Below are 56,513 nucleotides of genomic sequence, written 5' to 3'. Positions count from 1 at the left end.
GTGCGCCGGACGCGCTTCGGTCTGCGCCTGGGGCTGCGGGTCACTGACGCGCTTCGCCTCGATCTCCGCGGGCTTCTGTGCGGCCTCGTCATCCTCGGCCATGCCCTTCTTGAACTGCTTGATACCCTTGGCGACGTCACCCATCATGTTGGAGAACCGCCCGCCACCGAGCAGCAGGATCGCGATCACACCCAAGACCAGCCAGTGCATCAGGCTGAAACTACCCATCGAACGTCTCCTTGATTCCGGTCTTATCTAGTCGTCTTCGTCGGCGGTTTCCACCGCCTCGGCATCGGATTGCGCCGCATCGAAGGCGAGATCGACCGGATCGAGCAGCCCGGCCGCGCGCAGATCGTCGATTCCGGGGAGATCGCGACGGCTCGACAGGCCGAAATGGGTGAGGAATTCGGGCGTCGTGGCGAACAGCAGCGGACGCCCCGGCACCTCCCGCCGGCCCGCCGGGCGGATCCACCCCGCCTCCATCAGCACGTCGAGCGTCCCCTTGCTGATCTGGACGCCGCGGATCGATTCGATTTCCGCGCGCGTGACCGGTTCATGATAGGCGATGATCGCCAGCGTCTCGATCCCCGCGCGGGAAAGCTTGCGACTGTCCTCCCGGTCGCGCCGCAGGAAATTGGCCAGATCGGACGCCGTCTGGAAATGCCAGCGACCGCCTCGCTCGACCAGCTCGATGCCCCGTCCGGCATAGTCCGTCGCCAGCGCCGCCAGCGCGGCGGGCAAATCGGCCTCTTCGCCCACATAGGCGCGCAGATCCGCGACCGTCATCGGCGCGTCGGCGGCGAACAACACCGCTTCCACCGCGCGCATCGTCTCGTCGGGCGCGGTCATGCCTGCGCACCCTTGAGATAGAGTGGCGCGAAGGGGGATTTCTGCCGCAACTCCACCCGGCCCTGCCGCGCCAGTTCCAGCGCGGCGACGAAGGATGAGGCAAGCGCGGACTTGCGGTACAGGCCGTGTGCGTCGGCGGGCAGGAAAGACTCGATCGTCGACCAGTCGACCCGCTCGCCCACCAGTTCGGAAACCCGCGCGATCGCGTCGTCGAGCGTCATCACCGGCCGCACCGCGACGACGTGCATCACCGGTCGGGTGCGCGCGCTGATCTGGCCATAGGCGGCGATCAGGTCGTAGATTTCGGCCTGCCAGCGCGATTTGCGGACCGTCTTCAGCCCCTCGGGCGCGCCACGGGGGAAGACGTCCCGCCCCATCCGGTCCCGCGCGATCAGCCGTGCGCCGGCCTCCCGCATCGCGTTCAGCCGTTCGAGCCGCAATTGCAGGCGCAGCGCCAGCTCCTCGGGACTCGGCTCGACCTCCGGATCGCGCGGCAGCAACAGCGCCGATTTGAGATAGGCGAGCCAGGCGGCCATCACCAGATAGTCGGCCGCGACCTCCAGCTTCAGCTCGCGCGCCTGGTTCACATAGGCGAGATACTGATCGACCAGTTGCAGGATCGACAGCGCGCGCAGATCAACCTTTTGCGTCCGCGCCAGCGCGAGCAACAGGTCGAGTGGCCCTTCCCAGCCATCGATGTCGATCGTCAGGGTCGCAGCCGCGTCGCTCATGCCAGTGCCAGCAGCGCATCGCGTTTGGCGGCCAGTTCGTCCATCGCCCCCGGTTCGGGCCGGGCAAAACCCATCGCCCGATCGAGCCGGGTCAGCGTCGCGGCGCCGGCATCGTCCAGCTTGGCGACGATCTCCGTCATCTCGTCCATCCGCGCCCAGCAATCGAGCACGACATCGCATCCCGCCGCGATCGCCGCCGCCGCCTTGTCCCCGGCACTGCCCGACAGTGCCTTCATGTCGATGTCGTCGGTCATCAACAGCCCGTCAAAGCCGATCCGTCCCCGGATCACCTCGGCGATCACCGTCGGCGAAAGCGTGGCCGGATTGTCGGCATCCCATGCCTTGAACACGACGTGGCAGGTCATGCCCATCGGCGCGTTGCGCAGCGTGTGGAACGGCCGGATATCGCGTTCCAGAGCGGCATCGTCAGCCTCGACCACGGGCAGTTCATAATGGCTGTCCACCACCCCGCGGCCATGGCCCGGCATGTGCTTGACCACGCCGACGACGCCGCCGCTCGCCATCCCGTCGAGCATCGCCCGGCCCAGCGCGGCGACCCGCATCGGATCGCTGCCAAAGGTGCGCTCGCCCACCGCCGGCGTCGTTTCCGGCTGCCGCACGTCGAGCAGCGGCGCACAGTTCACGTTGACGCCGACATCGGCGAGCATCAGCGCCAGCGCCTGGCCGTTGGCGCGTGCCGCCTCGATCGCCGAAGCGGGCGCGATATCGTAAAGCCGGTCGAACGCGGGTCCGGCCGGAAAGGCGGGCCATTCGGGCGGCTGCATGCGGGCGACGCGCCCCCCTTCCTGATCGATCAGGATCGGCACATCGGCACGGCGGGACAGGTCGCGCAAGCTGTCGGTCAGCGCGCGCATCTGATCGCGGGTGCCGCAGTTGCGCTTGAACAGAATATAGCCGAGCGGATCGGCGTCGCGGAAAAACGCCCGTTCGTCATCGGTGAGTTCAAGGCCGGAGATGCCGAAAATAACCGGCTTCATGCCGGTGCTCCGGGCGTCAAACGGGTCGCGCACGTCGCACGGGGCGGGGTTGGCCGGATCTGCGCGCTCAGGGTGCGCGCGACAGCGATCGGGCGCGGCGGTTCGTGGGTCTTCATCCGCCGGTTAGATCAGGCGAAAACCAACTTTTCCAGCGGAAATGTCCGGCGCGGGCGATCAGTTCGCCGCGAGGAAGCAGCCCTCGCCCGCCGCCTTGAGCCGACCGCACAGGTCGCGCGCCTGCCCGTTGCTGCCGGCATTGACGCGCAGCCGGTAAAAGGTCTTGCCGTTCACCTCGGCCTTTTCCACGGACTTGCCGAGCGGAGCGAGATAGTCGAACCGCTTCGCCAGCCGCGCCCACGCGCCGTTCGCCTCCGCCTCGCCGGGAAAGGACCCGAGCTGGATCGTCGCGCTGCCCGCCGATGCTCCGGGCGATCTCTGAACCGGCGCGGCGGCCCGGGACGCGGACCCGGCGGTGGGGATCGTCGCGACGACGCGGCTGGCGCCCTTTACCGGCGCGGCGCTGGGCCGTGGCGCCGCCTTGCCGGTGACCGGCGCTTCGGGGACCGCCGAAACATCGACCGACCCGTTCGTGGTCGCCCCCTCGCTCGCGGCGAAGACGGTATCGCCCTCACCCTCCACCTTCATCCCGCCGGGTTCGTCGGGCTTGACCTTGTAGGCGCCCTCCGGCGCGTTGATGAGCGCGCCGGTTCCCTCGCCGCCGCCGCTGCGCTGATACCACCACCAGCCAAAGATCGCCGCCGCGATCAGCGCGAGGCCGAGCAGGACCAGCAGGATGATCCGCAGCGCCGACGGCCCGCCATCATAATCGTCCTCGACCGTTTCCAGCCAGGGCAGCCGATCCTCGCCATAGCCTTCGCCCGCGTTCATCAGTTCAGCTCCTGAACCGCCTCCACACCCATGATGCGGAGGCCATTGCGGATAACCTGCCCGATCGCATCGGCCAGGGAAAGCCGCGCGCAGGTCATGGGGACATTGTCGGTCAGCAGGAAGCGGCGCGCGGGATCGTCATTGCCCATATTCCACAGGGCGTGAAATTCCGCCGCCAAGTCATAGAGATAAAAGGCGATTCGATGCGGTTCCCGCGCCGCGGCGGCGCCCTCGACCACGCGCGGGAACTGCGCGGCCAGCTTCACCAGCGCCAGTTCGCGTGTATCAAGCAGGGACAGGTCGTGCGCCGCACAGACGATCCCGGCCTCCGCCGCCTTGCGGTGGAGCGACGCGATTCGCGCGTGGGCATACTGGACGTAGAAGACCGGATTGTCCTTCGACGCCTCCACCACCTTGGCGAAATCGAAATCCATCTGCGCGTCCGCCTTGCGCGTCAGCATGGTGAAGCGGACCACGTCCTTGCCGACCTCGTTCACGACATCGGCAAGGGTGACGAAATTGCCCGACCGCTTCGACATCTTCACCGGCTCGCCCGCGCGCAACAGGCGGACCATCTGGACCAGCTTGACGTCGAACCGCGTCCTGCCCTCGGTCAGCGCCTGCACCGCCGCGACGATCCGCTTGACGGTGCCGGCATGATCCGCGCCCCAGATGTCGATCAGCTGGTCGGCGGACTGCGCCTTCTGGAAATGATAGGCCAGGTCGGCGCCGAAATAGGTCCAGGCGCCGTTCGACTTGCGGATCGGGCGATCCTGGTCGTCGCCGAACCTGGTCGAGCGGAACAGCGGCAGCTCCACCGGCTCCCAATCCTCCGGCGTCTCGCCCTTCGGCGCTTCGAGGACGCCGTCATAGACCAGGTCGTGCGCGCGCAGCCACGCCTCCGCCTCTTCGGGCTTGCCCGCCGCCTGTAGCTGGGCCTCGGACGAAAACAGGTCGTGATGGATGCCGAGCAGCGCGAGGTCGTGCCGGATCATCTCAAGCATCGCGGCGACGGCGGTGGTGCGGAACAGCGGCAGCCACTCGGCCTCCGGCGCGGCGACGAAACGGTCGCCAACCTCTCGCGCCAGTGCCTCGCCGACCGGAATCAGATAGTCGCCGGGGTACAGCCCCTCGGGGATCTCGCCGACATCCTCGCCCAGCGCCTCGCGATAGCGGACATGAGCAGACCGGGCGAGGACATCGACCTGCCCGCCCGCATCGTTGACATAATATTCGCGGATCACCCGATGCCCGACCGCCTCGAGCAGGCTGGCGAGCGCGTCGCCGACCACCGCGCCCCGGCAATGGCCCATATGCATGGGTCCGGTCGGGTTGGCGGAGACATATTCGACGTTCACGGTGACGCCCGCTCCGCTGTCCGAGCGGCCATAACGATCGCCGGCGACGGCGATCGCGCCGAGTTCGTCGCGCCAGGTGGCGTCGGTGAGCGTCAGGTTGATAAAGCCGGGTCCGGCGACCGAAACCGACTCCACCTCGTCCAGCCGCTCCAGTTCGGCGGCGATCCGTTCCGCCAGCGCGCGCGGATTGGTGCCGGCGGGCTTGGCCAGCACCATCGCGGCGTTGGTGGCGAGATCGCCATGGCTGGCGTCGCGCGGCGGCTCCACCGTGACCGCGCGTCGCTCCAGACCCGCCGGCAGATCGCCCGACCCGACCAGCGCGTCGAGGGCGGCATCCAGGTGGGCGGCGAAACGGGTATATAGCGTCATTTGCGGGTCCGATGATTGCAGAAGCGCGGCGCTCTAGCGCACCTGCGCGCGTTCGTCACCTGATCGACGGCGCGGAATGGGGTCAGGCAGGGCGTCGGCGGCGTACCACCATCCCGCCATCGACCGCGAAGATGCCAAGGCCCGTCCAGATCAGCGCGAAACAGATCAGGTGGGACGGCGTCACCCGCTCCCCGAAAAAGGTCACCGCCAGGATGAACTGGAGGGTGGGCGCCAGATATTGAAGCAGGCCCAGCGTCGAATAGGGAAGCCGCCGTGCCGCCGCCGCGAACAGCAGCAGCGGCACCGCCGTCACCACGCCCGACAGGATGAGCGCGACGGTGGGCAGCGCCCCCTGTCCGAACGCCACGCCGTCATGCGCGGACAGCCACAGCAGATAGGCGATGGCGAAGGGAGCAAGCAGCACGGTTTCAAGCGTCAGCCCCTCCAGCGCTGCGACCGGCGCAACCTTTCGTACCAGCCCGTAGAGCGCGAAGGTGGAGGCAAGCGCCAGGCTGATCCAGATTCCCTGCCCGGCGGACACCGCAAGCAACGCCACGCCGAGCGCGGCCAGCGCAACCGCGACGACCTGCGCCCCACGGAGCCGTTCGCGCAACAGCACGACGCCGAGCAGAACGTTGAGCAGCGGATTGAGGAAATAGCCAAGGCTGCCGGCCAGGACATGGCCGTTCTGGACCGCCCAGATGTAGATCAGCCAGTTGACGGAAATCAGCGCCGCGCTGACCGAGAGCAGCAGCATCGCGCGCGGATCGCGCAGCGCATCACGCACCCGCGCGCGCCGCCCGGCCAGCAGCACGACCGGTGCGAGCAGCCCCAGCGACCAGAGAATGCGATCGGCCACCACCTCCCCCGCAGCCACGTCGCGCAGCAGCCAGAAGAACAGCGGCAGCACGCCCCAGATGCCATAGGCCCCCAGCCCCTGGAACAGGCCCGCGCGATCGACGCGGGTTTCGGGCGAGGACGGATCGGCGCGTGCCATGCGCGGCAGATAGACGCGTCGCCGCATCGCCGAAAGCGGCAGCGCGGATAGATTTGGTTTCAGTCGCGACGATCGACGTTCAGGGGGGCGGCGGGTCGCCCTCATCCGCCCCGGGCTTGAGGTGGCGCCCCCAGTCGATATTGACCAGCGCGACGAGAAGCGCGAGCATCGCCAGCTGGAGCGCGATGCCCCAGGGGCTGGACAGGCCGGCAAAGAGCGTTTCGCCCAGATCGGTGTCCCGCACCCGGCGCGCGGTCCAGCCGTAAAAGCCATAGGTGAACAGCCGCCCGGCGAAGAAGGCGGCGGTGAAGCCGAGCAGCGGCACCCGCGCAAGGCCGACCGCCATGAACAGCTGCGCCGATGGCAGGGGCGAGACGACGAACAGCGCCAGCGCCAGCATCGCGCTGTGCCGACGGCGCATCACCGCCTCCTTCGCCGCATCCAGATTGTCCTGCATCCGCCGCGGCAACCATCGCGCGAAACGCCGGCATCCATACGCCAGCACGAGCCGCCCTGAAGCCGCCGCAAGCGCGCCAATCACCACCAGCGCCCACAGCGGCCGATCGGCATTCACTCCATAGAGGACGATGATCGACCAGGTCGGCGGACCGAAAGCCGGGAGCAGATTGACCGCGAACGCCAGCAGAAACAGCGAGAGATAGACCACCGCGACGGCGTGCGGCGAAATCGCCCCGCGCGCAAGCCCCGGGCGATCGGGCGCGGATTAGGCGCGGACCAGGCCGTCGATCGGCCCCGCGCGCTTCTGTCCCGGAAACATCGCCTGCGCCGCCTGTTGCGGATCGATCTCGAAATGCGCCGCCGCCGAACTGGCGATCAGCGTGTCGAGCGCGGTGGTCGGCTTGAGATCGCGATCCTCGTAAAGCGATCCGTCGGCAAGTCCCGGCCAGTCGGCGAGCACCCGCCCACCCCGCACCGCGCCGCCGATCAGCCACGCGACCGATCCCGTGCCGTGATCGGTCCCCTGCGTCCCGTTGATCCTGACGGTGCGGCCGAATTCGGTGGCGACCAGGACCATCGTCTTGCTCCACAGCGGGCCAAGCCCCGTCTTGAGCGCACCGATCATCTGGTCCAGCCCGTTCAGCTGTCCGCCCAGCCGCCCGCGCTGGCCGGCATGGGTGTCCCACCCGCCGGTTTCGATCATCGCGATCCGCGCACCATTGGCCGGCGCGAGCAGGCGCGCGGCCAGTTCGCCGGTGGCGGCGGCGTTGCGGCCATTGTCGGCGGCAAGGTCGCTGGTCAGCATCCGCGTCGATGTCGCCTGTTGCCAGATCGCATGCAGCTGCGGGTCGTCGGCATAGAGGGTCGATACGCGTGAGATCAGATCGTCCGACGCGTCGGGCAGCGCGGACGGCGCATAGGACGCCACCTCGATCCGCCCGCGCATCGCCATCGGGATCGTCGCCGCCACGGCGATCCCCTTGCGCTCATCGGCCGGAAGCACGCCGAGCAGGCGGTTCATCCAGCCATCCTTGAGCTGATAGGCCGAGGTGCCACCACTCTCGAGAACGTTCTGGGCATCGAAATGCGAGCGGTCGCGATAGGGGGAGGCGACCGCATGAACGAACATCGCCTCCTTGGCCGCATAAAGCTGTGCGACATGTTTGAGGTTCGGGTGCAGCGCGAACATCGCGTCGAGCTTCGGCGCGTCGGCGAAATCCTGTGCGAGCACGCCGCGCTGCGCCGCGAAGGCGGGATCGCCGACCGGCGCGACCGTACCCAGGCCATCGGCGGCGCCGCGCTGAATGATGAAGACGAAGCGGCGATCGGTCGCCGCCTGGGCAAAGGCGAGGCGCGGCGCGAATCCCATTGAGAGCGCGCCGGCGGCACCGGTCAGGACGAAATGACGGCGGGAAACCATGGCATTACCTCCGCAGGAATTCGGGGCAGACGAGCATCAGCGCGACGCCCTGGGCGGGGCTTTCGGCGCGGGCGATCGCCTGCGCCGTGGGTGCGCCCAGAGCATCGGGAAAGAGCTGGGCGGCCCGCACGCGCGCGTCGATCGTCTCCCGCGTGCGCGCGGCGAGCCGTTCGGCCGCCTCCACCCGGCGCATCACCGCGTCCGGCCCCGCCCAGCTGGCGGCGATGTCGTCATAGCCAGCCGGCGATCCGGGGCGCCACACCGGCTGGCCCAGCTGATCCATCAAGCCAACCACGGCGGCGGACGGAATCTCCTGCGTGCCGAGCGCGCGCATCGCCGAAACCGACCATTCCCATGGCGTCTTGAACTTGACCGGTTGCGTCGCCCACGTTTCGGGCGCGTCGATCAGGGCGCGATAGACGGTCGGCAGATCGCCCCCCGATGCCAGGAACGCGGTTTCGAGACGGGAGACCAGGGCGGGCGGCGGATCATCGCCCGCGAAATGCCGCGCCAGCTTCGTCGCGATGTGGCGGGCGGTCGCCGGATGCACCGACAGGTCGTCGAGCACGGCCGCCGCCTGCGCCTCGCCCGCCTGATCGTATTTCTTGCCCAGGATCGTGCGGACGCCCGGTTGATGAATGCGGGGGGCGAAGATGAAGCTGCCCGGTTCGCCGTTCAGCCCGGCGACGCGGGCCGCCGGACCACGGCCCAGCCCCGCGACGCTCCACCCGGTCATCGCCCGCGCAAATTCGGTCACGTCCGCCTGGGTATAGCCGGTGCGCACGCCCAGCGTGTGCAGTTCGAGGATTTCGCGCGCGAGATTTTCGTTGAGGCCGACGCGCTGGCGCTGCTGTCGCTGTGCGGCGGCCTGGCCGACCATGCTGTCCGGACCCACCGACTGCGCCTGATCGAGATAGAGCAGCATCGCCGGATGCCGCTCCACCGCGAACAGCATGTCGCGGAACCGCCCCAGTACATGCGGCCGGATCGCGTCGAATTCGAACGCGCCGGTAAGGCCGATCATCGTGATCTTGTCAGCCGACACCGCGAAATGATTGGACCAGAAATGGACCAGCCGTTCCACGAACGGCGTTTCGGTCGCGACCGCCGCCTGCGCCCGCGCGCCGATCGCGTTCACATAATGATCGCGCCCCTGTTGCCGGGCGAACTGGCGCGCGCGCATCGCCGGATCACGCGCTGCTCCGTTGCCGCGACCGGCTGCGGCGCCGGCGGGCTGATCCTTCATCGCGCCGCCGTCGACCGCGCGTTCGCGGCGCGCATCCTGGGCAAGCTGCCGCACTTCGGCGAGATAGTCGGCAAGTTGCGCGGCGATCGCCTGTGTCCGGGGCAAGGCGGCGATCGGCGCCGGGCGCGGATCGAACGCGCCGAACTGGTCGATCAGGGCGCGGCGCGGGTCGGCGGGCGGCCGCGCCCCGGCCTTTGCCCCCAGACCGAACCGGTTCAACGCAATGCTTGCATCCGACATCGCGACTCACTCCTGCGATTGCGACTGCCAGCGCTACGCCCGATTTGTCGCAAATCTGTGCCGGTGGCCCGGACCGGCGACAGATTCGCCCGGCCCGCCGCAATCCGACGCCTGCCACTCAGAAATTGTCGGGAAGGTCGATGTCTCCCACCGCCTCGCGATAGCGGGCGATCGCATACCGATCGGTCATGCCGGCGATGAAATCGGCGATATGGCGGCTTCTCCATGGCGCGTCCGGGGGAAGCCCCGCCGCCCATTCGGCAGGCATCAGTGCGGGATCGGCGCAATAGGCCGCGAACAGGCCGGCGATCACGCCATGCGCGGTTTCCGCCGCCGCAAGCTGGTGCGGGTGATGATAGAGATTGGCGTACATGAAGCGCTTGAGCGCCCGCTCCTCGTCGCGCATCGCGTCGGAGAAACAGGCAAGCGCCCGACCCGCGGCGCGCACATCCTCGACCCGATCGATACCCGAAACGGCAAGGTTGCGCCGCGTTTCGGCGATCAGATCGTTGACCATCACGCCGATCTGGGCGCGGACCAGTTCCCGCATCGCCCGCTTCGGCTCCGCGTCGGGAAAGCGCGCCCGCACCGCATCCCATCCGCGCGCGACCAGCGGCACGGCGAGCAGCTGATCGAGCGTCAGCAGTCCGGCGCGGAGTCCATCGTCGATATCGTGATTGTCATAGGCGATGTCGTCGGCGATCGCCGCCACCTGCGCTTCGAGCGACGCGTGCGTTTCCAGCTCGAGCGGGAATGCGGCGTCCGCAGCGGCGAGCGCCCAGCCGGGCCGCGCGACCGGACCGTTATGCTTTGCCAGCCCCTCCAGCGTCTCCCAGCTGAGGTTCAGCCCGTCCCAGCCGGGATAGGGGCAATCGATCGTCATCAGCGCGCGCAGCGTATTGCCATTATGGTCGAACCCGCCCTGCCCCGCCAGCGCCTCCTCCAACGCGCGTTCGCCGGCATGGCCGAACGGGGGGTGGCCGATATCGTGCGCCAGGCACAACGCCTCGGTCAGATCCTCGTTCAGGCCCAGCGCGCGAGCGATGGTGCGACCGATCTGCGCGACCTCCAGGCTGTGGGTCAGGCGGACCCGGAAATGGTCGCCATCGGGTGCCATGAACACCTGCGTCTTGTGGCGCAGCCGGCGAAAGCTGATCGAATGGACGATGCGATCGCGATCGCGCTGAAACGCGTCGCGCGGGCCACGTGCCGTCCCCTTTTGCTCTTCATGAAGGCGACCGCGACTGCGGGCGGGATCGCTGGCGAACGGGGCCAGCACCGTCATGCGGGGATCGCGCGAATCGGCATCGCGGCGCGATAGCTCATTTGATCGTCAATTTCTCGATCTTCTGCCCCGGATCGCTGGTCCAGACGAACCCGGACAGGCCCTTTTTCGCGATCTGGTTGACGAATTCCTGGGCCTCGTCCTCATTTTTGAATGGACCGGTCAACAAGCGGTTGGTGAAGCGCAGCGGCGTGGTCCACGCCTGTTTCCCCCGGAATTCGGCGGCGGCCTTCCCGGTCAGCTGTTTCCACTCGCGCGGCAGCGCCGCGACATTCGCACCGCCGGCGACCTGCACCCACACCCGCGCGGGATCGGTCTTTGCCGGATCGGGTTTCGGCTTCGCCCTGGCCGGGGCCGGCTTGGGCTCAGGCCGCGCGACGGCCTTCGGCTCGGCCTTGGGCCTGGGCGCGGCGGGTTCGGCGCGCGCGGGTTCGGGCTTCGCGACATCCGCGGGAGCGGTTGTGGCGGGTTGCGGTGCCGGTTCGGAGGCCTGTGCGTCCGGCTCACGCCCCGGCATCGGCTCCACCCCCAGTTCCGACGCGGGAATCGTGATTCCCGCGACGATCCGCGCGATCACATTATCCTCGCCCCCGACGCGGCGTACCGGCTGCGCCGGCGCCGGCGCGGACGGTGTGGTCATCTGGACGGGGCGCTCGCCCGCCGCCGGTGGCGTCGATGCGGGCGTGGTGGATGCGGGTAGCGATGGCGATGGCGATGGCGATGGAGGTGCAGCTGCCGGTTGCGGTGGAGGAGGCGGAGGCGGAGGCGGTGGGGCCTGGGCGACCGACTGCGCGGCTGCCCGTTCCCGCGCCTGTGCTTCGGCGATCCGTCGCGCCTCCGCTTCGCGCGCCGCCTGCTGTTCGGCGGCGATGCGCGCGGCTTCGCGGTCGCGGGTGAGCTGCGCCACGCGCGCCTGTTCGGCGGCGAGCGCGGCCTGACGCTGCTGCTCGGCGACGCGTGCCGCCTGACGATCCTGTTCCGCCTTCAGCGCGGCGGCGCGTTCCTGTTCCGCCTTCAGCGCGACCTGGCGATCCTGCTCGGCCTTTGCGGCCGCCTCGCGTTCCGCCACCTCGTCGCGACGCTGGCGCGGGGCGCCCTGGCGACGTTCCGCGCCGGACAACCGGCGTGCGTCGCGGGCCGGCGCCGGTGGCACCTGCGCGGCGGCGACCGCGACGCCACGCTCTGGCGGCAGCGTCGGCAGGGGCGGAGCGGCCTGGGCGTCGGCGATTCGCGCCGGCGTGTGCCGCAGCTCGCCAAAGGTCACCGCGAACGCCTTGTCGGACGGCGACAGCGACGGCAGGCGACGAAAAAAGGGCGACAGCGCGGTGCCGAACCCGCCCATCATGCTCGCCGCGATCTTGTCGGCGCCCACCGCGTCGCCATTCATCGCCATGATGAACGCCCGCGCACGCCAGGCGGCACGGTCGCTCCGCCGCAGCAGCGGGTCGAGCACCTGCATCGCCTCCGCTTCCTGCCCGCTGATCCCCAGCGACAGGGCAAAGCGACGGATCGTCTCGTCATCCGGGTTGAGCCGCATGGCGATGCGGTGGTCGCGCTGGGCATGCGCCTGTGCGCCCAGCAGGTCATAGGCAAGGCCGCGGTCAGAGGCATATCCCTCCATCGACAGGCCCCGGCGCGCGGCATCGCTGAACAGGCGCAGCGCCTCGCCGGGCCGCTCCATCCGCAGCATGACCATCGCCTGCCCCGCCTGGAGCCGGGGATTGGCGGGGTCGAGCGCCTGGGCGCGGGCAAAGAAGCCGGCGGCGGCGGCGGGATCGTTGAGCCGCGCGCTCAGTTCCCCGGCCGACAACAGCGCATCGACGTTGCGCGGGTCCTTTGCCAGCACGCGCATCTGCTCGGCCAGCCGGTCGGCATTGGGCGAGGGCGGCGGCGCGACCTCCTGCGCGGCGGCGGGCGCGGCAAGCACCAGCCCCAGCGCGATCCATGCGGCGCGGTGCGTGCGGATATGAGTTCGTTTCATGCGTGCAAGCGCCTACACCAGCGCGGGCCTGAACGCCGACTGTCCGATCCGGTCACCTTCGATGAAGCGAGCCAGAGGGGCGACAGGGCGATCGGCCCGCACGCCTCCCCGCATGCAAGGATGCGGGGGGTAGCGATTACTGATTGTTCTGACGGTTAAGGAAGCGCGGGATATCCGGCGACTCCTTGTCGTCATCATCCTTCGACGCGTTGCGCGCGGCCGCCATCCGTTCGAACAGCGTGCCGCCCGAACGCGGCTTGGGCGCTTCGGCGGCCGGCGCCGCCGGTTCGTCGTCACCGCCGGTCAGCCAGCGGCGGCGGATCGAGGGTTCGGCGGCCGGCGCCTCTTCCGCGGGCGCTTCGTCGCCCGGCATCATCGCGTCGGAGCCGAGCACCAGTTCGTCGTCGCTCGCGGCGGCCGGCGTCTCCACCGGGGTCGGTGCCTCGAGCGTCAGCTCGTCATCGTCGCTCGCGGCGGCCGGCGGCGTGTATTCGGACGGCATCGCCGGTGCGGCGGACTCCGCCTCCGCAGCCTGTTCCACAGGCGCCGCGGCAGGCGTTTCGACCGGTGCCGGCGCTTCGGCGGCGGGCGCCGACGGGCGGCGGACCGTACCGAAGGTGAAGCTGCGGGTGGCTTCCGGCGCGGCCGGCGCGGCGGGCTTCGCCTCCGCATCCGCCTCGATCCCGGTCGCGACGACGGACACCCGGATCTTGCCCTCCAGCTCCGGATTGAACGCCGAACCCCAGATGATGTTCGCATTGTCATCGACCAGTTCGCGAATATGGTTCGCGGCCTCGTCCACTTCGAGCAGGCGCATGTCCTCGCCGCCGGTGATTGAGACGATGACGCCCTTCGCACCGTCGAGCGAGACGCCGTCGAGCAGCGGGTTGGCGATCGCCTGCTGCGCCGCGTCGATCGCGCGGCTGTCGCCCGACGCTTCGCCGGTACCCATCATCGCCTTGCCCATCTCGCTCATCACCGAACGGACGTCGGCGAAATCGAGGTTGATGAGGCCGGGCATGACCATCAGGTCGGTGATGCCGCGCACGCCCTGTTGCAGCACCTCGTCCGCCATCTGGAACGCTTCCTTGAAGGTCGTGTTGGCGTTGGCGACCAGGAAGAGGTTCTGGTTGGGGATGACGATCAGCGTATCGACGAATTTCTGAAGCTCGTCGATGCCGGCCTCGGCCGACTGGGCGCGCTTCTTGCCCTCGAACGCGAACGGCTTGGTGACCACGCCGACGGTCAGGATACCCATGTCGCGCGCGACCTTCGCGATCACCGGCGCGGCGCCGGTGCCGGTGCCGCCGCCCATGCCGGCGGCGATGAAGCACATGTGCGACCCCTGGAGCGCTTCCTGCACCATCTCGATCGTCTCTTCCGCGGCGGCGCGGCCGATTTCCGGCCGGCTGCCCGCGCCCAGGCCCTGGGTGATCTTCGCGCCCAGCTGGATCCGGTGGCCCGCGGTCGACTGTTTCAGCGCCTGCGCATCGGTGTTCGCGACGAGGAATTCGACGCCCTGCACCTCGGCGGCGATCATGTTGGCGATCGCGTTGCCGCCCGCGCCGCCGACGCCGATGACGGTGATGCGCGGCGTCAGCTCGTCCAGGTCGGGCGGAAGAAAGTCGATGCTCATGTCAGTCAAATCTCCTCAGGCGCCGGGTCCCCACGACCGATGCCTGTATACGTTGCGTTTCTGCACCATGCGCCGGGACTGTTCCAGCGCAATCCGCCCGGTCCGGTCATATTTCTTCAATAATTCGCGCGAAAGGCCGCCATCATCCGCTGGATCATCGCCTTTGGATTGGCACGTGTGACCAGTTGATGCGGGGTTTCGAGCGCGCGCAGGTCCACCGGATCGGCCGCCGCGAAGGTGGCAAGGCCGGCCAGCGTCGCGAAGGCCGGCCCGGCATGCGCCTCCGGCAGCGCGGAAAGCCCGCGCGGACGCCCCACCCGAACCGGGCGCCCCAGCGCCTGCTGCGCATAATCGGCGATTCCCTTCAATTCGGCACCGCCGCCGGTCAGCACGATCTGTCGCCCGACCGGATCGCCGAAATTCAGCTTTTCCAGCTCGCGCCCGATTTCGACCATCAGCCGGTCGAGCCGCTGGCGGATTACCGCGATCAGCTGCGCGCGGGTGATGCGCCCGCCCTCCGCACCCTCGTCGCTGGCGACCGGGGCGACATCGATCATGTCGTGATTGTCGCGCGGCGTCATGTTGGCCGAGCCATAGAAGCACTTCATCCGCTCCGCCTGGTTGCGGCGGGTGCCGAAGGCGCTGGCGATATCGTCGGTAATGTCCGCCGATCCGCTGGGGATCGAGGCGAGGCCGGTCAGGACGCCGTCCTTGAACACCGAGACATTGGTCACGCCAGCGCCGATCTCGACCAGCGCGACGCCCAGTTCGCGCTCCTCCTCGCTCAGACAGGCAAGGCCGGTGGCGACCGGCGCGGCGATGATCGACTTCACCTCCAGATGCGCGGAGCGGACGCACAGATCGAGATTGCGCACCGGCGCCCCTTCGGTCGAGACGACGTGGATATCGACGCCCAGCCGCTCGGCATGCAGACCACGCGGCTGCTTCACCCCGGCCAGGCCGTCCAGCGTATATCGGGTCGGCTGGGCATGCAGCACCATCCGCCCGCCCGGATTGAGCGAATCCCGCCCGGCACGGAGCAGATCGTCGATATCGGCCTGTTCGACGCGGTGGCCGCCCAGATCGACCTCGAGCCGGACGATATCGGACACCAGCCCACCGGCAGAAAAGCTGACCCACACATTCTCGATATTGGTGCCGGCGATGCGCTCCGCCTGCTCCACCGCCTCGCGCACCGCCACCTCGGTCGCGGCCATGTCGGCGATATAGCCGCGCTGAACGCCCCGGCTCTCGCGCTGGCCGGTGCCGAGCACCACCAGTTCGCCGCCATCGCCCTTTTGCGCGATCAGCGCCGACACCTTTGACGACCCGATATCGAGCGCGGTGATCAACCCTTCCGGTGCGGTCTTGGCCATAACGTCCCCCTAATCCTCGACACTCGCCGTTTTCGTCGTAATTTCAATCGGTTTCTGCACGACCTGGCCCGGCATCCGCACGACCAGCCGCGCCGGATCGCGCATGTCGAAGCGGATATAGCCGCGCCCCAGCAGGCGGTCGGCGCCGTCCATCTCCGCGAATTTCGTCAGCGCCTTTGCCGCCGCCGTCTCGCCCTCGGGCAGCGCCAGCCGCTCGCCGGTGTTGAACGAGAGGTCCCAGCGGCGATTGCCGATCCACGTCGCCGCCTTGACCAGCGGCCGGAGCGCGGGTGCAGCGTCGAGCAGGCGCTGATAGGCGGGCTGCTGCGCATAGGCACCGTCGCCGATCACCAGCGGCAGATCGGGCATCGCATCGGCCGACACCGGCTCAAGCAGCACGCCCTCGCCATCGATCAGCATCAGCTGTCCCTGATGCTGCCACACCGCCGCCGCCTTCCGCTCGACGATATGCACGACCAGCGTGTCGGGCAGGCGGCGCGAAACGCGCGCATCGGCGACCCAGCCGATCGTCATCAGCTTCGCCCGGACATCCTCCAGATCGACCAGCGGCATCGCCCGCGACTGTTGATCGAGCGTGTAGTTGTACACGGTCATCTTGTCGGCGCGCTTGATCCCCGTCACCTCGACCTGTTCGACGCGAAAGCCCGCGCGGCCGATCCCCTCCGCCACCGCGCTGCCGATCACGCCCGGCACGCCGAAAATCGTCGCGACGGTGAGCGCAGAGGCGATCGCGATGCCGGTGATCGACCATACGGTCAGCCGGTGGAGCGCCGCCTGGCTGATCGGCAATGCCGCGATCGTGCGGTCGAGAAAGCCGGGTTGCTTCTTCTTGCGCGTCTGGGCGCGGCGACGGGGCTTGACGGTCGGGCGGCGGGCGGGCTTGCGGCTCATGCGGGGGCGCCCTTCATCGCCTCATCGACGATCGCCTGGACCAGTTGCGCATAGCTCATTCCCATCGCCCGGGCCTGTTCAGGGACGAGGCTGAGCGGGGTCATGCCCGGCTGGGTGTTCACCTCGAGCAGGAACAGCCCGTCAAGGCCACGCTCATCGTCCCAGCGGAAATCGGAGCGCGACGCGCCCCGGCAGCCGAGCAGGCGGTGGGCGTCGAGCGCAATCCGCTTGCACGCCTGCGCGATCTCCTCGGGGATTTCCGCCGGGCAGATATGGTCGGTCATGCCGTCGGTATATTTGGCGTCGAAATCGTAGAAGCCGCTCTTGGGCCGCAATTCGGTCACCAGCAGCGCCTGGTCGCCCAGCACCGCCGTCGTCAGCTCGCGTCCGCGAATGAACGGTTCGGCCAGCAACGCGTCGAACTTCTGCCACGGCCCGGCGGCCTGCGGGCTGATCGGATTGCCATAATTTCCCTCGGCCGTGACGATCGCGACGCCGACCGACGAGCCCTCATTGACCGGCTTGAGCACATAGGGGCGCGGCATCGGATCGGCCTGATAGAGCGCGGCGGTCGATACGATCTCCCCGCCCGGCATCGGAATGCCGTGCGGCACCAGCGCCTGCTTGGTCAGCTGCTTGTCGATCGCGATGACCGATGTGACCATGCCCGAATGGGTGTAGGTGAGGCCCATCAGGTCGAGCATCCCCTGCACCGTCCCGTCCTCCCCCGGCGTGCCGTGCAGCGCGTTGAACACGACATCGGGCTTCGCCGCCGCGAGCTTCGCCGCAACATCGCGATCCATATCGATCCGCGTCACGCGATGGCCCAGCGACTCCAGCGCATCGGCAATCCCCTCGCCCGACATCAGCGAGACGGGGCGTTCGGCGGACCAGCCGCCCATCAGGACCACGATGTGGAGAGGCTTTACATTGTCACTCACTTGGCCAACCCCACATGTCCTTCGTTGGCGCCGTCGGCGAATATGCCGACACGCTGAATTTCCCACTCCAGATCGATGCCGCTGGCCGCCTTGACCCGCGCGCGCACCTCATCGCCCAGCCCCTCGATATCCGCGCTGGTCGCATCGCCGGTGTTGATGAGGAAGTTGGTGTGCTTCTCGCTCACCTGCGCGCCGCCCCGTTTCAACCCGCGACAGCCCGCCGCATCGACCAGCCGCCAGGCCTTGTCGCCTTCCGGGTTCTTGAAGGTCGAGCCGCCGGTCTTGCTGCGCAGCGGCTGCGATGCCTCGCGCGCAGTGGCGATGCGGTCCATTTCGGCCTGGATCGCCGCCGGATCGCCGGGTTCGCCGTGAAAGGTCGCGCTGACGACGACCGCACCTTCGGGCAGGTCGGAGTGGCGATAGCGATAGCCAAGCTCGCCCACCGGCAGCGTCGCCCGCTTGCCCGAGCGCAGGACCACGTCGCATTCGACCAGCACGTCGCGGGTCTCACGCCCATAGGCGCCGCCGTTCATCCGCACGAACCCGCCGACCGTGCCGGGGATCGATCGCAGAAACTCGACGCCGCCGATGCCCGCATCGCGCGCGGTCGAGGAAACCAGGATGCCGCTCGCGCCGCCGCCGCATTTCAGCGTCGTCGCATCGATCCGCTCGACCGTCGCGAACGGCTTGCCGAGCCGCACCACCACGCCGGCCACACCCCCATCGCGGACAATGAGATTGGAGCCGAGGCCCAGCGCCATCACCGGAACCTCCGGATCGAGATCGTTCAGGAAATCGCTCAGGTCATCTGCGTCCGCCGGCTCGAACAGCCATTGCGCGGCCCCGCCGCTCTTGAACCAGACAAGCGGCGCGAGCGGCGCGTGCGGGGTCAGGCGACCACGCACCCGGGGGAGCGTTGTCGCGCTCACCTCATCCCCCATAATTTCGCCCATTGCTTCCAATAGGACAGGTTCGCCTCCGCCGCCTTCTGCCCCGCCTCCTGCACGGCGGCGACCTGCTTGCCGGCGTCGAGCAGCGTCTGCGCCGCATCCATCTGCGCCTTTTGTGCGCGGATGATCTCGCGCTGCATGTCGGTGGCGAGGGTGAACCAGTCGCTCATGCCGCGGCCCGTGCGCGATCGACGGCATCGGCAAGGCCGGCGGCCCATTTGGTGATGTCGCCCGCGCCCAGACACACGACCAGATCGCCGGGCTGGACGACCTGCGCGATCCGCGTCGCCAGTTCGCCCGCGTCGGCGACCGTCGCGGCGGAGCGATGCCCGCGTTCGTTGATCCGCTCGACCAGCGCCGCGCCGCTCACGCCCTCGACCGGAGCCTCGCCGGCCGCATAGACCGGGGTCACCAGCACCATGTCGGCATCGTTGAACGCCTGGGCGAAATCGTCCATCAGATTGCCGAGCCGCGAATAGCGGTGCGGCTGGACGACCGCGATCACCCTGCCCTGCGCGCTTTCGCGGGCGGCGGCGAGCACGGCGCGGATCTCCACCGGATGGTGGCCGTAATCGTCGATCACGATCGCCGGCGGCGCGTCGGCGAACGCGATCTCCCCCACCTTGGTGAAGCGGCGCTTGACCCCGCCGAACTTGGCAAAGCCGTTCGCGATCGTCGCGTCCTCGATCCCCATTTCCAGCGCCACGCCGATCGCCGCGAGCGCGTTCTGGACATTGTGCCGGCCGGGCATGGGCAGCTCGATATTCTCGATCGATCGGGTCGCACCGTCGCGGCTGCGAATGATCGCCTCGAACCGGTTGCCGCCCGGATAGGGCTGGACGTTCACGCCGCGCACATCGGCCGAAGCGGCGAAGCCATAGGTGACGATGCGGCGATCGCGCACGCGCGGGATGATCGCCTGAACCTCCGGATGGTCGAGGCAGAGGAGCGCCGCGCCGTAAAAGGGGACATTCTCGACGAATTCGACATAGGCGTCCTTCGCCCGGTCGAACGAGCCATAATGGTCGAGATGTTCGGGATCGATGTTGGTCACCACCGCGATCGTGCCGTCGAGCCGCAGGAAGCTGCCGTCGCTCTCGTCCGCCTCGACCACCATCCACTCGCTGTCGCCCAGCCGCGCGTTCGAGCCATATTGGTTGATGATGCCGCCGTTGATGACCGTCGGATCGACACCGCCGGCATCAAGCAGCGCGGCGATCATGCTGGTCGTCGTCGTCTTGCCATGCGTGCCGGCGACCGCGACGGTGGATTTGAGGCGCATCAGTTCGGCCAGCATCTCCGCGCGGCGCACCACCGGGATGCGGCGGGCATAGGCGCCCTGCACTTCGGGATTGTCACGCCGAATCGCGGTCGACGTGACGACCACCGCCGCATCGCCCAGATTGTCGGCCGACTGGCCGATCGCGATTCGGATGCCGCGCCGCCGCAGCCCCTCGACCACATAGCCCTCGGCGCTGTCGCTGCCCTGCACCTTGTAGCCAAGATTGTGCATCACTTCGGCAATGCCCGACATGCCGATGCCGCCGATGCCGACGAAATGGATCGTGCCGATATCCTTGCCGACGCCCCTCACGCCTGCGACCTCGCAAATGCCGCGCCCTGTGGCGCGCTCTGGACCGGTTCCGCCACGCCCAGTCCTGCCGACGCCCAGTCGGCGTCGATCGATTCGACCAGATCGGCCAGGTCGCGCACGGCATCCGGGCGGCCGACGCTGCGCGCGCACGCGGCGGCGTTGGCCAGCGCCTGCGGCTCCAGGCCCAGTTTCTGGATCTGCTTCGCCAGTTCCTGCGCGGTAAAGGCGCGCTGGGCGATGGTGCGCCCGCCGCCCGCCTCGCTGATTTCGCGGGCATTGGCGGTCTGGTGATCGTCGGTCGCGCCGGGCAGCGGGACCAGGATCGCGGGGCGGCCCGCCGCGGTCAGTTCAGCGATGGTGGACGCGCCGGCGCGGGCGATCACGATATGCGCCCAGGCCAGGCGCTCGGGCAGGTCGGGCAGATAGGTCGCGATTTCCGCCGGAATGCCGTGATCGGCATATTTGCGGCGCACCTCATCGATATCCTCGACGCGTGCCTGATGGGTCACCTGAAGCCGGCGGCGGAAATGCACGGGCAGCAGCGCAAGGCCGTCGGGAACCACCTGGCTAAGGATCGACGCGCCCTGGCTGCCGCCGGTGACGAGCACGCGGAAAATCCCGTCCTCGTCCAGCGGCGGATAGGGTTTGAGGCGCAGGTCGAGCACCGCCTCGCGCACCGGATTGCCGACCAGATAGGTCTTGGCGGCGTATTTTTCCTTGAGCCGCTCGACATGCGCATAGCTTGTCGCGATGCCATCGACGCGCGCGGCGACCAGCCGGTTGACGCGGCCAAGCACGGCATTCTGTTCATGCACGATCGTCGGAACCTTTGCCGCGAACGCCGCCATCAGCGCGGGAAGCGACGCGTAGCCGCCAAAGGCGATCACCGCGCTCGGCCGGAACTGACGATACAGGCGGAGCGCCTGACGCCGGCCCTTCATCATCGTCATCGCCGCCTTCGCCCAGCCGATCGGACCGCCCGACAGGCGCGAGGCGGGGACGACGCGCGTTTCCACCCCGTCGAACAGGTCGGGAAAGCGCACCCCGCGCTCATCCGACAGCAACGCGACCTGATGCCCGCGCCGCATCAGCTCCGCCGCGAGCGCCGCGGCCGGCACCATATGCCCGCCGGTTCCCCCCGCCGCCAATACGTAACGCCGCGCACTCGTCATCAACTGCTCCCTCGAACCGTGTAAGGCGAGCGCTTGAGATACGGGTTCCGGCGCGTGAATGCGAGCAGAAGCCCCATGCCGATCGACAGCGCGATCATCGAGCTGCCGCCATAGGAAATGAACGGCAAGGTCATGCCCTTGGAGGGAGCAAGGCCGGTATTGACCGCCATGTTGATCAGCGCCTGAATCCCGAATTGGGCCGCAAGCCCCGCCGCCGCCAGCAGGCGGAAACTGTCCTCCTCGTCCAGCAGCTTGATGAGCACGCGCACCACGATCGCCAGATAGAGCAAGGCGATGCCCATGCAGGCGATCAGCCCGAACTCCTCACCCACCACCGAAAAGATATAGTCGGTATGCGCCTCGGGCAGCTTGAACTTCACCGTGCCGCCGCCCGGGCCGGTGCCGGTCGCGCCGCCCGCAGTGATGACCGCATGCGCCATGTCGGTCTGATAATGCTCCGCCGCCGCCTTGTCGGGATCGGGAAACAGGAAGCTGTCGATGCGGATCCGCGCCGTATCGTAGAACAGATAGGCCGCGACCACCCCGCCCAGCGTCGCGCCGCCGAGCAGCCCCATGGTGCGCGTCGAGATGCCGGCCAGGGTCAGCAGCACGATCCACACCAGGCCGAACACCATGGTCTGCCCGAAATCGGGCTGTTTCATCAGCAGCGCGGCGACAATCGCGGTGAGCACGCCGGTCAGCGGCATGACCGGCAGGTCCGGCTCCTTCGACTTGATCGACAACAGCCAGGCGATGGTGACGATGAAAAAGGGCTTCAGGAACTCCGAAGGCTGGAACGAGGCGACACCGACGCCGATCCAGCGGCGCGCGCCGTTGATCTCTGCCCCGAACATTCCCGCCACCGCCACCAGGACGATGCAGATCGCCGTGCCGAGGATCGCCATCCGCCGCGCGAAATTGATCGGCAGCATCGACACCACCAGCAGCACCGGGATCGACAGGCCGATCCACAGCGCCTGTCGCCAGAAATAATGCATCGCCGCGAACTGCTTGGTCGTGTCCGAATAGCGTTCCGCCGATGCCGGCGATGCCGCCGCGACGGCGACCAGCCCGATCCCGATCAGCAGGAATGCGAGCAGCAGCAGCACCCGGTCGATTTCCCAGAACCACAGGCCAAAGCTGGACTTGCTGCCCCGGCTCAGCTTGTCCTCCACCCGGCCGCGCCATCCGCGCTTCGCGATCGCCCGGCTTCGCAAGATATCGGTCATTGGAGTGCTCCCACCGCCGCGCGAAACTGCGCGCCGCGATCCTCATAATCCCGGAACTGGTCGAACGAGGCACAGGCCGGCGACAGCAGCACCGTCTCTCCCGGCAGCGCCTGCGCCGCCGCCGATCGCACCGCGGCGTCGAGCGTGCCGCTCGTTTCGACCGGAAATTCACCCTTCAGCAACTCGGCAAAACGCCGCGCCGCATCGCCGATCACATAGGCGCGCACGACATGGCCAAAGCCCGGTCGGCACGCCTCCAGATCGTCGGTCTTGGCCTGTCCGCCGACAATCCAGTGGACGCGGTCGAATGCGGCCAGCGCGGGCGCGGCGCTGTCGGGGTTGGTCGCCTTGCTGTCGTTGACGAACAGCACGCCGCCGCGCGTCGCGACCCGCTCCATCCGGTGCGGCAGGCCGGGAAAGCTCTCCAGCGCCCGGTCGATCGCCGCCTGCGCGACGCCCAGCGCCTGACAGGCGGCGATGGCGGCGAGCGCGTTCTGCGCATTGTGCGGCCCCTGAAGCGCGGGCCAGCGCGACTGGTCCATGCATGCGCCCGGCGCGATCCGGACCAGATCGGTTGCGCGACCGGCACGCGACACCTGTTTCGCAACGCCCTGCGCGGCCGCGTCGCCGATGCCGATGATCGCCGCATGGCCCGCCGACTGCATCGCGAACAGCCGCGCCTTTGACCCGGCATAGCCTTCGAACCCGTCATAACGGTCGAGATGGTCCGGCGTGATGTTGAGCAGCACCGCGACGTCGCAATCGAGGCTGTGGGTCAGGTCGATCTGATAGCTCGACAGTTCGAGCACATAGACGCCGCCCGCGGGCAACGGCTCCTGCCCCAGGATCGGCAGGCCGATATTGCCGCCCAGCCGCGCCGGGATACCCGCCGTTTCGAGGATATGGTGGATCAGCGCGGTGGTGGTCGACTTGCCGTTGGTGCCGGTGATCCCGACCACCTTGTGCGGAGGCAGTTCGCCCCGCGCCTGCGCGAACAGCTCGATATCGCCGATGACCGGCACGCCCGCCTCGCGCGCCCTTGCCGCGACCGGATGCCGATTGAGCGGGACGCCGGGCGACACCACGACGCCCGCAACCCCGGTGAGACTGGTCTCGACCGGATCCGCAACGATCAGCGTTGTCGCGTCGAGTGGGCTCGACAGTTCCTGAATGTCACCGGCAATGCTCTCGCGCCGCTCAGCATCGCTGTCCCAGGCGACAACCTCCGCCCCGCCGGCCAGCAGCGCGCGCACGCTCGCCGCCCCAGACCGCGCCAGCCCGAGTACCGCAAAGCGTTTCCCGCGCCAGGCGCGCGACACGATCACCGCAGCTTCAGCGTCGCGAGGCCGGCAAGCGCGAGGACGAAGGCGATGATCCAGAAGCGGATCACGACGGTCGGCTCGCTCCACCCCATCTGTTCGAAATGATGGTGGATCGGCGCCATCTTGAACACGCGCTTTCCGGTGCGCTTATAGACGAAGACCTGGATGATGACGCTCATCGCCTCGACCACGAACAGCCCGCCAATGATGCCCAGCACCAGTTCGTGATGCGCGGTCACCGCGATCGCGCCCAGCGCGCCGCCCAGCGCCAGGCTGCCGGTATCGCCCATGAACACCGCCGCCGGCGGCGCGTTGAACCACAGAAAGGCAAGGCCGGCGCCGATGATCGCGCCGCAGAAAATGGCGAGGTCGCCCGCCCCCGGCACATGCGGAATGCCAAGATAGGTCGCGTAGATCTTGTTCCCGACGATATAGACGATCAGCATGAACGCCATGCTGGCGATGATGACCGGCATCGTCGCCAGCCCGTCCAGCCCGTCGGTCAGGTTCACCGCATTGCCGAATGCGACGATCGTGAACGCCGCGAAGACGATATAGAAGGGGCCAAGGTCGAAACTCAGCTGGCTGAAGAACGGGACGTAGAGCACGGTGCCGTTCTGAAGCGTGATGATCCACGCCGCGATCCCCGCGATCGCGAATTCGCCAAGCAGCCGCACGCGCCCGGAGACGCCGGCCGTGCTCGCCTTGCGGACCTTGTCGTAATCGTCGAGGAACCCGATCATGCCAAAACCGAGCGTGACGAAGGTGCAGGCCCAGACATAGGGATTGGCAAGGTCCATCCAGATCAGGATCGACAGCGACAGGCTAGTGAGGATCATCAGCCCGCCCATGGTCGGCGTGCCGCGTTTGGCGAGGTGGCTCTGCGGCCCGTCGGCGCGGATCGGCTGACCCTTGCCCTGCCGCACCCGCAGCCAGCCAATGAAACGCGGACCGATGATGAGGCCGATCAGCAGCGCGGTGGCGACCGCCGCCCCGGTGCGGAACGACAGATAGCGCACCAGGTTGAGCAGCCCCGGAAAGCCCAGCCATTCGGCCAATTCGTAAAGCATCAGCCCCTTCCCTGTAGCGCCGCGACGACGCGCGACAACCCGACCCCGTTCGACCCCTTGATGAGCAGCGCGTCACCCGCCCGAAGCATCGTTTCGACGCGATCGCGTGCGGCGGCGGCATCGGCCACATGGACCAATTCGATCCGCCCCTCAAGCGCATGCGCCAGCGGCGCCATCCCTTCGCCGACAAGAAGCAACGCCTCGACGCCTGCGGTCGCGACCGGATCGGCAAGCGCGGCGTGATAGGCGGCGGACTCCTCGCCAAGTTCGCGCATCTCGCCCAGCACCGCGATGCGCCGCTGCGCCGGCGTCGCCGCCAGCACCGCCAGCGTTGCGCGCATCGACGCGGGATTCGCATTGTAGCTTTCGTCGATCACCAGCGCCTGCCCGTCCGCGACCGGCACCGCGAACCGCGCGCCGCGTCCGGCAAGACCGCCCATCTCTGCCAGCGCCAGGCCCGCCTGTTCCAGATCGCCGCCCGCCGCATCGACCGCCGCCAGCACCGCCATCGCGTTGGCGACCCAGTGATCACCCGGTTGCGACAGGGTGAAGCTGAGCGTGCGGTCCGCGCCGATCCGCGCGGTGACGAAGGTGCCACCCGGCTGGTTCGGCAGGATTTCGATCGCGCGCACATCGGCGCCCTCGCCCAGACCAAAGGTCACGATGCGCCCCGCATGCGGCGTCGCCGCCGCGATCAGCCGGTCGCGGTGGAGGCTGTCGAACGGCACGATCGCCGTGCCACCCGGCTCCAGTCCCTGAAAAATCTCGCCCTTGGCGTCGGCGATCGCCTCGACGCTGGCAAAGAACTCGGTATGCGCCGGGGCGATCGTCGTGACGATGGCGATATGGGGGCGCACCATATGGGTCAGCGCCAGCAGTTCGCCGGCATGGTTCATCCCCATCTCGAAAACGCCGAAACGCGTTTCGCGCGGCATCCGCGACAGGCTCAGCGGAACGCCGGTATGGTTGTTGTAGCTCTTGACCGATCGATGCGCCGCGCCGGGATCGATCCGGTCGAGGCATTCGAACAGCGCCTCCTTCGTCCCGGTCTTGCCCGCCGATCCGGTGACGCCGATCACGACGCCCTCCATCCGCTTGCGGCTCGCCCGGGCCAGGTTTTCGAGCGCGACCATCGTGTCGCCGACCAGGATGTGGGGATGGCCGGTTTCCCGCGACACGATCGCGCCGCTCGCACCGCTCGCAAATGCCTGGTCGAGGAATTTGTGGCCGTCGGTCGTCTCACCGGTCAGCGCGAGGAAAAGCGCACCCGGCCCGACCTCGCGGCTGTCGAACGCGACCCCCTCGACCTCGAACCTGGCCGAGGCGGTGCCGCCGGTGGCGGCGGCGATCTCGGCGGATGTCCATAGCGGCGCGGTCATGCCGCCGCCTCCCGCGCGACGCTTACATCGTCAAAGGGCAGGATCATGTCGTTGACGATCTGGCCCTGTTCATGCCCCTTGCCCGCGATCAGGACGATGTCCTCCGGTCCCGCGGCGGCGATGGCGGCGGCGATCGCCTGTCCCCGGTCGCCGATCTCCGTCGCGGCCGGACACCCCTTCATCACCGCGGCGCGGATCGATGCCGCATCCTCCCCCCGCGGATTGTCGTCGGTCACGATCACCAGATCGGCGCCGGCACAGGCGGCCTGTCCCATCGGCTCGCGCTTCCCCGCGTCGCGATCGCCGCCGGCGCCGAACACCAGGATCAGCCGCCCCGCGGCGTGCGGCTTGAGCGCGGCGATCGCCGCCTCGATCGCATCGGGCGTGTGCGCATAATCGACATAGACCGGCGCACCGCTCCTGGCGATCACCGCCCGTTCCAGCCGCCCGCGTACCGGCTGAAGACGGGCGAGGTTGGCGAGCGTTTCGGCGACATCGCCACCGGTCGCGATCACCAGACCCGCCGCGACCAGCGCATTCGCCGCCTGATAGCCGCCGATCAGGGGCAGGCCGACGCGATGTTCGCGGCCATCGGCCTCGATCACCAGCTTCTGGTCGAGCAGGGTCGGCGCCCGCGAAACCAGCCGCAGCGACTGGCCATGGGTGCCGACGGTCAGGATCCGGTTGCCACGCGTGCGCGCGATATCGATCACGCGTTCGGAATGCGGATCGTCGGCCCACACCACCGCCGTTCCGTCGGGATCGAGCACATCGGCGAACAGCCGCTGCTTGGCGGCGAAATATTCGGCCATGTCGCTGTGATAGTCGAGATGGTCGCGTGAGAGATTGGTGAACGCCGCCGCCGCCACCGGCAGCCCCTCGGTCCGATATTGCGACAGGCCATGGCTCGACGCTTCGAAGGCGAGGTGGGTGACGCCTTCACGGGCAAGACCCGCGACATTGGACAGGAAGGTGACGACATCGGGCGTGGTCAGGCCGGTCGATACCATCTCACCCGCCGTGGTGACGCCCAGCGTCCCGATCGATGCGGCGTTATGGCCGGCCATCCGCCACAGCTGACGCACCATCTCCACGGTCGATGTCTTGCCGTTGGTGCCGGTGACCGCGACCGAAATGTCGGGAAAGGGTGCGAAGAACCGCGCGGCGATCCGGGCGAACTGGGTGCGCGGATGATCGGTCGCGATATGCGCCGCGCCCTCGACCTGCACCTCGGGCCGCGCGACCACCGCGATCGCGCCGCGCGCCACCGCCTCCGCAATGAAATCCTCGCCGTTGAAGCGGGCGCCGCGAAACGCGCCGAACACGGTGCCGGGCGCGACCTTGCGGTGGTCGATCGCGAAGCCGGTGACGATGCTGTCCTCTGCCCCGCCGGTCAGCTCGGCCAGCCTCACTCGCCGGCTCCCGGCGCGACCACGGGGGTGTTGGTGGTTGCGGCGGCCTTCTTGTCGGGGTCCCACAGCAGCGGGATCAGGTCGGACACATCGACGTCGCGGGTTTCGTCCGGCATCACGCCCAGCATCGCGCCGGTGCGCATGATGACGCGGTTGACCACGGGGGCGGCGGTCCAGCCGGCGGTCGTGAGACCGAAGGTCTGGGCATTTCCGATCGGGGAATCGAGCATGACCAGCACCACATAGCGCGGTGCGTCCATCGGGAAAGCCGCTGCGAAGGTCGATACGTTCTTATTGCGTTGATAACCGCCCCGCCCCGGCACCTCGGCGGTGCCGGTCTTGCCACCCACGCGATAGCCCGGCGCGTTCGCCTTCGTCCCCGTGCCATGCGTCACGATCAGTCGCAGCAGCTGGCGCATCCGCGCGCTGGTCGGCTCTGAAATCACGCGATGCCCCTCAGGCACCTGGCCGGGCGCGAGCTTGCGCAGCGTCGCCGGATGCCAGATTCCGCCATTGACCAGCGCGGCATAGGCGGTGGCGAGATGCAGCGGCGTGACCGCGATCCCATGACCATAGCCGGTGGTCATCACCGTCGTGCGCGCCCAGTATTTCGGCCAGAGCGGCCCCGCGGTCCCGCCCAGTTCGATCCGCGGCTTGGCATCGAACCCCATCCGGCGGAACATGCCCTGCATCCGGTCCTTGCCCAGTTCGTCGGCGATGCGCGCCGTCGCGATGTTCGAGGAATGGATCAGTGTTTCCGGCACGTTGAGCCAGCGCCGCTGGGCGTGATCGTCGCGAATCTTGAACCCGCCGACCTGTAGCGGCTCGGTCGCGTCATAGCGTTTCGCCATCGACGGGACGACGCCGCTTTCGATCGCCAGCGCCATGGTGATCGGCTTGAACGTCGAACCCAGTTCATAGACGCTCTGGGTCACGTTGTTGCGGAAATGCTCGGGATTGGCGCCCTTCACATTGTTGGGGTTGAACGTCGGGAGCGAGGCCATGGCGATCACCTCACCCGTCGCGACGTCCATGATGATGCCGGCGGCCCCGCGCGCCTGAAGCGAGGTCATCGCCGCGCCCAGCTCGCTCTCCATCGCCGCCTGCGCACGCAGATCGATCGACAGCGCCACCGGCTTGCCGCGCCGCGTGGGATCGCTCAGCGCGGGATCCAGCGCACGCTCCATGCCGCTCACGCCGTGACCGTCGAAATCGACGAAGCCCAGCGCATGCGCGGCCAGCGTGGCCTGGGGATACAGGCGCTGCGGCTCGCGCGCGAATTCTATGCCCGGCTCACCCAGTTCGTGGACCGCCGCCACCAGTTCGGGGACCGCGCGGCGCTTTAGGTAGGTGAAGCGCGCATCGCTCGACAGGATGCGGGCATAATCGGACGCACTCTTGCCGGGCAGGGTCGCCGCCAGCATCCGCGCCAGCTCATCCTTGTTGCCGATCACCTTGCCCGGCCGCACGCCGATCGACCACGCATCGATCGTGCGCGCCAGCGGGGCGCCGTTGCGATCGACCAGATCGCCGCGCATCGGCACCAGCATCGCATTGACACTGGCCGCCCCCGCCGGCTCGGCGATCAGTGCGAGCAGCGCCAGACGCCCGATGATGACGCAGATCGCCGCCGCGAACAGCAGCGTGAGCACCATCAGCCGCAGATGCGTGACCGCGATCCCGCCCTGGCGGGGACCGTGGCCACTGCGGTGCCGCAGCGCGGGGGCGAGCAGCACCGTCACCGCAGCCGCGACGCCTCCGCCTTCACGCCCTTCATCAGATCGCCGAAGCTCGAATCGTCGAGCAGCTTGCGGTCGAGCATCGCCACACGCTCGCTCTTCGCCGCCTCCGCGACCGGTTTGGCCTGGGCCACCGCCGTCGCGGCGGAGCGGGTGGCAGCGGCGGGATCCGGCTTTGGCGCCGGCGCGGCCTTCGCCACCGCCTCGGCCGCACTACCGGCCGCCGCATCGACCGCTTTCGCCGCACTCCCGGCGACGCCCGCCACACCCTGCGGGACCACCATCGCGGCATAGCGTTGCGCCAGCCCGTCACCTTCCAGTGGGCGCAGCGAGGCGAGCTGCGTATCGCTCGCCAGGAATTGCTGCGGCGTCGGCGCGGCGAACCGCATCACCTCCCCATTCCAGCGTTCGAGCTGGGCGAGATTGGCGCGCGTATCGAATTCGGTTTCCAGGTCGCGAATGTCCTTGTGCGCCTTGGCGATCGCGCGCTCGACGCCTTCCACCCGCGTCCGCTCGGACGCGACCTGAGACGACACCATGTAGCAGCCCGGAGCCACCACCACCCCGGTCAGGAACCACCCGAACCCGCTGAGCGCCTTTACCACTGCCTTCCCCTCCTCAATTCCATGCCGGCGCGGCGGTGCGCCGGGCCACGCGCAGCGTCGCGGAGCGCGCGCGCGGGTTGACCGAAAGTTCGCGCTCGCCCGGGCGCACCGGCTTGGCCGGCGCCTCGAAACTGGGCGCGCGCGCGGCGGCGACCGCCGGACGGTGGCGCGATCCGGCGGGTTCGCTCCCGCTGCGCTCGCGCATGAATTTCTTGACCATCCGGTCCTCAAGGCTGTGAAAGGTGACGACCGCCAGCCGCCCGCCGGGCTTCAGCACCCGCTCCGCAGCCGCCAGCCCCTCGGCCAGTTCGTCCAGTTCGCGGTTCACATGGATGCGGATCGCCTGAAAGGTGCGGGTCGCCGGGTCCTTCTTGTCGTGCGGCTTGTACCCCAGCGCCCGACGCACCACCGCCGCCAGTTCCGCGGTGCGGGTCAGCGGCCGTGCGGCGACGATCGCCCGCGCCACCCGTCGTGCGCGCGGTTCCTCGCCATAGTGAAAGAGGATATCGGCGATCTCGGCCTCGTCCGCGTCGTTGACGAAATCGGCCGCGCTCACCCCCTCGCCCGCCATCCGCATGTCGAGCGGCCCGTCGGCCTGAAAGCTGAACCCGCGCTCCGCCTGGTCGAGCTGCATCGAAGAGACACCGATATCCAGCGTCACGCCATCGACCGGGGCAAGGTCGCGCGCGTCGAGTTCGCGATCCAGGGTCGAAAACGGCGCCTCGATCAGGATCAACCGCCCGCCATGCGCGGCGACGCGCGGCTGCCCATCGGCGATCGCGCGCGGGTCCCGGTCGAACGCGACCACCTGCGCCCCCCGGTCGAGGATCGCGTCGGTATAGCCGCCCGCGCCGAACGTCGCATCGACATGGCGCTCGCCGGGCGCGATCGACAGGGCATCGATCACCTCGTCCAGCAAGACCGGGACATGGGGGCGCAGGGCCGGGGCGGCGGTCACAGCGTCACCTTCTTGTCGGCAAGGTGATAACGACAGGCGGTCTTCATGCTTTCCGGGGCGGTCGGATGCGCGAGCAGGGTGCGCGGATCCCAGATTTCGATCACCTTGCCGACGCCGTAGAAAAAGGCGTAGCCCGGCTTGCCGATGTTGGCGTGATCCGCATGCATGCCGGGAACGACGAAGCGGCCGGACGGATCAAAGGCGATGTTCTCGCTCGATCCGACACCTTCGCGCCAGATGTTGGAGTCGCTACGGCCCCGCTCACCGGCAAATTCCAGCTCGCGGGCATCGAGCCGGTCCATCAGCAGGTCGAAATAGGGTTCGTCATAGGCGATCAGGCAGGGATCGCTCTCATGCGTCGTCAGGATCGCGACGCGCGCGTCCTTCGAACCTTCGGCTTGTCCGCTGTTCTTTTCGAGCGTCGCGCGCAGGCCGGCGGGGATGGCGACACGACCCTTGTCGTCCACCAACTGCAGCCCCACGCCTCGATACCCGCTTCGACCCACGCCCGCCCTCATTTGCGGCGGACAAACCTCCTCCGTCTCCGGAAGCGTGCTTGCCCCACGCGCGCCGGATCCCCTTCGGATGACGATAAGGTTGCCCTGTTAACCAAGGGCGTAACTTAAGCGCCCCCGGTTTTCAATGCCTCAACTCGGGATTTTACGGGAATTTGCCCCAAAAATTGCCTTAGCCGGGTGACGTATTAACTACGATCTTGAGATGTTCTCGTATTGTTTTCGGCGCGGGGGACGGGATGGCGCGACCTCGCACGCGCACTGTGGGCGGCGACGGGCAAAGTGGGGCCGATTCCCGCGCGCGCCCGGTTTCAGGAGCGAAGCGCACGCGACGTGCCGCCGGAGCGGTCCCGAAGTCCGGGCTGGCGCCGCTGGCGCTCATTGGGTGGGGGGTGAAGCGGGGGTCGCGACTGCGGCGGGGGTTTCGGCGGTGCGCGGCGCGATGCCCAGTTCGGCGATCGGCTCGTCCTTTTCCACCACGGCGCTGTTGGTCACCGCGCCATCGGTCATGTTCGCGACCACATCGGGCTTTGGCGCCCCTTCCGCCACCACCGGAGCCTCCTTGTCGGCGGAGGTGAAAATCGCGCTGGCCAGCCCGATCAGCAGCAGGACGCTGGCCAGTCCGGTCAGGCCGACCCGGACGCGCTGCATGCTCTGCTGAGGATCCGTTGGAAGCGATTTCATGGCTGTGGCATAAATGTAACGCCTTAACAGCCGATTGTCACCCTGTGACGCGCCTCAGTCGTGATCGAGCCAGGCGGGGACCGGCAACCCCTTCGCGCGCAGCCACTCGCGATTGTAGAGGGTCGAGAGATAGCGGAAGCCGGTATCGCACAGGATCGTCGCGACCCGCGCGCCCGGCCCCAGTTCACGGCCAAGCCGCACCGCCCCGGCGACGTTGATGCCCGACGACAGGCCCAGGCAAAGCCCTTCCTCGGCAAGCAGGCGCCGCACCCATTCCAGCCCCTCTTCGTCCGAGATCCGGAACTGGGTGTCGATCGGCGCGCCTTCCAGATTGGCGGTGATACGCCCCTGCCCGATCCCTTCCGCGACCGAACTGCCCTCCGCCTTCAACTCGCCATGCGCATAATATTCGTACAGCGCCGCGCCATGCGGATCGCTGAGCGCGATGCGCACCCGCTCGTCATGCTCCTTCAGGCCCAGCGCCACGCCGGCAAGCGTGCCGCCGGTGCCGACCGCGCAGGTGAAGCCGTCGATCCGCCCCTCCATCTGCGTCCAGATTTCCTCGGCGGTGCCGGCGATATGCGCGCGGCGATTGGCGATATTGTCAAACTGGTTGGCCCAGATCGCGTTCGGCGTCTCTTCGGCGATGCGGCGGCTGGTGTGTACGAAATGACCGGGATTCGAATAGGGGGCGGCGGGGACCAGCACCAGTTCAGCGCCCAGCGCGCGCAGCGTGTCCATCTTTTCCCGGCTCTGCGTTTCGGGCATCACGATGATCGTGCGATAGCCCTTGGCATTGGCGACCAGCGCCAGCCCGATGCCGGTATTGCCCGCCGTCCCCTCGACGATCGTGCCGCCGGGCTGGATCGCGCCGCGCGCCTCGGCATCCTCGACGATGAACAGCGCCGCGCGATCCTTCACGCTGGCCCCCGGATTGGCGAATTCGCACTTGCCGAAAATGTCGCAGCCAGCGGCCTCGCTCGGCCCCTTGAGCCGGACCAGCGGCGTGTTTCCGATCAGTGCGATAGTATCGTTTGCGACCTGCATGGCGGGAACATAGGCATGCCCCCCATCGCCCCGCAAGCAAGCGAAACTATGCCGCGACCCCCGCCTGCTTGAGGTGTGGCCCCAGCCGCCCCGTCAGCCACAGGAAGAACATGCGATAGTCGCTGACCAGCGACCAGAGCGGATAGGTGAAGGTCGCGGGCCGGTTCTTCTCCACCCCGAAATGCGCCGCCCAGGCAAAGCCGTAACCGGCGAGCGGGATCGCCAGGAACCACCAGCTGTTGAGCCAGATGCCCGCCGCCAGCGCCACGAACGTCAGCAGCGTGCCGGCATAATGCATCGCCCGCGTCTGCGCCCGCGCATGCTCACGCAGATAATAGGGCCAGAAATCGCCATAGCGGGTGATCGCGCGCGCCATGCGGCGATGCTAGAACGCGTGCGCGATGCAATCAATCCCGCCCCGCAAATCGAGCTTCGCGCCGGTCACCGATGCGCGCACCCGGGTGCTGATCTGCGGCAGCCTGCCCGGCGAGCGCAGCCTGGCCGAACGCGCCTATTACGCGCACCCGCAGAACCAGTTCTGGCGGCTGATGGCACATGTCCTCGCGCGGGAGGAGCTGCCGGCACTCCCCTATGACGCCCGGCTCGCCGCCCTGCGCGACGCGCGATGCGGCCTGTGGGACGTGGTGGCGAGCGCCCTGCGGCGGGGGAGCACCGATGCCGCGATCGCGGCGATCGAACCCAATGATGTCGCCACGCTGGCCGCCACGCTGCCCGACCTGCGCGCGATCGCCTTTAACGGGGCCATGGCGGCGAAGCATGGCCTTCGCCAGCTGGGTGCGGCGACCAACCGATGGGCGATCCTGTCCCTCCCGTCCTCCAGCCCGCTGCACACCGTCGGGCTGGCGGCGAAACTGCCGGCATGGATGGAAGTGCGCACCTTTTTGCAGGGCTGACGTTGCGCCACGCGCAAAGCCTCATCACATCGGGACGCGCGCCAGGCCGCACCGGAACCGGATTTGCCCATGTCTTCCTCGATCGATGCCTATTGGGACGCGCTCGGCCTGCGCTCGGGGCGCGGCGCGAAGGCGCGGCGGGAGGCTGCGCTCAAGCGCGCCTATGAGCTTCGATCGTTCGAGATCGAACTCTTCTGGAAACGCGCCACCTTCTTCTTCGCCGCCCAGGTCGCGATGTTCGCGGCGCTGGCCGTTGCGATGCGCGATCCGGCCGCGTTCAACCTTGCCGTGCTTCCCATCGCCGCGATCGGCGTGCTGACCTCCTGGCTCGGCTGGCTGTCGGCGCAGGGCGCGAAATTCTGGCAGGAAAACTGGGAACGGCACATCGATGCGCTGGAGGACGAGTTCGAAGGGAGCCTGCACAAGATCGTGTGGACCGGCGCCGGCGCCGCGCGATTTTCGGTGTCCCGCGCACAGATCGCGCAATCGCTTTGCCTGCTGATCTTCTGGCTGGTGCTGGCCGGGATCGTCATCTTCGGCATGATCGCGCCATGGGTGAACAGCGCAGCGGGGCGCGCGGTGATCCTGTTCGTCGCCTTCGGCTATCTGTGCGTGGCCGATTGCTGGGGCCGGGAAACGCTCCGCTCCCGCTTCGCCAGAGAGCCGCTCTCCTTTCATGTGCGGACGCCCCAATACGCCCCGCCCACCCGATCGCGGGCCGCGTGACACGCCGCCCGCGTTCCACTATTGTTCCGCCATGCCCGATGCGCCGCCCCTGGACCTGCCGCCCCGTCCGCTGCGCTGGCTGTATCTCGATCTCAACAGCTATTTCGCCTCGGTCGAGCAACAGCTGAACCCCGACCTGCGCGGGCGGCCGATCATCGTCGCGCCGGTGGACAGCGACACCACCGTCGCGATCGCCGCGTCGGTCGAGGCCAAGAAATACGGCATCCGCACCGGCACCCCGGTGTGGGAGGCGAAACAGCTGTGCCGCGAACTGATCGTGACGCCGGGGAGCCACGCGAAATATGTCGAGTTCCATGAAGCGATCGTCGCCGAAATCTGGAACCACATCCCGGTCACCCGCGTCTGTTCGATCGACGAGGTGGCGTGCCGGCTGCTCGATAATGAAAACAGCGTCGCCGCGGCCACCGCACTCGCGCAGCGGATCAAGGCGGGGATCCGCGCCCATGTCGGCACCTGCCTGACCAGTTCGGTGGGGATCGCGCCCAACCGGCTGCTCGCCAAGCTGGCCAGCGACATGCAGAAACCCGACGGCCTGACGGTGTTGAGCGAGGAGATGCTGCCCCAGCGCCTGTTCGCGCTCCCGCTGCGCGATATCGCCGGGATCGGCGCGAAGATGGAAAAGCGGCTTGCCCAGCAGGGCATTCTGGACATCGGCCAGTTGTGCGCGCGCCGGCCGCGCGATGCGGGATCGGCCTGGGGCGGGGTCAATGGCGACCGGCTCTGGTATCTGCTCCACGGTTTCGACCTGCCCGAAAAGCCGACGCAGAGCCGCACCATCGGCCACAGCCATGTGCTCAGCCCGCGCAAACGCGGACTGGAGCCGGTGCGGCTCACCGCCCGGCGCCTCGCGCTCAAATCGGCGAGCCGGCTGCGGCGCAAGGGGCATGTCAGCCGCCTTCTCGTACTCCATGCCCGGTTCGAGGACGACAAATCGACCTGGCGGACGTCGATCAAGCTGCCATCGACCCAGGACAGTTTCACGGTGCTGGCCGCGCTCGACACGCTGTTCCCGCGACTGGCCGATGCCGGCCGGAAGCGGCCGGGCGGGTTCGCGATCCGGATGATCGGCGTGACGCTGGCGGAAATCGCGCCCCTGCACGGCGAACAGGAATCGCTGTTCGCCGCGCTCGACCCCGACGACCCGCTCGCGCGGGAGACCCGGACGCTGGCGCTCAGCAAGGCGATGGACCGAATCAACGAGAAATTCGGGCGCCTCGCCGTGTCGGTCGGCCCGATGGACGGCAGCCGCACCGACCGCGTCGGAACGAAAATCGCGTTCGGCCGTATCCCGGATCTGGACGAATTTCACGAATGAGGACGGGGTCTTGCCTGTTGCAACGCAAAATCGATTGGTTCCCGGTATAACGTATCCCTTGACGTCAAATGCTGCGTGCGCAAAAGAGCGGCCCGCTATGAAGATGCGCCTTTTCACCGCCGCCGCCGCCGCGATCGCGCTCCTGCCGCTCGCCGCCTGTGACCACAAGCCTGAAGTCGTCGATTCCCGCGATCCGGATCCGATGGCGGAGCAGCTGAAGAATGCGCCGAAGGTCGAACTGCCGCCGGCGATCAAGGCGACGGTTTCGATGCGCTGCCAGCCGGGCAACGCGCTGGTCTTCGCCGACTTTTTCGAAGGCGACAAGATCGTGGCGATCACCGCGGTTAAGGACGGCCCCAAGACGCGCCTGACCGCGCCGGCCGCCGGCGAGCCGTTCACGGCCGATGGCGGTTATAAGCTGGTCGGCAATTCGAAGTCGGCTACCGTCACCATCCCGGGCAAGGGTACGCTCACCTGCAAGAGCTGATCCGAGCGATCCATTCAATTCATGGCGGGCCGGGGCGAAAGCCACCGGCCCGTTGCTTTTTCAGGCTGCCCGCGCCTCTTCGGTGAGCGGCACCAGCGCGGCCAGGAACTGCGCCGCGCTCGCCTCCCAGGTAAAGCTGCGCCCATAGTCCGCACATGCCGCGCGGTCCCGGGTCAACGCCTGGGCGATCGCGACGTCGAGATCCTCCGACAGCGCCCCGGTTTCTGCGGTGACGACATCCACCGGCCCGGTCACCGGGAACGCCGCGACGGGGGTGCCGCAGGCCAGCGCCTCGATCATCACCAGCCCGAACGTGTCGGTCCGACTGGGAAAGACGAAGACATCCGCCGCGCTATATGCCTGGGCCAACGCCTCGCCGAACAATGGCCCCAGAAACACGACATCGGGATATTTCGCCTCCAGCGCCTCGCGCGCCGGCCCGTCGCCCACGACGACCTTCGTCCCCGGATGCCGCGACGTCAGAAACGCCTCGAGATTCTTTTCAACCGCGATCCGGCCGACATAGAGCTGGACCGGCCCCGGCAGGTCCGCCATCGCCGGATGGGGCGATAGCCCGGGACGGAAATTGGCGAGATCCACCCCCCGCCCCCAATGCCGCACCTGATCCAGGCCATGCGCGACCAGCGCGTCGCGGATCGAACCGGTCGATGCCAGGATCGACTGGGCGGGCGCGTGGAACCAGCGGATATACCGCCAGACCCACTCCGCCGGCACGCCGGCGCGCGCTTCGACATAATCGGGGAATTGCGTGTGATAGGCGGTGGTGAAGGGAAAGTCGTATTTGAGGCACCACCGCCGCGCCGCGACGCAGACCGGCCCCTCGGTCGCCAGATGCACGGCATGCGGCTCAAACGCGTCCAGCAGATCGCCGATCGTGCGGCTGCGCACCATCGCCAGCCGGATTTCCGGATAGGTGGGGCATGGCACCGAATAAAAACGGTCCGGCGAGATCACCAGCACCCGATGCCCCTGCCGTTCCAGCACGGCGCGGACCGCCTGGAGCGTGCGGACGACCCCGTTCACCTGGGGTTCCCAGGCGTCGGTCACGATCGCGATCCGCATCTCTCCGTCACTCAAGCAGCAGCGCGCTCCTCGGCCCCCTCGGGACCGAGGTCGCGCGCGGCGATTTCGTCGGCCCAATGGAGAATTTCCATCCGGCCATCGTAATGTTCGACCAGGGCGGTGCAACCCTCCACCCAGTCGCCGTCATTATAATATTCGATCCCGTCGATGACGCGCATCTCTGCGGTGTGGATATGGCCTGCAATCACGCCATCGACCCCACGCGCACCAGCTTCCTTCGCGACGATCTCCTCAAACCCGCAGATGAATTCGACCGCGTTCTTGACCTTTTGCTTGGCGTGCTTGCTCAGCGACCAATAGGGCAGCCCGCGCCAGCTGCGATATTTGTTGCACCACCGGTTGAGCGCCATCACCGCGGTGTAGGCGGCGTCGCCGACATGGGCGAGCCAGCGGTGCGACAGCGTGATCGCGTCGAACTCGTCGCCATGCAGCACCAGCAGGCGGCGGCCATCGGCGGTTTCATGGATCGCCTGCCGCCGGATTTCGATCCCGCCGAAGCTGAGACCGGTGAACTGCCGGAAGATCTCGTCATGGTTGCCGGGAATATAGACGACCCGCGCGCCACGCTTGGCACGCTTCAGCATTCGCCACACGATGTCGTTGTGCGTCGCGGGCCAGTAGAACTTCTTCTTGAGCTGCCACCCGTCGATGATGTCGCCGACCAGATAGATCGTCTCGCTGTCGACATGGTCAAGAAAGTCGATCAGCATCTCCGCGTTGCAGCCGCGCGTGCCGAGATGGATGTCCGAAATCCAGATCGCGCGATATTGCCGCCGCCCGCCGATCACCCGTTCGGGGATCGCCGGCTGCATGGCGGAAAAATCGGCGAGATCGGTGATCGGCGCCTCGAACGGCAGCCGGGTGATGGTGGCCATGAAAGCCCCGAAATTGTCCTTGCCCGGACCTGCATATGACGCGCGAATGTTACAGCTGGACGCGTTCGCGCGTCATCGCTCTGTCATGCCGTGATGGGAATATACCCCTTCAGCCCGGCGATCCGCGCGATCCATCCGCGCACCGCCGGCCAGGGGGAGAGCGCGAAGCCACCCTCTTCGGCGACATGGGTATAGGCATAGAGGCAGATGTCGGCGAGGGTCGGGCCGTCGCCGACGAACCAGTCCCGCGTCGTCAGATGCTCGTCCATCAGCCGCAGCGCCGCCTCTCCGGCCGCACGCTTGCCCGGCAACATCGCACGCTGAAGCTCATCGAGATTGTCCGCGCCGATCCACTCCATCCAGAAGCGAACGGTCGCGATATTGGGCTCGTGATTATATTGCTCCCAGAACATCCAGCGCAGCATGTCCGCGCGGTCGAACGGATCGGCGGGGATCAGCGCGGACCCGTCGGCGAGATAGACGCAGGCCGCGTTGCTTTCGGGCAGGAACCGGTCCCCGACCTGCAACACCGGAATCCGCCCATTGGCGTTGATGCCCGAGAGAAACGCGGGCGTCCGGGTCTCGCCCTTGACGATATCGTATTCGCGCCGCTCGATCGCCTGACCGGTGAACGCAGCGGTCAGGCGGATCTTGTAGCAATTTCCGGAGGCGGCATATTCATGCAGGATCGTCGTCATCGTCATCGTCATCCTCCGGCAGGTCCGCCGCAGGCACCGGCGTGGCACTCCCGGCCATCGCGGCACCCTTCACCAGACCGTCGAGCGAGCCGCCGTCGAAGCCGAGTTCCTTCATCAACCCGTCGAGCATCGGCGCCTGCGCGCGATAGCGCAACGCGGCCGCGACCGCCGAATCGGCCAGATTGCCGTCGCCGCCCCCATTCCCCGGCCCGCCCCCGGGACCGGCGCCCCCGCCGCTGGTCAGGCCATCGACCTGCACGATCTTGATGCTGTCGATCGCCTCGATCGGCTTAGCCGCCTCGCGGATCACCTCCGGCAGCACCTTTAGCAGCGCGAGCTTGGTCTGAAGCGAAATCTGATCGGACGAAAGCAGGTTCGCCGCCTCGTTCACCGCACGCTGGCCCGCAGCCTCCACTTCAAAGCGGACGCGATCCGCCTCGGCGCGCAGCTTGGCCGCCTCGGCCTCGCCTTCCGCGAGCAGCCGCGCCGCTTCAGCACGATTGGCCGCGGCTTGCTTTTCCGCCTCGGCCTCGACCTTCACGCTGATCGCCGCGCGCTCCGCCTCGCGCGCCGCATCGATCAGTTCGATGCGCTTGGTACGCTCGGCGACCTCGGTCTCGCGTGAGGTGACGACCTGTTCCTCGGCGGCAACCGCCTTGGCGCGCGCGGCATCGGCCTCCGCCTTGGCCTGGCTCTCTTCGCGGCTCTTGTTCTGGACCGCGATCTGCTGTTCCTGCCGCGCGAGTTCCAGAGCCTGGGTCTGGGCGATCTTCGCTTCCTGCACCGCACGGTCGGCTTCGATCTGCTGGCTATCGACCAGCTTTTTTGCCTCGATCTTCGCCTGATCGGCTTCCTGCTGCCGCTGCGCCTGCTCACGCGCGATCTCGGCGACTTGCGCCGCGCGGCGCATTTCGACCTCGCGCTCCTGCTCCAGCCGCGCGAACTCCTCATCGCGACCGATCAGAAAGGACTGACGCTGCGCCTCAAGATTCTTGGTCTCGATCTGGACGCGCGTGTCCTGCTCGATGTCGTTGCGCGCCTTTTTGCGCAGTTCGATCTGCTCCGTGAGTTTGGTCAAGCCCTCGGCGTCGAACGCATTATTGGCGTTGAAATGCTCGATGCTCGTCTGGTCCAGCCCGGTCAAAGACACGCTTTCCAGTTCCAGGCCGTTCATCGACAGATCGGCCGATGACACCTGCTGAACCTTCTGTACGAACTCGCTCCGCTGCTCGTGCAACTGAGCCATCGTCATCCCCGCCGCGACCGACCGCAACGCATCGACGAACTTTCCTTCGACAAGCTCTTTCAGCGCGTCCGGGTTCATCGTGCGCAGGCCCAGCGTCTGTGCGGCGGTTGCGATCGCCTGCGCATCAGGCTTCACACGGACATAGAATTCAGCCTTCACGTCGATGCGCAGCCGATCGAGTGTGATCAGCGCATCGGCGTTCTTGCGCTCGACCGCCAACCGCACCGTGTTCATGTTGACCGGCATCGTCTCATGAAACACCGGCAGAACCAGCGCGCCGCCGTTAATCACCACCTTCTCGCCGCCAAAACCGGTGCGGACGAAGCCAATCTCCTTCGACGCGCGCTTATACAGCCTTGCGATCACCAACCCGATAATCAGCAATGTCAGCAGGCCGCCGCCCGCGTAGATCAGGTACGGAAGGGCGCTCCCGCCCGTCGTTGCGACATCCTGCATATATTAAACCCCCAGTCTCGGCAGATGGTGATCGCCCGTCGCGATCGCTCGAAAGACGTCGCCCTCGCGCCGAACCAACAGCACGCGCTCGCCTTCGTCAAAAGCCTGTCCGACGGTGTCGGGTTCGACCATCAGATAATGTGCCTGCCCATACCAGTCCTCGGCCCGCGCGCGCGCCGGCGATCCTGGTGCCGCGCGACCCGTGACGATGATCGCGCCGCGACCGACCAGATCGCCGATGTCGATCGCGGTCGTCTGATCGTGCGGCAAGATCGGTGCCAGCAGCCGTGCGGAAACAGCCGTCATGGGCAGGGCCAGCGCCGCTGCGCCGGGTACTGCGATCCATGCGGGCAACAAGCCACCGAACAGGTCGTGCGCGATCTGCTGGCCGATCAGTCCGGTCAACCCGACGCTCGCAAGCAGCAGGACAACCACCACCAGCAACGGGACCTGTCCGAACCCCATCCAGTCGAGCCAGTCCGGCGCGTCGAAATGCGCATGGCCACCAAGGCCGATCGCCTGGACGACGCCAAGCAACAGCATCAAGATCAGCGCCGACACGAAGATCACATTCTCCGGCGCAAACAGAAAGGTGAGCACGTCCAAACCCCCGAGTCGCCCGCCAATCTAGGGTGTTGCCCCACCCCCCGCCAGCGAATCCGGAAGCAGCTGGGATGCCTTCCCATCGCACCGGATCGGTATCGGCGCGTGTGGTATCGGCGCGATGGAATCCAGCTCAGTCCAGGGTCAGCACGATCTTCCCCATGTGTGCGCCGCTCTCCATGCACCGGTGCGCGTCGGCGGCGGCGGCGAGGGGGAAGGTGGTGTCGATCACCGGCTTCAGCCGGCCCGCCTCGACATGGGGCCATACCGTCCGGGCCAGTTCGTCGGCGACCAGCGATTTGAACGCCGCGTCGCGGGCGCGCAGCGTCGATCCGGTCAGCGTCAGGCGGCGGCGCATGATTTCGAACACCGGCACCGTCGCCATCGCCCCGCCCTGCACCGCGATCGACACGTGACGACCATCGGCCGCCAGGCACTTCATGTTGCGCGCGACATAGTCGCCGCCGACCATGTCGAGCACCACCGCCACGCCGTTGCCACCGGTGATCGCGTTCACCCGCGCGACGAAATCCTCACTCCGATAGTTGATCGCATGATCCGCCCCGTGCGCCAGGCAGGCGGCGACCTTCTCGTCGCTGCCCGCGGTCACGATCACCCCGACCCCGAACAGGTTGCACAGCGAAATCGCCATCGTGCCGATCCCGCTGGTCCCGCCATGCACCAGCGCGGTTTCGCCCTCGCTCGCATAGCCGCGCTCGAACAAATTGGTCCACACGGTGAACAGCGTCTCGGGCATGGCGGCGGCCTCGATCATCGACAGCGCGTCAGGGACCGGCAGGCACTGGCCGGCGGGCGCGACCGCATATTCGGCATAGCCACCCCCCGCGATCAGCGCGCACATCGGCTGGCCGATCACCTCGTGCGGGACGTCGGCCCCGGCCGCGACCACCGTGCCGGCGATTTCCAGTCCGGGAATGGTCGGCGCGCCGGGCGGGGGCGGATAATGCCCCTGTCGCTGGATCACGTCGGGGCGATTGACGCCGGCGGCAACGACGCGGATCAGCACCTCCCCGGGTCCGGGCCGGGGGACGGGCCGCTCGACCTCGACCAGCACCTCGGGGCCGCCGGGCGTGTCCGGGTCGATCGCGCGCATCATGTCGGGAAGGCTGGTCATGAAATCCCCCTTTGCGCCTGCATCACGGCGATCACCGCCCCCGTCAAGCGCGAGCCGGCCCGGCCCGCGTCCAACGCCGACCGTTGACTTGGCGATCAGGCCACGAAATGCCGTGACGATGGAGAGATTTGGCGTCAGCGTCGCGATCATCGCCCTGGGCGTCGCCGGGGTGGCGCGTGCCGCCGATCAGCCCCGCCAGGCACCGGTTCCGGCAGAAGCACGCCGCGCGATCGCGGACACGCGGTTCACCGACGCCTACCGCGTCGTGGAGCCGGCGGTCGATGCGTGCCTGGCCGCCGATCCCGGCCATGGATCGTGCATCGACCTGCTGAACGCCCTGGCCATCGCCGCATCCCGCACCGCCGAACCGCAGACGGAGCAGCGCGCCGCGAAGCTGGCGGCGGAAGCGGCGGCGACCTACGCGCCCGGCACCGAACTGGAATATGGCGCGCTCGCCGCGCTCGAAAGCGCGATGCAGGATTCCGACACGCCGCTCGCCGCCGAAGCGCCTGGGCGGCGCGCGCTCGCGCTGGCCGAAAAGCTGTGGGGGCCGGACAGCGATCAGGCAGCGATCCTGACGCGCAATCTGGCCACGCTGATGACCCGGCTCGCGCGCCATGCCGAGGCGGAGGCGCTGATGCGTCGCGCCCGCGCGATCCGCGTGCGAACCAGCGGCGCCGACTCGCTGACATCGCTCGATTACACGCGGGTGCTGGGCGTCACGCTCAATGAAGGCGGCAAGGTGCGTGAGGGGATCGGCCTGCTCACCGCAAGCGCCGACGGCCTTGCCGCGCGCTATCCCGACCGGTTGCTCGAACGGGCGCTCGCCGAGGGCGACCTGGCAGCGGCGCTGCATGGCGCGGGACGCTATCAGGACGCCAAGGCCCGATATGCCGCCGCCTATGAGCTATGGGCGCGCTACGACCAGCCCAGCGCCCAGATGCTGACGATGCTCAACAATGCGGCGGTCAATTTCTCGTCGATGGGGGAACCGGAATCGGCCGTCCGGCTGTACCGGACCGTCGTCCAGCTGGGGGTGAGCGTCTATGGCGCCGATCATCCGACGATGGCGGTCTATTACGGCAATCTGGGCGTTGCGCTGCGGGCGATCGATCGCGAGGGGGAGGCGCTCTCATATCTGCGGCGCGCGCTGGCGATCGCGACCGCCACCTATGGGCCGGACCATATCAAGACCGCTCCCTATCGCGGCTTTCTGGCCTGGCTGCTGCCCCCTGCGGAGGCGGAGCGCGAGCGGCGCGCGCTCGTCGATATCTATCGCGCGGCACTTGGCCCCGCACACCCCACCACGCAGTTCGAGATGTTCCGCCTGGCCGGCCTGCTGATGAGCCAGCGCCGGTTCGCAGAGGCCGAACCGATCTATCGCGAATGCGTCGCGCTGGGCGAGCGGACGTTCGGGGCGGACAATGTGAACTATGCCGATTCGCTCGTTCAGCTCGCTTTGTCGCTGGCCTATCAGCTGAAACCGGGATCGCTGCCGGAGATGAAGGCGCTGTTCGACCGCGCCTGGCGGATCCAGCGCGCCGCGCTCGGCCCCGCGCACGCCGACACGATCGAAACCGGTGCCTATGTCGTGGCGATGAGCGATGGCGATCGCGCCCTGGCGGTGTCGCGCATCACCCAGAGCGGCGTGCTCGCCCGCGCCGCCCAGCGCCGCGACTTCGACGCCTCCGCTCAGCGCGATCTGCGCAACTGGAGCCTGGTCTTTGCCCAGGGCGTCGCGCTCGACTGGAAACTCGCTAATCCGAAGCCGGTCGCGCGCGAGTAGCCGGATCTATTGCTCGACCGGATCGCCCGTTTCAGCAGCTTCCAATCATCTTCGCGTTCAAAGCATGTCTCCCCTAACAAGGCAGCAATTGAGAAGCTGCCTCCCGACCGGGGCATGGCACCCATGAAAGTCGGACAAGTCGTTTCATCTGATCGAAAATTTCGTGGCGCCGCGCGCGGGCGGCCCGCGCGCACAGGCTCCGCTTGACATCGCCGCGCCCAGCCCCGACGCTGCGATGCGATGGACGCCGACGACCTTCCCCGTCGCCCCGACGACCCGGCCGCGCAGCTTGCCCGGCAGGATCTCGACCCGTTTTCCGTTGCGGAGCTGGATGCGCGCATCGCGCTGCTCGAGACGGAAATCGCGCGGTGCCGGCAAAAGAAAGAACGCGCCGTTAACCATCGCGCAAGCGCTGACGCCCTATTCAAGCGATGAGCGTCGCACCGGAGCAGGGCGGAACGCCATGCCACTCCGGTGCGGAGCCGAAGGGCTTGCAGCCCAAAAGCTTGATGAGGCGTGCCGCACTTCCAACATTGGAAAAGACGGGCCGCGGTTCCTATCGGCCCGACTGGAGTTGATCCCGAATGCCTAGTTTCGCTTCCGCCCTCGAATCCACCCTGCATCGCGCGCTCGAAGCGGCCAGTTCGCGCCGCCACGAATATGCGACGCTCGAACATCTGCTGCTCGCGCTTGTCGATGACGAACATGCCAGCAAGGTGATGAGCGCGTGCGGCGTGGATCTGGGCGAGCTCAAGACCACGGTTGCGCACTATCTCGACACCGAGCTTCAGGCGCTGCGCGTCGATCAGACGACCGACCCCTCGCCCACCAGCGGCTTTCAGCGCGTGGTGCAGCGCGCGATCCTGCACGTCCAGTCGTCGGGCCGCGACGAGGTGACGGGCGCCAACGTCCTCGTCGCGCTGTTCAGCGAGCGCGAAAGCTATGCGGTCTATTTCCTGCAACAGCAGGATATGAGCCGCCTCGACGCGGTCAGCTTCATCAGCCACGGCGTTGGCAAGGGATCGACCCCGACCGAGACATCGACGCCAAAGGGTGCCGCCGAGGACGAGAAACCGGCCAAGGGCGAGAGTGGCAAGAAGGGCGAGAGCGCGCTCAAGCAATTCACCGTCGATCTCAACGAAAAGGCGAAGGCCGGCAAGGTCGATCCGCTGATCGGTCGCGGGCCAGAGGTGGACCGGACGGTCCAGATCCTGTGCCGGCGCAGCAAGAACAACCCGCTCTATGTCGGCGATCCCGGCGTCGGCAAGACCGCGATCGCCGAGGGCCTGGCGCGCAAGATCGTCGAGGGCGACGTGCCTGACGTGCTCAAGGAAGCGGTCATCTACTCGCTCGACATGGGCGCGCTGCTCGCCGGCACGCGCTATCGCGGCGATTTCGAGGAGCGACTGAAACAGGTCGTCTCGGAACTGGAAAAGCTGCCCCATGCGATCCTGTTCATCGATGAAATCCACACCGTGATCGGCGCCGGAGCGACCAGCGGCGGCGCGATGGACGCGTCCAACCTGCTCAAACCCGCGCTGTCGGGCGGCACGATCCGCTGCATCGGATCGACCACCTACAAGGAATTCCGCAATCATTTCGAAAAGGACCGCGCGCTGCTGCGCCGGTTCCAGAAGATCGACGTGAACGAGCCGACGATCGAGGATACGATCAAGATCCTGGCCGGTCTGCGCACCGCGTTCGAGGGGCATCACAACGTCAAATACACCCCCGACGCGATCAAGTCGGCGGTGGAACTGTCGAGCCGCTACATCAACGACCGCAAGCTGCCGGACAAGGCGATCGACGTGATCGACGAGGTCGGCGCGATGCAGATGCTGGTGCCGCCGTCCCGCCGCAAGAAGACGATCACGCCCAAGGAGATCGAGGCGGTGATCGCGACGATGGCGCGCATCCCGCCCAAGACCGTTTCGTCCGACGACACGAAGGTGCTCGCCAATATTGAGACAGATCTCAAGCGCGTCGTGTTCGGCCAGGACAAGGCGATCGAGGTGCTGTCGTCGGCGATCAAGTTGAGCCGCGCGGGCCTGCGCGATCCGGAAAAGCCGATCGGCAATTATCTGTTCTCCGGCCCCACCGGCGTCGGCAAGACCGAGGTGACGAAGCAGCTCGCCGAACTGCTCGGCATCCCGCTCCAGCGGTTCGACATGTCGGAATATATGGAGCGCCACTCGGTCAGCCGCCTGATCGGTGCGCCTCCGGGCTATGTCGGCTATGATCAGGGCGGGCTGCTCACCGATGCGGTCGATCAGAACCCGCATTGCGTGCTGCTGCTGGACGAGGTGGAAAAGGCGCATCCTGACCTGTTCAACATCCTGTTGCAGGTGATGGACAACGGCAAGCTGACCGACCACCACGGCAAGACCGTCGATTTCCGCAACGTCATCCTGATCATGACCACCAATGCCGGCGCGTCCGACATGGCGCGCGAAAGCATCGGCTTTGGCGAGATCAGCCGCGAGGACGTGCAGGAGGACGCGGTGAAGAAGCTCTTCACCCCCGAATTCCGCAACCGCCTCGATGCGATCGTGCCGTTCGACTATCTCCCGCCCAAGGTGGTCGAGCGGGTGGTGGAGAAGTTCATTCTCCAGCTCGAACTGCAACTGGCGGATCGTGGCGTTCACATCGGCCTGGACGATGCGGCGAAGGCGTGGCTCACCGAACGCGGCTATGACAAACTCTATGGCGCGCGCCCGATGGGCCGCCTGATCCAGGAAAAGATCAAGCAGCCGCTGGCCGAGGAACTGCTGTTCGGCAAGCTGGTCCATGGTGGCGAGGTCGAAGTGAGGCTGAAGGACAATGAGCTGACCTTCGCGATCACTCCGGCGGCGCCCAAGGGAACGAAGAAAGGCGGCGGCAAGAAGGTCGCCAAGGCGAAGGCGAAGTAGCGCCCGCGCCGATTCCCGGCGCGACTATCGGCGGCGCCGGGAATAATAATCGGCGGGCAATGCCTGCACCACCTCGCTTCGCGGTGCGAACACGACCGGCGGCGGCGATGGTGGCGCGGGTCGTGGCGGCGGCGGGCCGGCTTCGGCGACTGGCGGCGGGCCGTAGCCACCAAGCTCGCGATCCCGCTCCCAGGCGAGGCGATTGCGCCGCTCGGCCCGATCGACCGCGGCTGCGACCTGCGGCTCCACGGCAAGCCATGCGTCACGACGGCATCGCAATTCCACGGAGCGCAGCCGAAGATTGCGCCGGTCGGTCCTGCCACACACCTTGTCGACCGCCCGCTCGATGCGGCGGTCGAGGATCGCAAGCCCCTCCGGCGTGGCGAGGTCGAGGCCGGCAAAGCTGACGGCGAGCGCGCGGGGCCGCTCGTAATACGGGTCATATCCCCCCGCGAACAGCGCGGCGGCCGTCCCCAGGGCGACGGTGGCAAGGCCAAGCAGCGCAAGCAGATTGCGTACGATCATCATTCCCCCCTTGCCCGCGCGTGACGCGGCGTTCCGACCGCGCGGTACATGCTGAAATTGAACGCGTTACCCTGGGCGGCGCCCGCCGCGTGTCGGCGGCGGATCGCCCATCAATGGCTCACCCGACGATGACGATCACCCGGACGGGCGGCGGCGGCGGCGCGTAATAGCCGGCCGGTTGCGCGCAGCGGTCGCGACAGGTGCGCAACTGCGCCGCTCGCTCCTCGGCCAGTCGCCGCCAGTTGCGCGCGCGCGCAATCGCGTCGGCCACCTGTGCCTCGGTGCTGCCCCAGGCCTCGTCCTGGCACGCCCGGTCCCATCCGCAAATCCGCTTCACCGCCACATCGATGCGGGCGGCCAGGATATCGACACCGGCCTCGCTCGACAGGTCCAGCCCCGCCGACGGCACCACCACCTGTCGCAGATCCCCGCGATCAACGTCACGGGCGGCGACCGGCCCACACGCCAGCATCGCGATTGCCGCGAACATGCAGAATTTGCGCATCGGCCGACTCCCTGATTGCCCCAGCCTAACGTCGCGGTCGCGCCGCGTTAACTATTCTCTCACGCCGACGGTCCCGCGATAAGACAGACTTAGCGCAGCTCTTTCATCAGGGACGCCGCCCGCCCTTAACCGATTGTTCGCGGTCGGGCGCGTACCCGGGTTCGATGAACCGTGGTCCGTTCGCGCTGATCCTGTTTGTGCTCGCGTTCGCGGCAGGCGTCATTCTGACGCCTGCCCCGGCCCACGCGGCCGGCGCGGGCATGGTCGGGCGGCCGATCGCGGTCTGCGTGCGCGCCTTACGCGCGGGCGACGATCCGGCGGCGCTGATTCGCGCGCCGCGCGGGTTCGATTGCACCCGCGCGCAGACCGATCTGGGCGGCGGCGACTATTGGGTGGTGTCGCAGGATATCAACGAGCGTTCGCGCGCCCACCATTCGCTGACCGTGCGCTTCGCCAGTCTGTGGCAGACGCGCATCGATCTGCGCATCCTGTACGCCGACGGGCGCGTCCACCACATTGCGAGCGATCCCGGCGGCCTCACCAAATTCATTCAGCTGGGCGCGGTCGCCGAATATCCGCTGCCGCACCGTCGCGCGAACATCGTCCGGCTGATGTGGAAGGTCGAGGGCGCGGCGAACACGCGCGGCATCCTGGTCGGCGCGCGCATCGCGACCGATCGGCAGAGCAGCGCGTCGAACCTGGCGATGGCGGCGGTCTACAGCGCGTTCGGCGGCCTCGCGATCGCGCTGCTGGTCTATAATCTCGCGCTGTGGGTTTCGCTGCGCCACCGTTTCCAGCTCGCCTATTGCCTGATGATCGCGGCGCTGATGGCCTATGCGTTCACCTCGTCGGGCGCGCTTGCATGGGCGGTGCCGGACATCGCGAACAACGATCGGTTGCGGCTCAACTATCTGCTGCTTTCGCTCGCCTGCGCCGCAGCGTTGTTCTTTGCGCGAACCTTTTTCGAGGATCATGTGTTCAGCCCTGCGCTCCGCCGGCTGGTGGTCGGCACCGGCGCGGTGCTGCTGGTGACCGGCATCGGCTTCTTCGCCCTGGCGCCGATCGCGATCTTCGAACTCGACCGCATCTACACCTGGACCTTCGCCGCGATGATCGTGGCGACGCTGTCCATCATGTGGAGCGCGTGGCGTACCCGATCCAATTTCCTGTGGCTGTTCGCGATCGCCTGGGCCGCGCCGATCGTCACCGCCGGCATGCGCGTGTTCGCAAGCCTGCGCATCATCCCCTGGAACTTCTGGATCGACAATTCGACACTGCTGTCGATGGCGGCGGAGGCGCTGCTGTCGGCGGTGGCGATCGCCTATCGTATCCGCCTGCTCGCCCATGAACGCGACGTCGCGGTGGCGGCGGAGACCGTCGCCCGGCGGCTCGCCGACATGGATCCGCTGACCGGGCTGTTCAATCGACGCGCGTTTCTGGCGCGGGCGATCGGCCGGGCCGGGGAGCAGAAGCTGCTGATCCTCGACCTCGATCATTTCAAGCAGGTCAACGAGACGCTGGGCCATGACGGGGGGGACGAAGTGCTGCGGGCGATCGCGCGGGCGATGCGCGCGCTCGCCCCCGCCGACGCGCTCGTCGCCCGGATCGGCGGCGAGGAGTTCGCGCTGCTGGCCGATCCCGCGCACCCGATCGATCCCAATGCGCTGCTCGCACGCGTCCGCGCCACGCGCATGCCGTTCGATCTGCCAGTCACCGCCAGCATCGGTTCAGCGACCGGGCCGATCGCGAACGAGGCGGATTGGAAAGCCCTCTATCGCGCGGCCGACCGGGCATTGTTCGACGCCAAGTCCGCGGGTCGCGACCGATCAAGATCGGCGCCGCTGGCTGCTTGAAGCCCGCGCGATTCAAGGTTAATTCACCGGTGGTTCATGCGACGCACGCGTAATGAACCGGGCATCGGGGAAGCGGCATGAAATCGATCACCAAGCGCAGGATCATCGTCGGCGGCGGTGCCGCCGCGCTGGCGCTGCTCGCCCTGCCGCATCCCAGCGCCGATATCCGCATCATCACCCATGATGTGTCGGACAGCGCACCGCACAAATTCCAGGCGGCGATCGATTTCGGCATCCTGGCCGTATCCGTGCTCTACACGTGGAGCCAGAAGCAGGCGAACCGCTGATCGCGCGCCCATGTTCTTGCGCCCGTTCCGGGCTTTGCTTACACCTGTGTAAATGAGCAATCCCGAGCAGGTCTGGCGCAACGCATATCTTCATCCCGGCCCCTGGGACCAGCATCTCCCGCCGCTGTCGATGGTGGCCGCGTTCGACGAGGCGGCGCGGCGGATGGGCGATGTCCCGCTGCTCGATTTCCTCGGCCGGCATTACAGCTATGCCGAAACGCTGGACGGCGCGAACCGGGTCGCGTGCGGGCTGAAGGCGATGGGCTATGGCGAGGGTGACCGGATCGGCCTGTTCCTGCCAAACGTCCCGCATTATGTCGCCGCCTATTACGGCATCCTGAAGCTCGGCGCGACAGTGGTGAATTTCTCACCACTCTATTCGGTCGATGAACTCGCGGCGCAGGTCGCCGACAGCGGGACGCGCCTCCTCTTCACGCTCAGCGCGACCGCCCTGCTCCCGACCGCGCTACAGGTGCTCGAACGCTCGTCGCTCGAACGGCTGGTGGTCGGCTCGATCGCCGGCGCGCTGCCCGCGACGAAATCGCTCTTCTATCGCCTGTTCCGTGGCAAGGAGGTGGCGAAACGCCCCGACGATCCGCGCATCACCGCCTTTTCCGCGCTGATCGCGAATGACGGCGCGTGCGTCACTCCGGCGATCGACCCCCAGACCCATCTGGCGCTGATCCAATATACCGGCGGCACCACCGGGGTCCCGAAAGGCGCGATGCTGACGCATCAGAATCTGAGCGCAAATGCGCGCCAGGTCGCCCGGCTCGACCCCGATCTGGGGCAGGAGCGGGACCGGGTGTTGGGCGTGCTGCCGTTCTTTCACGTCTTCGCCAATACCTGCGTGCTCAACCGGACGGTGATCGCCGGGGGCGAAATCGTGATGCTGCCACGGTTCGATGCCGCCCAGGCGCTGGCGGCGATCACCCGTACCCGCCCCACCGCCCTGCCCGGCGTTCCGACGATGTTTCAGGCGCTGCTCGATCATCCGAAGATGGCCGGCACCGACTGGTCGAGCGTCAAATACTGCATCTCGGGCGGCGCGCCGCTCCCGGCCGAACTCAAGACCCGGTTCGAAGCGGCGACGACCGCGCGCCTGATCGAAGGCTATGGCCTGTCGGAAAGCTCCGGCGTCGTTTCCACTAACCCGTATCGCGGCCTGAACAAGCCCGGTACGATCGGCCAGCCGATCATCGCCACCCGCGTGCGCCTGGTCGACAAGGAGGATGCCGCCCGTCCCGCACCCGAGGGCGAACCGGGCGAGATCGTGGTGGCAGGCCCGCAGATCATGGCCGGATACTGGAACCGGCCCGACGCCGACGGCAGCAGCTTTTGCCGCGACACGGACGGCGGCAAATGGCTGCGGACGGGGGATGTGGGTGAGATCGACGAAGACGGCTTCATCCGTATCGTAGATCGCCTGAAGGACATGATCGCCGTCGGCGGGTTCAAGGTGTTTCCCAAGCATATCGAGGATGTGCTGTACCGCCACCCGGCGGTGAAGGAGGCGCTGGTGGTCGGCATGCCCGACGCCTATCATGGCGAACTTCCCCGGGCCTATGTCGCGCTGAACGCCGACGCGCCGCCGGTGACGGGGAAGGAGTTGCGCGATTGGCTCAATCCCCGGCTCGGCAAGCACGAGCGCGTCGATGCCGTGGTGATCCGCGACAAGCTGCCAAAGACGATGATCGGGAAATTGAGCCGCAAGGACCTGTTGCTGGAAATCGCGGCGGAGGGACCGGCCCAGGGCTGATTGCTCGCCTGGCGGGCGAATCGCAGGGAAAGTCGCGCGCGCGGCCCTCCCCTCAATCCACCCGCATCTCTGCCTTCAGGTTCATGAACTCGTGCAGTCCCCATGGCCCCAGCTCGCGGCCGTGGCCGGACAGTTTCACCCCGCCAAAGGGAGCGGCGGGAACGGAGGCGAGCATCTGATTCACGGCGGTCATCCCGCTTTCGATGTCGCGGACGAACCGCGCGATCTCACCCGGGTTGCTCGTCCACACGCTCGACCCCAGGCCGTACGGCACGTCGTTCGCCAGCGCGATCGCCGCATCGATGTCGGTCGCGCGGAACAGCATCGCGACCGGCCCGAAAATCTCTTCCTGCGCGAAGTCCGCGTCCGGATCGACGTCGGTCAGCACGCCCGCGTGCATCCATGCGCCGTCACGATCGATCCGCTCGCCGCCATGCAGGGTAGCACCGGCGGCCTGTGCGCGTTCGAGCTGATCGAGCACCGTGTCGCGCTGTTCCAGACTCGACAGCGGCCCCATCTCGACGCCGTCCGCCATCGGGTCGCCGATCTTCACCGCGCCCATCGCCGCGACGAAGCGGTCGCGAAAGGCGTCATAGACATCGGCATGGACGATCATCCGCTTGGCGCAGATGCAGCTCTGCCCGGCATTCTGGATGCGGGCCTTCACCGCCGTTTCGACCGCCCTGTCCAGATCGGCCGAGGGCATGACGATGAACGGATCCGATCCGCCCAGTTCCAGCACCACTTTCTTGAGCGCGCGGCCGGCGGCTTCGGCGACCTTGGCCCCCGCCCCCTCGCTGCCGGTCAGCGTCACCGCCGCGACCCGCTGGTCGGCGATGATCCGCGACACCTTGTCCGATTTGATCGGCAGGTTCTGAAACAGGCCGTCCGGCGCGCCCGCCGCGCTTACCGCCTGCTGGATCAGCGCCGCGCACCCCTGGGTCAGCGACGCATGTTTGAGCAGGCCGACATTGCCGGCCAGGATCGTCGGGGCGAGCCAGCGCACCACCTGCCAATAGGGAAAGTTCCACGGCATGATCGCCAGGATCGGGCCGAGCGGTAGCCAGTGGGTCACCGCCCTGCCGCCCGGAACCGCGACCTCACCCGGCTCCAGGAACGCCGGTCCGTGATCGGCATAATAGCGCAGGCCAGCTGCGCATTTCTCGACCTCGGCTACCGCCGACGCCAGCGTCTTTCCCATTTCGCGCGTCGCGGTTTCGGCCATGTGGCGCTTGTCCGCGTCGAACCGGTCGGCGATGGCGTGCAGCAGCGCCGACCGTTCGCCGATCTCGCTCACCCGCCATGACCTGTAGGCACCTGCCGCGCGCGCCAGCGCCGCCTCGATCCCGTCATCGTCCAGCGCGTCGAACGTCGCGCCCGTTTCGCCGGTCGCCGGGTTGATGCTCGTGAACATGCCGCTCTCCTCTGCGCGCTCTTGTCGCCGGGCATATGGGACCGGCCAGCGGGAATGCCAGTTGAAGCCCGGGAGGTTGAATTGGTTCCGCCCCCGGCGCATAGCGGGACGATGACCGACGAACCCGACATCGCCGCGCTGTCCTTCGAAGACGCGCTCCGCAAGCTCGAAACGATCGTCGGCCGCCTCGAAAGCGGCGATGCGCCGTTGCAGGAGGCGATCGACCTTTATGACCTGGGCGACAAGCTGCGCCGCCAGTGCCAGGCGCGCCTGGACGCCGCGCAGGCCCGGATCGAACAGGTCCGCGTCGATGCGAACGGCGGCGTCGCCGGTACCACGCCGTTCGCCGCCGGTTGATCGTGGCGGTCGCGGACGCGAGCCTGACGCTGGAGGCGGCGCTTCGCGACGTCGGGGCGGAGATCGACCATCGGTTCGATCGCCTGCTTGCCATTCCCGACGATCCGCGTACGCGGCTGTATCAGGCGATGCGCCACGCCGCGATCGGCGGCGGCAAGCGGATGCGACCGTTGCTCACCTTTGCGACCGCGCGCCTGTTCGGCGTCGATCGCGGCTGCACCGCGCGCGTCGCCACCGCGATCGAGGCGATCCATGTCTATTCGTTGATCCATGACGATCTGCCCGCGATGGACGATGACGACCTGCGCCGCGGCAAACCCACCGTGCATCGCGCGTTCGACGAGGCGACCGCGATCCTCGCCGGCGACTGCCTGCACGCGCTCGCCTTCGAAATCCTCGCCGATCCCCGCACGCACGCCGATCCCTTCGTCCGCGCCGACCTGATCGCCGAACTGGCGCGCGCATCGGGTCCTTCGGGCATGGGCGGGGGGCAGATGATGGACCTGGCGGCGGAGAGCACCAGCTTCGATCTGGCCACCGTCACGCGTTGCCAGGCGCTCAAGACCGGCGCGCTGATCGCCTGTTCGGTAGAGGCGGGCGCGATCCTGGGCCGCGTGCCGCCGGAAGGGCGGACCGGCCTGCGCGGCTACGCCCATGATATCGGCCTCGCCTTTCAGATCGCCGACGACATTCTCGATGTCGAGGGTGACGAGGACGCCGCAGGCAAGAAGCTGCGCAAGGACGAGGCGGCGGGGAAGGAAACCTTCCTCTCGCTGCTCGGTCTGCCCCGCGCCCGCGAACAGGCGCGCATGCTGGTCGACCAGGCGATCGCCCACCTTCACGGCTTTGGCGCCGAGGCCGACCTGCTGCGCGACATCGCCCGCTACGTGCTCGAGCGGGATCATTGAGGGGAGTGCGATGACCACCCGAACCGGCGTCTATCCCGGCACGTTCGATCCGATCACGCTCGGCCATATGGATATCATCCGGCGCGGCGCGAAGCTGGTCGACCGGCTGGTCATCGGCGTGACCACCAATCCGTCGAAGAACCCGATGTTCAGCGTCGAGGAACGCGTCGCGATGGTCCGCCGCGAGGTCGAGGGGCTGGACGGCGACATTCGCGTCGTCACCTTCGATTCGCTGCTCATGGACTTTGCCGAGCGCGAGGGGGCGAACATGATCGTGCGCGGGCTGCGCGCGGTCGCCGATTTCGAATATGAATATCAGATGGCGGGGATGAACCAGCAGCTGAACAGCCGGATCGAAACCGTGTTCCTGATGGCCGACGTCTCGCTCCAGCCGATCGCCAGCCGGCTGGTCAAGGAAATCGCGATGTTCGGCGGCGACATCCGCAAGTTCGTGACCGCCGCCGTGCGCGACGAGGTGGTGGCGCGCGTCGATACGATCGGGCGCAAGGGAAGCTAGTCCCGCGCCCGCGCCGCAATTTCGCCACCCGCCGCATTCATTTTGCCGCAAGCCGCGATTTGCTCTAAGCCGCAGCCTTTCCAGTATTCCGGTGGGGATTCGATGCGTTTTGTTGCCCTGATCGTCGCGGCCGTGGCCGCCTTGTTCGCGCTGCCCGCCAGCGCCCAATATGTCGCCGGACCCAGCGGCCGCACCGCGCCGCCCGCGACGACGGACAAGGACAATCTGTGGCTGCTCGATCTGTCGACCGGCGGCCGCGTGACGATCTGGCTGCGCCCCGACGTCGCGCCAAAGCATGTCGAGCGGATCAAGGAATTGACCCGCCGCAAATTCTATGACGGCCTGATCTTCCACCGCGTCATCGACGGGTTCATGGCGCAGGGCGGCGATCCCAAGGGCGACGGCACCGGCGGTTCGGACCTGCCCAACCTGCCTTCGGAATTCAACTACCTCCCCCATGTCCGCGGCGCGGTATCCGCCGCGCGCGAGGGTGCGCCCGACAGCGCCACGGCAGAGGTGAAGAAGAAGGCGGAGGACAGCGCGAACAGCCAGTTCTTCATCATGCTTCAGCCGCGCCTTCAGCTCGACCAGAAATATTCGGTGTTCGGCCGGGTGATCGACGGCATGCAATATGTCGATGCGATCCCGCGTGGCGAACCGCCGACGCAGCCGGCACGCATCCTCCACGCCTATATCGCGTCGGACAATCCCCCGCCCTACACCGCGGCGGCCGCGCCCGCGCCGGTGGCGG

55 protein-coding genes (2 of these 55 cut by a window edge) are annotated in these 56,513 nt (G+C 67.7%); 14 read left to right on the top strand and 41 right to left on the bottom strand.

Annotation, left to right across the window (positions count from 1 at the left end; all coding sequences use genetic code 11):
* The 32 genes from KF783_RS07565 to KF783_RS07410 form a co-directional block, all read right to left on the bottom strand.
* A protein-coding gene (locus tag KF783_RS07565) for a twin-arginine translocase TatA/TatE family subunit (RefSeq protein WP_294077895.1) crosses the window boundary here: on the bottom strand, positions 1-228 show its 5' portion. 12 nt of this gene lie to the left of the window's left edge; the window shows 228 of its 240 coding nt (coding positions 1-228); it begins with the start codon at positions 226-228; its stop codon lies beyond the left edge, outside the window.
* A gap of 27 nt (positions 229-255) precedes the next feature.
* A complete protein-coding gene (gene scpB, locus KF783_RS07560) occupies positions 256-849 on the bottom strand; it encodes an SMC-Scp complex subunit ScpB (protein ID WP_294077894.1) in 594 nt (197 codons plus the stop codon).
* Complete coding sequence (locus KF783_RS07555) at positions 846-1,580, bottom strand: ScpA family protein (RefSeq protein ID WP_294077892.1); 735 nt, start codon at positions 1,578-1,580, stop codon at positions 846-848. The genes scpB and KF783_RS07555 overlap by 4 nt, the downstream gene beginning before the upstream one ends.
* Entirely contained in the window at positions 1,577-2,578 is a 1,002-nt protein-coding gene (gene nagZ, locus KF783_RS07550) for a beta-N-acetylhexosaminidase (protein ID WP_294077890.1), read from the bottom strand. Before nagZ ends, KF783_RS07555 begins: the two co-directional genes overlap by 4 nt.
* A gap of 174 nt (positions 2,579-2,752) precedes the next feature.
* Positions 2,753-3,466: an SPOR domain-containing protein gene (locus KF783_RS07545; RefSeq protein ID WP_294077888.1), complete on the bottom strand. Its 714-nt coding sequence runs from the start codon at positions 3,464-3,466 to the stop codon at positions 2,753-2,755.
* Positions 3,466-5,193, bottom strand: coding sequence for an arginine--tRNA ligase (argS, locus tag KF783_RS07540; RefSeq protein WP_294077887.1), 1,728 nt, complete (start codon positions 5,191-5,193; stop codon positions 3,466-3,468). Before argS ends, KF783_RS07545 begins: the two co-directional genes overlap by 1 nt.
* An 82-nt stretch (positions 5,194-5,275) precedes the next feature.
* On the bottom strand, positions 5,276-6,190 hold the full coding sequence (gene rarD / locus KF783_RS07535; RefSeq protein ID WP_294077885.1) for an EamA family transporter RarD: 915 nt from the start codon (positions 6,188-6,190) through the stop codon (positions 5,276-5,278).
* A 79-nt stretch (positions 6,191-6,269) separates the two neighbouring features.
* Positions 6,270-6,857, bottom strand: coding sequence for a hypothetical protein (locus tag KF783_RS07530; RefSeq protein ID WP_294077883.1), 588 nt, complete (start codon positions 6,855-6,857; stop codon positions 6,270-6,272).
* A gap of 57 nt (positions 6,858-6,914) precedes the next feature.
* On the bottom strand, positions 6,915-8,069 hold the full coding sequence (locus KF783_RS07525; protein ID WP_294077882.1) for a DUF1501 domain-containing protein: 1,155 nt from the start codon (positions 8,067-8,069) through the stop codon (positions 6,915-6,917).
* A 4-nt stretch (positions 8,070-8,073) separates the two neighbouring features.
* Positions 8,074-9,555, bottom strand: coding sequence for a DUF1800 domain-containing protein (locus tag KF783_RS07520; protein ID WP_294077880.1), 1,482 nt, complete (start codon positions 9,553-9,555; stop codon positions 8,074-8,076).
* Positions 9,556-9,673: 118 nt separating this feature from the next.
* Positions 9,674-10,840 (bottom strand): deoxyguanosinetriphosphate triphosphohydrolase, encoded by a 1,167-nt coding sequence (locus KF783_RS07515; RefSeq protein ID WP_294077879.1) that lies wholly within the window; start codon positions 10,838-10,840, stop codon positions 9,674-9,676.
* 37 nt (positions 10,841-10,877) lie between these two features.
* Positions 10,878-12,821 carry an SPOR domain-containing protein gene (locus KF783_RS07510; protein WP_294077877.1) on the bottom strand — a complete coding sequence of 648 codons (1,944 nt, stop codon included), beginning with the start codon at positions 12,819-12,821 and terminating at the stop codon, positions 10,878-10,880.
* Positions 12,822-12,957: 136 nt separating this feature from the next.
* On the bottom strand, positions 12,958-14,457 hold the full coding sequence (gene ftsZ / locus KF783_RS07505) for a cell division protein FtsZ (protein WP_294077875.1): 1,500 nt from the start codon (positions 14,455-14,457) through the stop codon (positions 12,958-12,960).
* A 116-nt stretch (positions 14,458-14,573) separates the two neighbouring features.
* Positions 14,574-15,833 (bottom strand): cell division protein FtsA, encoded by a 1,260-nt coding sequence (gene ftsA / locus KF783_RS07500; protein ID WP_294077873.1) that lies wholly within the window; start codon positions 15,831-15,833, stop codon positions 14,574-14,576.
* A 9-nt stretch (positions 15,834-15,842) separates the two neighbouring features.
* On the bottom strand, positions 15,843-16,745 hold the full coding sequence (locus KF783_RS07495; RefSeq protein WP_294077872.1) for a cell division protein FtsQ/DivIB: 903 nt from the start codon (positions 16,743-16,745) through the stop codon (positions 15,843-15,845).
* Positions 16,742-17,686 carry a D-alanine--D-alanine ligase gene (locus tag KF783_RS07490; protein WP_294077869.1) on the bottom strand — a complete coding sequence of 315 codons (945 nt, stop codon included), beginning with the start codon at positions 17,684-17,686 and terminating at the stop codon, positions 16,742-16,744. Before KF783_RS07490 ends, KF783_RS07495 begins: the two co-directional genes overlap by 4 nt.
* Complete coding sequence (murB, locus tag KF783_RS07485; RefSeq protein ID WP_294077868.1) at positions 17,683-18,627, bottom strand: UDP-N-acetylmuramate dehydrogenase; 945 nt, start codon at positions 18,625-18,627, stop codon at positions 17,683-17,685. Before murB ends, KF783_RS07490 begins: the two co-directional genes overlap by 4 nt.
* Positions 18,612-18,806: a hypothetical protein gene (locus KF783_RS07480; protein WP_294077866.1), complete on the bottom strand. Its 195-nt coding sequence runs from the start codon at positions 18,804-18,806 to the stop codon at positions 18,612-18,614. Before KF783_RS07480 ends, murB begins: the two co-directional genes overlap by 16 nt.
* On the bottom strand, positions 18,803-20,230 hold the full coding sequence (murC, locus tag KF783_RS07475; protein WP_294077864.1) for a UDP-N-acetylmuramate--L-alanine ligase: 1,428 nt from the start codon (positions 20,228-20,230) through the stop codon (positions 18,803-18,805). Before murC ends, KF783_RS07480 begins: the two co-directional genes overlap by 4 nt.
* The gene (murG, locus tag KF783_RS07470) at positions 20,227-21,402 is read right to left on the bottom strand and encodes an undecaprenyldiphospho-muramoylpentapeptide beta-N-acetylglucosaminyltransferase (protein WP_294077863.1); all 1,176 of its coding nucleotides are present in this window, start codon (positions 21,400-21,402) and stop codon (positions 20,227-20,229) included. The genes murC and murG overlap by 4 nt, the downstream gene beginning before the upstream one ends.
* Positions 21,402-22,631: a putative peptidoglycan glycosyltransferase FtsW gene (locus tag KF783_RS07465; protein ID WP_294077861.1), complete on the bottom strand. Its 1,230-nt coding sequence runs from the start codon at positions 22,629-22,631 to the stop codon at positions 21,402-21,404. The genes murG and KF783_RS07465 overlap by 1 nt, the downstream gene beginning before the upstream one ends.
* The gene (gene murD / locus KF783_RS07460) at positions 22,628-23,956 is read right to left on the bottom strand and encodes a UDP-N-acetylmuramoyl-L-alanine--D-glutamate ligase (protein ID WP_294077859.1); all 1,329 of its coding nucleotides are present in this window, start codon (positions 23,954-23,956) and stop codon (positions 22,628-22,630) included. The genes KF783_RS07465 and murD overlap by 4 nt, the downstream gene beginning before the upstream one ends.
* On the bottom strand, positions 23,953-25,023 hold the full coding sequence (gene mraY / locus KF783_RS07455) for a phospho-N-acetylmuramoyl-pentapeptide-transferase (protein ID WP_294077858.1): 1,071 nt from the start codon (positions 25,021-25,023) through the stop codon (positions 23,953-23,955). The genes murD and mraY overlap by 4 nt, the downstream gene beginning before the upstream one ends.
* The gene (murF, locus tag KF783_RS07450) at positions 25,023-26,402 is read right to left on the bottom strand and encodes a UDP-N-acetylmuramoyl-tripeptide--D-alanyl-D-alanine ligase (protein WP_294077856.1); all 1,380 of its coding nucleotides are present in this window, start codon (positions 26,400-26,402) and stop codon (positions 25,023-25,025) included. Before murF ends, mraY begins: the two co-directional genes overlap by 1 nt.
* Positions 26,399-27,814 (bottom strand): UDP-N-acetylmuramoyl-L-alanyl-D-glutamate--2,6-diaminopimelate ligase, encoded by a 1,416-nt coding sequence (locus tag KF783_RS07445; RefSeq protein ID WP_294077854.1) that lies wholly within the window; start codon positions 27,812-27,814, stop codon positions 26,399-26,401. The genes murF and KF783_RS07445 overlap by 4 nt, the downstream gene beginning before the upstream one ends.
* Positions 27,811-29,556: a penicillin-binding protein 2 gene (locus KF783_RS07440; RefSeq protein ID WP_294077852.1), complete on the bottom strand. Its 1,746-nt coding sequence runs from the start codon at positions 29,554-29,556 to the stop codon at positions 27,811-27,813. Before KF783_RS07440 ends, KF783_RS07445 begins: the two co-directional genes overlap by 4 nt.
* Entirely contained in the window at positions 29,553-30,158 is a 606-nt protein-coding gene (locus KF783_RS07435) for a hypothetical protein (RefSeq protein ID WP_294077850.1), read from the bottom strand. The genes KF783_RS07440 and KF783_RS07435 overlap by 4 nt, the downstream gene beginning before the upstream one ends.
* Positions 30,159-30,171: 13 nt before the next feature.
* Positions 30,172-31,116: a 16S rRNA (cytosine(1402)-N(4))-methyltransferase RsmH gene (rsmH, locus tag KF783_RS07430; protein ID WP_294077849.1), complete on the bottom strand. Its 945-nt coding sequence runs from the start codon at positions 31,114-31,116 to the stop codon at positions 30,172-30,174.
* Positions 31,113-31,598: a division/cell wall cluster transcriptional repressor MraZ gene (locus tag KF783_RS07425; protein ID WP_294077848.1), complete on the bottom strand. Its 486-nt coding sequence runs from the start codon at positions 31,596-31,598 to the stop codon at positions 31,113-31,115. Before KF783_RS07425 ends, rsmH begins: the two co-directional genes overlap by 4 nt.
* Positions 31,599-32,009: 411 nt before the next feature.
* The gene (locus tag KF783_RS07420) at positions 32,010-32,282 is read right to left on the bottom strand and encodes a hypothetical protein (protein ID WP_294077847.1); all 273 of its coding nucleotides are present in this window, start codon (positions 32,280-32,282) and stop codon (positions 32,010-32,012) included.
* Positions 32,283-32,369: 87 nt separating this feature from the next.
* Complete coding sequence (locus tag KF783_RS07415) at positions 32,370-33,362, bottom strand: cysteine synthase A (protein ID WP_294077845.1); 993 nt, start codon at positions 33,360-33,362, stop codon at positions 32,370-32,372.
* 46 nt (positions 33,363-33,408) lie between these two features.
* On the bottom strand, positions 33,409-33,738 hold the full coding sequence (locus tag KF783_RS07410) for a DUF962 domain-containing protein (RefSeq protein ID WP_294077843.1): 330 nt from the start codon (positions 33,736-33,738) through the stop codon (positions 33,409-33,411).
* A gap of 25 nt (positions 33,739-33,763) precedes the next feature.
* Between KF783_RS07410 and KF783_RS07405 the strand changes: the two genes are divergently transcribed.
* From KF783_RS07405 to KF783_RS07390, 4 genes are all read left to right on the top strand, one after another.
* Positions 33,764-34,276 carry a DNA-deoxyinosine glycosylase gene (locus tag KF783_RS07405; protein ID WP_294077842.1) on the top strand — a complete coding sequence of 171 codons (513 nt, stop codon included), beginning with the start codon at positions 33,764-33,766 and terminating at the stop codon, positions 34,274-34,276.
* A gap of 69 nt (positions 34,277-34,345) precedes the next feature.
* Positions 34,346-35,002: a hypothetical protein gene (locus KF783_RS07400; protein ID WP_294077841.1), complete on the top strand. Its 657-nt coding sequence runs from the start codon at positions 34,346-34,348 to the stop codon at positions 35,000-35,002.
* A gap of 31 nt (positions 35,003-35,033) precedes the next feature.
* Positions 35,034-36,338: a type VI secretion protein ImpB gene (locus KF783_RS07395; protein ID WP_294077839.1), complete on the top strand. Its 1,305-nt coding sequence runs from the start codon at positions 35,034-35,036 to the stop codon at positions 36,336-36,338.
* Positions 36,339-36,435: 97 nt separating this feature from the next.
* Positions 36,436-36,825 carry a hypothetical protein gene (locus tag KF783_RS07390; protein ID WP_294077837.1) on the top strand — a complete coding sequence of 130 codons (390 nt, stop codon included), beginning with the start codon at positions 36,436-36,438 and terminating at the stop codon, positions 36,823-36,825.
* A gap of 60 nt (positions 36,826-36,885) precedes the next feature.
* Here KF783_RS07390 and KF783_RS07385 read toward each other — a convergent pair whose 3' ends face one another.
* The 6 genes from KF783_RS07385 to KF783_RS07360 all read right to left on the bottom strand — a co-directional run bounded on the left by KF783_RS07385 (position 36,886) and on the right by KF783_RS07360 (position 42,942).
* Positions 36,886-37,908 carry a glycosyltransferase family 1 protein gene (locus tag KF783_RS07385; RefSeq protein WP_294077965.1) on the bottom strand — a complete coding sequence of 341 codons (1,023 nt, stop codon included), beginning with the start codon at positions 37,906-37,908 and terminating at the stop codon, positions 36,886-36,888.
* A gap of 11 nt (positions 37,909-37,919) precedes the next feature.
* The gene (locus KF783_RS07380; protein WP_294077835.1) at positions 37,920-38,804 is read right to left on the bottom strand and encodes a UDP-2,3-diacylglucosamine diphosphatase; all 885 of its coding nucleotides are present in this window, start codon (positions 38,802-38,804) and stop codon (positions 37,920-37,922) included.
* A gap of 83 nt (positions 38,805-38,887) precedes the next feature.
* Positions 38,888-39,508 (bottom strand): glutathione S-transferase family protein, encoded by a 621-nt coding sequence (locus tag KF783_RS07375; protein ID WP_294077963.1) that lies wholly within the window; start codon positions 39,506-39,508, stop codon positions 38,888-38,890.
* Positions 39,483-41,204, bottom strand: a complete 1,722-nt coding sequence (locus KF783_RS07370; protein ID WP_294077833.1) for a flotillin domain-containing protein — start codon at positions 41,202-41,204, stop codon at positions 39,483-39,485. Before KF783_RS07370 ends, KF783_RS07375 begins: the two co-directional genes overlap by 26 nt.
* A gap of 3 nt (positions 41,205-41,207) precedes the next feature.
* Complete coding sequence (locus KF783_RS07365) at positions 41,208-41,804, bottom strand: OB-fold-containig protein (RefSeq protein ID WP_294077831.1); 597 nt, start codon at positions 41,802-41,804, stop codon at positions 41,208-41,210.
* Between the two features lie 136 nt (positions 41,805-41,940).
* Complete coding sequence (locus KF783_RS07360; RefSeq protein WP_294077830.1) at positions 41,941-42,942, bottom strand: NAD(P)H-quinone oxidoreductase; 1,002 nt, start codon at positions 42,940-42,942, stop codon at positions 41,941-41,943.
* A 118-nt stretch (positions 42,943-43,060) separates the two neighbouring features.
* On the opposite strand from KF783_RS07360, the gene KF783_RS07355 reads away from it, so the two are divergent.
* From KF783_RS07355 to clpA, 3 genes are all read left to right on the top strand, one after another.
* The gene (locus KF783_RS07355; RefSeq protein ID WP_294077828.1) at positions 43,061-44,728 is read left to right on the top strand and encodes a tetratricopeptide repeat protein; all 1,668 of its coding nucleotides are present in this window, start codon (positions 43,061-43,063) and stop codon (positions 44,726-44,728) included.
* 240 nt (positions 44,729-44,968) lie between these two features.
* A complete protein-coding gene (locus tag KF783_RS07350; RefSeq protein WP_294077826.1) occupies positions 44,969-45,163 on the top strand; it encodes a DUF1192 domain-containing protein in 195 nt (64 codons plus the stop codon).
* Between the two features lie 149 nt (positions 45,164-45,312).
* On the top strand, positions 45,313-47,637 hold the full coding sequence (gene clpA / locus KF783_RS07345) for an ATP-dependent Clp protease ATP-binding subunit ClpA (RefSeq protein ID WP_294077824.1): 2,325 nt from the start codon (positions 45,313-45,315) through the stop codon (positions 47,635-47,637).
* 24 nt (positions 47,638-47,661) lie between these two features.
* On the opposite strand, the gene KF783_RS07340 is transcribed toward clpA, so the two are convergent.
* Both KF783_RS07340 and KF783_RS07335 read right to left on the bottom strand, forming a co-directional pair.
* Positions 47,662-48,162: a UrcA family protein gene (locus KF783_RS07340; RefSeq protein WP_294077823.1), complete on the bottom strand. Its 501-nt coding sequence runs from the start codon at positions 48,160-48,162 to the stop codon at positions 47,662-47,664.
* A 118-nt stretch (positions 48,163-48,280) separates the two neighbouring features.
* Positions 48,281-48,667: a UrcA family protein gene (locus KF783_RS07335; RefSeq protein WP_294077821.1), complete on the bottom strand. Its 387-nt coding sequence runs from the start codon at positions 48,665-48,667 to the stop codon at positions 48,281-48,283.
* 164 nt (positions 48,668-48,831) lie between these two features.
* Here KF783_RS07335 and KF783_RS07330 point away from each other — a divergent pair, with 164 nt between their 5' ends.
* The 3 genes from KF783_RS07330 (at position 48,832) to KF783_RS07320 (ending at position 52,566) form a co-directional block, all read left to right on the top strand.
* On the top strand, positions 48,832-50,520 hold the full coding sequence (locus KF783_RS07330) for a diguanylate cyclase (RefSeq protein WP_294077819.1): 1,689 nt from the start codon (positions 48,832-48,834) through the stop codon (positions 50,518-50,520).
* 77 nt (positions 50,521-50,597) lie between these two features.
* Positions 50,598-50,807, top strand: coding sequence for a hypothetical protein (locus tag KF783_RS07325; RefSeq protein ID WP_294077817.1), 210 nt, complete (start codon positions 50,598-50,600; stop codon positions 50,805-50,807).
* 52 nt (positions 50,808-50,859) lie between these two features.
* On the top strand, positions 50,860-52,566 hold the full coding sequence (locus tag KF783_RS07320; protein WP_294077814.1) for a long-chain fatty acid--CoA ligase: 1,707 nt from the start codon (positions 50,860-50,862) through the stop codon (positions 52,564-52,566).
* 52 nt (positions 52,567-52,618) lie between these two features.
* On the opposite strand, the gene KF783_RS07315 is transcribed toward KF783_RS07320, so the two are convergent.
* Entirely contained in the window at positions 52,619-53,980 is a 1,362-nt protein-coding gene (locus KF783_RS07315) for an NAD-dependent succinate-semialdehyde dehydrogenase (protein ID WP_294077813.1), read from the bottom strand.
* Between the two features lie 111 nt (positions 53,981-54,091).
* On the opposite strand from KF783_RS07315, the gene KF783_RS07310 reads away from it, so the two are divergent.
* The 4 genes from KF783_RS07310 to KF783_RS07295 form a co-directional block, all read left to right on the top strand.
* Entirely contained in the window at positions 54,092-54,337 is a 246-nt protein-coding gene (locus tag KF783_RS07310; RefSeq protein ID WP_294077812.1) for an exodeoxyribonuclease VII small subunit, read from the top strand.
* Complete coding sequence (locus KF783_RS07305) at positions 54,337-55,245, top strand: polyprenyl synthetase family protein (protein WP_294077961.1); 909 nt, start codon at positions 54,337-54,339, stop codon at positions 55,243-55,245. Before KF783_RS07310 ends, KF783_RS07305 begins: the two co-directional genes overlap by 1 nt.
* A gap of 10 nt (positions 55,246-55,255) precedes the next feature.
* Entirely contained in the window at positions 55,256-55,762 is a 507-nt protein-coding gene (gene coaD / locus KF783_RS07300) for a pantetheine-phosphate adenylyltransferase (RefSeq protein WP_294077810.1), read from the top strand.
* 102 nt (positions 55,763-55,864) lie between these two features.
* On the top strand, positions 55,865-56,513 hold the 5' portion of the coding sequence (locus KF783_RS07295; RefSeq protein ID WP_294077809.1) for a peptidylprolyl isomerase. It continues 44 nt past the right edge of the window; the window shows 649 of its 693 coding nt (coding positions 1-649); the start codon lies at positions 55,865-55,867; its stop codon lies off the right edge, out of view.

This window comes from Sphingomonas sp., from assembly GCF_019635455.1.
Taxonomy (GTDB): domain Bacteria; phylum Pseudomonadota; class Alphaproteobacteria; order Sphingomonadales; family Sphingomonadaceae; genus Sphingomonas.
Note: the sequence above shows the minus strand (reverse complement) of the source record. Positions and strands in the feature narration are given on the sequence as shown.

Bases quoted from the DNA above. Each gene is read 5' to 3' on its own strand.
- KF783_RS07410 (WP_294077843.1), bottom strand. From the start codon at position 33,738: ATGGCGCGCGCGATCACCCGCTATGGCGATTTCTGGCCCTATTATCTG.
- KF783_RS07465 (WP_294077861.1), bottom strand. From the start codon at position 22,631: ATGACCGATATCTTGCGAAGCCGGGCGATCGCGAAGCGCGGATGGCGC.
- KF783_RS07415 (WP_294077845.1), bottom strand. From the start codon at position 33,362: ATGCAGGTCGCAAACGATACTATCGCACTGATCGGAAACACGCCGCTG.
- KF783_RS07515 (WP_294077879.1), bottom strand. From the start codon at position 10,840: ATGACGGTGCTGGCCCCGTTCGCCAGCGATCCCGCCCGCAGTCGCGGT.
- KF783_RS07350 (WP_294077826.1), top strand. From the start codon at position 44,969: ATGGACGCCGACGACCTTCCCCGTCGCCCCGACGACCCGGCCGCGCAG.
- KF783_RS07400 (WP_294077841.1), top strand. From the start codon at position 34,346: ATGTCTTCCTCGATCGATGCCTATTGGGACGCGCTCGGCCTGCGCTCG.
- KF783_RS07510 (WP_294077877.1), bottom strand. From the start codon at position 12,821: ATGAAACGAACTCATATCCGCACGCACCGCGCCGCATGGATCGCGCTG.
- KF783_RS07520 (WP_294077880.1), bottom strand. From the start codon at position 9,555: ATGTCGGATGCAAGCATTGCGTTGAACCGGTTCGGTCTGGGGGCAAAG.
- KF783_RS07330 (WP_294077819.1), top strand. From the start codon at position 48,832: ATGAACCGTGGTCCGTTCGCGCTGATCCTGTTTGTGCTCGCGTTCGCG.
- KF783_RS07315 (WP_294077813.1), bottom strand. From the start codon at position 53,980: ATGTTCACGAGCATCAACCCGGCGACCGGCGAAACGGGCGCGACGTTC.
- KF783_RS07360 (WP_294077830.1), bottom strand. From the start codon at position 42,942: ATGACCAGCCTTCCCGACATGATGCGCGCGATCGACCCGGACACGCCC.
- KF783_RS07420 (WP_294077847.1), bottom strand. From the start codon at position 32,282: ATGCAGCGCGTCCGGGTCGGCCTGACCGGACTGGCCAGCGTCCTGCTG.
- murB (WP_294077868.1), bottom strand. From the start codon at position 18,627: ATGGGGGATGAGGTGAGCGCGACAACGCTCCCCCGGGTGCGTGGTCGC.
- KF783_RS07310 (WP_294077812.1), top strand. From the start codon at position 54,092: ATGACCGACGAACCCGACATCGCCGCGCTGTCCTTCGAAGACGCGCTC.
- argS (WP_294077887.1), bottom strand. From the start codon at position 5,193: ATGACGCTATATACCCGTTTCGCCGCCCACCTGGATGCCGCCCTCGAC.
- KF783_RS07335 (WP_294077821.1), bottom strand. From the start codon at position 48,667: ATGCGCAAATTCTGCATGTTCGCGGCAATCGCGATGCTGGCGTGTGGG.
- KF783_RS07375 (WP_294077963.1), bottom strand. From the start codon at position 39,508: ATGACGATGACGACGATCCTGCATGAATATGCCGCCTCCGGAAATTGC.
- murF (WP_294077856.1), bottom strand. From the start codon at position 26,402: ATGACCGCGCCGCTATGGACATCCGCCGAGATCGCCGCCGCCACCGGC.
- KF783_RS07320 (WP_294077814.1), top strand. From the start codon at position 50,860: ATGAGCAATCCCGAGCAGGTCTGGCGCAACGCATATCTTCATCCCGGC.
- KF783_RS07325 (WP_294077817.1), top strand. From the start codon at position 50,598: ATGAAATCGATCACCAAGCGCAGGATCATCGTCGGCGGCGGTGCCGCC.
- KF783_RS07340 (WP_294077823.1), bottom strand. From the start codon at position 48,162: ATGATCGTACGCAATCTGCTTGCGCTGCTTGGCCTTGCCACCGTCGCC.
- ftsA (WP_294077873.1), bottom strand. From the start codon at position 15,833: ATGGCCAAGACCGCACCGGAAGGGTTGATCACCGCGCTCGATATCGGG.
- KF783_RS07525 (WP_294077882.1), bottom strand. From the start codon at position 8,069: ATGGTTTCCCGCCGTCATTTCGTCCTGACCGGTGCCGCCGGCGCGCTC.
- KF783_RS07355 (WP_294077828.1), top strand. From the start codon at position 43,061: ATGGAGAGATTTGGCGTCAGCGTCGCGATCATCGCCCTGGGCGTCGCC.
- scpB (WP_294077894.1), bottom strand. From the start codon at position 849: ATGACCGCGCCCGACGAGACGATGCGCGCGGTGGAAGCGGTGTTGTTC.
- KF783_RS07385 (WP_294077965.1), bottom strand. From the start codon at position 37,908: ATGCGGATCGCGATCGTGACCGACGCCTGGGAACCCCAGGTGAACGGG.
- KF783_RS07555 (WP_294077892.1), bottom strand. From the start codon at position 1,580: ATGAGCGACGCGGCTGCGACCCTGACGATCGACATCGATGGCTGGGAA.
- murG (WP_294077863.1), bottom strand. From the start codon at position 21,402: ATGACGAGTGCGCGGCGTTACGTATTGGCGGCGGGGGGAACCGGCGGG.
- KF783_RS07395 (WP_294077839.1), top strand. From the start codon at position 35,034: ATGCCCGATGCGCCGCCCCTGGACCTGCCGCCCCGTCCGCTGCGCTGG.
- coaD (WP_294077810.1), top strand. From the start codon at position 55,256: ATGACCACCCGAACCGGCGTCTATCCCGGCACGTTCGATCCGATCACG.
- mraY (WP_294077858.1), bottom strand. From the start codon at position 25,023: ATGCTTTACGAATTGGCCGAATGGCTGGGCTTTCCGGGGCTGCTCAAC.
- ftsZ (WP_294077875.1), bottom strand. From the start codon at position 14,457: ATGAGCATCGACTTTCTTCCGCCCGACCTGGACGAGCTGACGCCGCGC.
- KF783_RS07405 (WP_294077842.1), top strand. From the start codon at position 33,764: ATGCAATCAATCCCGCCCCGCAAATCGAGCTTCGCGCCGGTCACCGAT.
- KF783_RS07545 (WP_294077888.1), bottom strand. From the start codon at position 3,466: ATGAACGCGGGCGAAGGCTATGGCGAGGATCGGCTGCCCTGGCTGGAA.
- nagZ (WP_294077890.1), bottom strand. From the start codon at position 2,578: ATGAAGCCGGTTATTTTCGGCATCTCCGGCCTTGAACTCACCGATGAC.
- clpA (WP_294077824.1), top strand. From the start codon at position 45,313: ATGCCTAGTTTCGCTTCCGCCCTCGAATCCACCCTGCATCGCGCGCTC.
- KF783_RS07380 (WP_294077835.1), bottom strand. From the start codon at position 38,804: ATGGCCACCATCACCCGGCTGCCGTTCGAGGCGCCGATCACCGATCTC.
- KF783_RS07495 (WP_294077872.1), bottom strand. From the start codon at position 16,745: ATGAGCCGCAAGCCCGCCCGCCGCCCGACCGTCAAGCCCCGTCGCCGC.
- rarD (WP_294077885.1), bottom strand. From the start codon at position 6,190: ATGGCACGCGCCGATCCGTCCTCGCCCGAAACCCGCGTCGATCGCGCG.
- KF783_RS07370 (WP_294077833.1), bottom strand. From the start codon at position 41,204: ATGCAGGATGTCGCAACGACGGGCGGGAGCGCCCTTCCGTACCTGATC.
- KF783_RS07480 (WP_294077866.1), bottom strand. From the start codon at position 18,806: ATGAGCGACTGGTTCACCCTCGCCACCGACATGCAGCGCGAGATCATC.
- KF783_RS07390 (WP_294077837.1), top strand. From the start codon at position 36,436: ATGAAGATGCGCCTTTTCACCGCCGCCGCCGCCGCGATCGCGCTCCTG.